Source organism: Paenibacillus sp. 2TAB26 (assembly GCF_052115145.1).
In the GTDB taxonomy this organism is placed as follows: Bacteria; Bacillota; Bacilli; order Paenibacillales; family Paenibacillaceae; genus Pristimantibacillus.
Genome location: NZ_JBFRGC010000005.1, coordinates 288,357 through 346,027 on the forward strand (window position 1 = coordinate 288,357; position 57,671 = coordinate 346,027).

The 57,671-nt window shown below is 44.6% G+C and carries 52 protein-coding genes and 1 riboswitch (2 of these 53 cut by a window edge); of the genes, 13 read left to right on the forward strand and 39 right to left on the reverse strand.

All coding sequences use genetic code 11. The annotated features are described in order from the left end of the window. Nucleotides 1–315: the 5' end (the start) of a galactokinase gene (locus AB4Z50_RS07190; protein ID WP_441877410.1), read on the reverse strand. It extends 858 nt beyond the left edge of the window; only the first 315 of its 1,173 coding nucleotides appear in the window; its start codon is at nucleotides 313–315; its stop codon lies beyond the left edge, outside the window. A gap of 205 nt (nucleotides 316–520) precedes the next feature. Between AB4Z50_RS07190 and AB4Z50_RS07195 the strand changes: the two genes are divergently transcribed. Next, nucleotides 521–1,390: an AraC family ligand binding domain-containing protein gene (locus tag AB4Z50_RS07195; protein ID WP_441877413.1), complete on the forward strand. Its 870-nt coding sequence runs from the start codon at nucleotides 521–523 to the stop codon at nucleotides 1,388–1,390. Between the two features lie 101 nt (nucleotides 1,391–1,491). After that, nucleotides 1,492–2,721, forward strand: coding sequence for an NAD(P)/FAD-dependent oxidoreductase (locus tag AB4Z50_RS07200; protein WP_441877416.1), 1,230 nt, complete (start codon nucleotides 1,492–1,494; stop codon nucleotides 2,719–2,721). 150 nt (nucleotides 2,722–2,871) lie between these two features. Here the strand turns inward: AB4Z50_RS07200 and AB4Z50_RS07205 are convergent, their stop codons facing one another. After that, entirely contained in the window at nucleotides 2,872–3,426 is a 555-nt protein-coding gene (locus AB4Z50_RS07205; protein ID WP_441877419.1) for a hypothetical protein, read from the reverse strand. Between the two features lie 193 nt (nucleotides 3,427–3,619). On the opposite strand from AB4Z50_RS07205, the gene AB4Z50_RS07210 reads away from it, so the two are divergent. Further along, the gene (locus AB4Z50_RS07210) at nucleotides 3,620–4,810 is read left to right on the forward strand and encodes a magnesium transporter CorA family protein (RefSeq protein WP_441877422.1); all 1,191 of its coding nucleotides are present in this window, start codon (nucleotides 3,620–3,622) and stop codon (nucleotides 4,808–4,810) included. A 71-nt stretch (nucleotides 4,811–4,881) separates the two neighbouring features. On the opposite strand, the gene AB4Z50_RS07215 is transcribed toward AB4Z50_RS07210, so the two are convergent. After that, complete coding sequence (locus tag AB4Z50_RS07215; RefSeq protein ID WP_441877425.1) at nucleotides 4,882–5,850, reverse strand: Gfo/Idh/MocA family protein; 969 nt, start codon at nucleotides 5,848–5,850, stop codon at nucleotides 4,882–4,884. A gap of 150 nt (nucleotides 5,851–6,000) precedes the next feature. Here AB4Z50_RS07215 and AB4Z50_RS07220 point away from each other — a divergent pair, with 150 nt between their 5' ends. Next, nucleotides 6,001–6,816 (forward strand): lipase family protein, encoded by an 816-nt coding sequence (locus AB4Z50_RS07220; protein ID WP_441877428.1) that lies wholly within the window; start codon nucleotides 6,001–6,003, stop codon nucleotides 6,814–6,816. A 100-nt stretch (nucleotides 6,817–6,916) separates the two neighbouring features. On the opposite strand, the gene trhA is transcribed toward AB4Z50_RS07220, so the two are convergent. The 15 genes from trhA to AB4Z50_RS07295 form a co-directional block, all read right to left on the reverse strand. Then, entirely contained in the window at nucleotides 6,917–7,564 is a 648-nt protein-coding gene (gene trhA, locus AB4Z50_RS07225) for a PAQR family membrane homeostasis protein TrhA (protein ID WP_441877431.1), read from the reverse strand. A 73-nt stretch (nucleotides 7,565–7,637) separates the two neighbouring features. Next, complete coding sequence (locus tag AB4Z50_RS07230; RefSeq protein ID WP_441877434.1) at nucleotides 7,638–8,333, reverse strand: lipase family protein; 696 nt, start codon at nucleotides 8,331–8,333, stop codon at nucleotides 7,638–7,640. A gap of 273 nt (nucleotides 8,334–8,606) precedes the next feature. Continuing rightward, complete coding sequence (locus AB4Z50_RS07235; RefSeq protein WP_179089865.1) at nucleotides 8,607–8,810, reverse strand: hypothetical protein; 204 nt, start codon at nucleotides 8,808–8,810, stop codon at nucleotides 8,607–8,609. A 32-nt stretch (nucleotides 8,811–8,842) separates the two neighbouring features. Continuing rightward, on the reverse strand, nucleotides 8,843–9,760 hold the full coding sequence (locus AB4Z50_RS07240; protein ID WP_441877438.1) for a TRM11 family SAM-dependent methyltransferase: 918 nt from the start codon (nucleotides 9,758–9,760) through the stop codon (nucleotides 8,843–8,845). A 27-nt stretch (nucleotides 9,761–9,787) separates the two neighbouring features. Continuing rightward, entirely contained in the window at nucleotides 9,788–10,117 is a 330-nt protein-coding gene (locus AB4Z50_RS07245; protein WP_339207192.1) for a LapA family protein, read from the reverse strand. A 186-nt stretch (nucleotides 10,118–10,303) separates the two neighbouring features. Further along, nucleotides 10,304–12,115 (reverse strand): FTR1 family iron permease, encoded by a 1,812-nt coding sequence (locus AB4Z50_RS07250; RefSeq protein ID WP_441877442.1) that lies wholly within the window; start codon nucleotides 12,113–12,115, stop codon nucleotides 10,304–10,306. Between the two features lie 66 nt (nucleotides 12,116–12,181). Next, nucleotides 12,182–13,489, reverse strand: coding sequence for an iron uptake transporter deferrochelatase/peroxidase subunit (gene efeB, locus AB4Z50_RS07255; RefSeq protein WP_441877445.1), 1,308 nt, complete (start codon nucleotides 13,487–13,489; stop codon nucleotides 12,182–12,184). A 4-nt stretch (nucleotides 13,490–13,493) separates the two neighbouring features. After that, nucleotides 13,494–14,357: an iron uptake system protein EfeO gene (gene efeO / locus AB4Z50_RS07260; protein WP_441877593.1), complete on the reverse strand. Its 864-nt coding sequence runs from the start codon at nucleotides 14,355–14,357 to the stop codon at nucleotides 13,494–13,496. A gap of 139 nt (nucleotides 14,358–14,496) precedes the next feature. Further along, nucleotides 14,497–15,591, reverse strand: a complete 1,095-nt coding sequence (locus AB4Z50_RS07265) for a glycosyl hydrolase family 18 protein (protein ID WP_441877448.1) — start codon at nucleotides 15,589–15,591, stop codon at nucleotides 14,497–14,499. Nucleotides 15,592–15,628: 37 nt separating this feature from the next. After that, on the reverse strand, nucleotides 15,629–17,290 hold the full coding sequence (locus AB4Z50_RS07270; RefSeq protein ID WP_441877451.1) for a polysaccharide deacetylase family protein: 1,662 nt from the start codon (nucleotides 17,288–17,290) through the stop codon (nucleotides 15,629–15,631). 38 nt (nucleotides 17,291–17,328) lie between these two features. Beyond that, on the reverse strand, nucleotides 17,329–19,200 hold the full coding sequence (locus AB4Z50_RS07275; protein ID WP_179089864.1) for a glycosyltransferase family 2 protein: 1,872 nt from the start codon (nucleotides 19,198–19,200) through the stop codon (nucleotides 17,329–17,331). Nucleotides 19,201–19,221: 21 nt separating this feature from the next. Then, entirely contained in the window at nucleotides 19,222–20,535 is a 1,314-nt protein-coding gene (locus tag AB4Z50_RS07280) for a nucleotide sugar dehydrogenase (RefSeq protein ID WP_441877454.1), read from the reverse strand. A gap of 27 nt (nucleotides 20,536–20,562) precedes the next feature. After that, complete coding sequence (locus tag AB4Z50_RS07285) at nucleotides 20,563–22,014, reverse strand: polysaccharide deacetylase family protein (protein WP_441877457.1); 1,452 nt, start codon at nucleotides 22,012–22,014, stop codon at nucleotides 20,563–20,565. A gap of 239 nt (nucleotides 22,015–22,253) precedes the next feature. Then, a complete protein-coding gene (locus AB4Z50_RS07290) occupies nucleotides 22,254–23,336 on the reverse strand; it encodes a Gfo/Idh/MocA family protein (RefSeq protein WP_441877460.1) in 1,083 nt (360 codons plus the stop codon). An 85-nt stretch (nucleotides 23,337–23,421) separates the two neighbouring features. Continuing rightward, the gene (locus AB4Z50_RS07295; RefSeq protein ID WP_076269627.1) at nucleotides 23,422–23,991 is read right to left on the reverse strand and encodes a hypothetical protein; all 570 of its coding nucleotides are present in this window, start codon (nucleotides 23,989–23,991) and stop codon (nucleotides 23,422–23,424) included. 374 nt (nucleotides 23,992–24,365) lie between these two features. Here AB4Z50_RS07295 and AB4Z50_RS07300 point away from each other — a divergent pair, with 374 nt between their 5' ends. Further along, nucleotides 24,366–25,298, forward strand: coding sequence for a hypothetical protein (locus tag AB4Z50_RS07300; protein WP_441877464.1), 933 nt, complete (start codon nucleotides 24,366–24,368; stop codon nucleotides 25,296–25,298). Nucleotides 25,299–25,413: 115 nt separating this feature from the next. After that, a complete protein-coding gene (locus tag AB4Z50_RS07305; RefSeq protein WP_441877467.1) occupies nucleotides 25,414–25,659 on the forward strand; it encodes an NHLP leader peptide family RiPP precursor in 246 nt (81 codons plus the stop codon). Nucleotides 25,660–25,701: 42 nt separating this feature from the next. Here the strand turns inward: AB4Z50_RS07305 and AB4Z50_RS07310 are convergent, their stop codons facing one another. The 6 genes from AB4Z50_RS07310 to AB4Z50_RS07335 all read right to left on the reverse strand — a co-directional run bounded on the left by AB4Z50_RS07310 (nucleotide 25,702) and on the right by AB4Z50_RS07335 (nucleotide 31,700). Beyond that, nucleotides 25,702–27,618 carry an ATP-binding protein gene (locus AB4Z50_RS07310; RefSeq protein ID WP_441877470.1) on the reverse strand — a complete coding sequence of 639 codons (1,917 nt, stop codon included), beginning with the start codon at nucleotides 27,616–27,618 and terminating at the stop codon, nucleotides 25,702–25,704. A gap of 155 nt (nucleotides 27,619–27,773) precedes the next feature. Beyond that, nucleotides 27,774–28,520, reverse strand: a complete 747-nt coding sequence (locus tag AB4Z50_RS07315) for a hypothetical protein (RefSeq protein WP_441877473.1) — start codon at nucleotides 28,518–28,520, stop codon at nucleotides 27,774–27,776. Beyond that, nucleotides 28,520–29,398 (reverse strand): ATP-binding cassette domain-containing protein, encoded by an 879-nt coding sequence (locus AB4Z50_RS07320; protein WP_441877476.1) that lies wholly within the window; start codon nucleotides 29,396–29,398, stop codon nucleotides 28,520–28,522. The genes AB4Z50_RS07315 and AB4Z50_RS07320 overlap by 1 nt, the downstream gene beginning before the upstream one ends. After that, a complete protein-coding gene (locus AB4Z50_RS07325; RefSeq protein ID WP_076271901.1) occupies nucleotides 29,395–29,763 on the reverse strand; it encodes a GntR family transcriptional regulator in 369 nt (122 codons plus the stop codon). Before AB4Z50_RS07325 ends, AB4Z50_RS07320 begins: the two co-directional genes overlap by 4 nt. 216 nt (nucleotides 29,764–29,979) lie before the next feature. After that, nucleotides 29,980–30,774: an alpha/beta hydrolase gene (locus AB4Z50_RS07330; protein WP_441877480.1), complete on the reverse strand. Its 795-nt coding sequence runs from the start codon at nucleotides 30,772–30,774 to the stop codon at nucleotides 29,980–29,982. 14 nt (nucleotides 30,775–30,788) lie between these two features. Beyond that, entirely contained in the window at nucleotides 30,789–31,700 is a 912-nt protein-coding gene (locus AB4Z50_RS07335) for a Gfo/Idh/MocA family protein (protein ID WP_441877483.1), read from the reverse strand. A gap of 217 nt (nucleotides 31,701–31,917) precedes the next feature. Between AB4Z50_RS07335 and AB4Z50_RS07340 the strand changes: the two genes are divergently transcribed. From AB4Z50_RS07340 to AB4Z50_RS07355, 4 genes are all read left to right on the forward strand, one after another. Beyond that, nucleotides 31,918–32,382, forward strand: coding sequence for a hypothetical protein (locus AB4Z50_RS07340; protein WP_441877486.1), 465 nt, complete (start codon nucleotides 31,918–31,920; stop codon nucleotides 32,380–32,382). Then, on the forward strand, nucleotides 32,361–32,717 hold the full coding sequence (locus tag AB4Z50_RS07345; RefSeq protein WP_441877489.1) for a hypothetical protein: 357 nt from the start codon (nucleotides 32,361–32,363) through the stop codon (nucleotides 32,715–32,717). The genes AB4Z50_RS07340 and AB4Z50_RS07345 overlap by 22 nt, the downstream gene beginning before the upstream one ends. A 429-nt stretch (nucleotides 32,718–33,146) precedes the next feature. After that, nucleotides 33,147–34,112: an ATP-binding protein gene (locus AB4Z50_RS07350; protein WP_441877492.1), complete on the forward strand. Its 966-nt coding sequence runs from the start codon at nucleotides 33,147–33,149 to the stop codon at nucleotides 34,110–34,112. 27 nt (nucleotides 34,113–34,139) lie between these two features. Further along, the gene (locus AB4Z50_RS07355) at nucleotides 34,140–35,018 is read left to right on the forward strand and encodes a tetratricopeptide repeat protein (RefSeq protein ID WP_441877495.1); all 879 of its coding nucleotides are present in this window, start codon (nucleotides 34,140–34,142) and stop codon (nucleotides 35,016–35,018) included. Between the two features lie 49 nt (nucleotides 35,019–35,067). Here AB4Z50_RS07355 and AB4Z50_RS07360 read toward each other — a convergent pair whose 3' ends face one another. The 7 genes from AB4Z50_RS07360 to AB4Z50_RS07390 all read right to left on the reverse strand — a co-directional run bounded on the left by AB4Z50_RS07360 (nucleotide 35,068) and on the right by AB4Z50_RS07390 (nucleotide 42,976). Further along, nucleotides 35,068–36,090, reverse strand: coding sequence for an S-layer homology domain-containing protein (locus AB4Z50_RS07360; protein ID WP_441877498.1), 1,023 nt, complete (start codon nucleotides 36,088–36,090; stop codon nucleotides 35,068–35,070). A 165-nt stretch (nucleotides 36,091–36,255) separates the two neighbouring features. Then, the gene (locus AB4Z50_RS07365) at nucleotides 36,256–37,698 is read right to left on the reverse strand and encodes a nicotinate phosphoribosyltransferase (protein ID WP_441877501.1); all 1,443 of its coding nucleotides are present in this window, start codon (nucleotides 37,696–37,698) and stop codon (nucleotides 36,256–36,258) included. 138 nt (nucleotides 37,699–37,836) lie between these two features. Further along, nucleotides 37,837–38,436, reverse strand: coding sequence for a response regulator (locus AB4Z50_RS07370; protein WP_441877504.1), 600 nt, complete (start codon nucleotides 38,434–38,436; stop codon nucleotides 37,837–37,839). Between the two features lie 31 nt (nucleotides 38,437–38,467). After that, a complete protein-coding gene (locus AB4Z50_RS07375; protein ID WP_441877507.1) occupies nucleotides 38,468–39,586 on the reverse strand; it encodes a sensor histidine kinase in 1,119 nt (372 codons plus the stop codon). A gap of 155 nt (nucleotides 39,587–39,741) precedes the next feature. Further along, on the reverse strand, nucleotides 39,742–40,797 hold the full coding sequence (locus tag AB4Z50_RS07380; protein WP_441877510.1) for a fatty acid desaturase: 1,056 nt from the start codon (nucleotides 40,795–40,797) through the stop codon (nucleotides 39,742–39,744). Nucleotides 40,798–41,041: 244 nt separating this feature from the next. Beyond that, on the reverse strand, nucleotides 41,042–42,274 hold the full coding sequence (locus AB4Z50_RS07385) for an aminopeptidase (RefSeq protein ID WP_339207151.1): 1,233 nt from the start codon (nucleotides 42,272–42,274) through the stop codon (nucleotides 41,042–41,044). Nucleotides 42,275–42,370: 96 nt separating this feature from the next. Then, entirely contained in the window at nucleotides 42,371–42,976 is a 606-nt protein-coding gene (locus AB4Z50_RS07390) for a TetR/AcrR family transcriptional regulator (protein ID WP_441877513.1), read from the reverse strand. A 156-nt stretch (nucleotides 42,977–43,132) separates the two neighbouring features. Between AB4Z50_RS07390 and AB4Z50_RS07395 the strand changes: the two genes are divergently transcribed. Continuing rightward, a complete protein-coding gene (locus AB4Z50_RS07395; protein WP_441877516.1) occupies nucleotides 43,133–44,020 on the forward strand; it encodes an ABC transporter ATP-binding protein in 888 nt (295 codons plus the stop codon). Then, nucleotides 44,020–44,832, forward strand: a complete 813-nt coding sequence (locus tag AB4Z50_RS07400; protein WP_441877519.1) for an ABC transporter permease subunit — start codon at nucleotides 44,020–44,022, stop codon at nucleotides 44,830–44,832. Before AB4Z50_RS07395 ends, AB4Z50_RS07400 begins: the two co-directional genes overlap by 1 nt. A 63-nt stretch (nucleotides 44,833–44,895) precedes the next feature. Here the strand turns inward: AB4Z50_RS07400 and AB4Z50_RS07405 are convergent, their stop codons facing one another. Beyond that, a complete protein-coding gene (locus AB4Z50_RS07405) occupies nucleotides 44,896–45,852 on the reverse strand; it encodes a helix-turn-helix transcriptional regulator (protein WP_441877522.1) in 957 nt (318 codons plus the stop codon). A gap of 128 nt (nucleotides 45,853–45,980) precedes the next feature. Between AB4Z50_RS07405 and AB4Z50_RS07410 the strand changes: the two genes are divergently transcribed. Continuing rightward, nucleotides 45,981–46,865 (forward strand): SDR family oxidoreductase, encoded by an 885-nt coding sequence (locus tag AB4Z50_RS07410; protein ID WP_441877525.1) that lies wholly within the window; start codon nucleotides 45,981–45,983, stop codon nucleotides 46,863–46,865. Between the two features lie 8 nt (nucleotides 46,866–46,873). Here AB4Z50_RS07410 and AB4Z50_RS07415 read toward each other — a convergent pair whose 3' ends face one another. The 7 genes from AB4Z50_RS07415 to AB4Z50_RS07445 all read right to left on the reverse strand — a co-directional run. Beyond that, complete coding sequence (locus AB4Z50_RS07415; RefSeq protein ID WP_441877528.1) at nucleotides 46,874–47,743, reverse strand: SDR family oxidoreductase; 870 nt, start codon at nucleotides 47,741–47,743, stop codon at nucleotides 46,874–46,876. Between the two features lie 7 nt (nucleotides 47,744–47,750). Continuing rightward, nucleotides 47,751–48,560, reverse strand: coding sequence for an adenosylmethionine decarboxylase (speD, locus tag AB4Z50_RS07420; protein ID WP_076271701.1), 810 nt, complete (start codon nucleotides 48,558–48,560; stop codon nucleotides 47,751–47,753). A 134-nt stretch (nucleotides 48,561–48,694) separates the two neighbouring features. Continuing rightward, nucleotides 48,695–51,607, reverse strand: coding sequence for an EAL domain-containing protein (locus AB4Z50_RS07425; protein ID WP_441877531.1), 2,913 nt, complete (start codon nucleotides 51,605–51,607; stop codon nucleotides 48,695–48,697). Nucleotides 51,608–51,691: 84 nt separating this feature from the next. After that, a riboswitch (cyclic di-GMP riboswitch) is annotated at nucleotides 51,692–51,777 on the reverse strand. 116 nt (nucleotides 51,778–51,893) lie between these two features. Then, nucleotides 51,894–54,479, reverse strand: coding sequence for a metallophosphoesterase (locus AB4Z50_RS07430; protein ID WP_441877534.1), 2,586 nt, complete (start codon nucleotides 54,477–54,479; stop codon nucleotides 51,894–51,896). 5 nt (nucleotides 54,480–54,484) lie between these two features. Further along, the gene (locus AB4Z50_RS07435) at nucleotides 54,485–55,750 is read right to left on the reverse strand and encodes a methyltransferase domain-containing protein (protein ID WP_441877537.1); all 1,266 of its coding nucleotides are present in this window, start codon (nucleotides 55,748–55,750) and stop codon (nucleotides 54,485–54,487) included. A gap of 40 nt (nucleotides 55,751–55,790) precedes the next feature. After that, nucleotides 55,791–56,636: a nucleotidyltransferase domain-containing protein gene (locus AB4Z50_RS07440; protein ID WP_441877540.1), complete on the reverse strand. Its 846-nt coding sequence runs from the start codon at nucleotides 56,634–56,636 to the stop codon at nucleotides 55,791–55,793. Between the two features lie 203 nt (nucleotides 56,637–56,839). Continuing rightward, a protein-coding gene (locus AB4Z50_RS07445; RefSeq protein ID WP_441877543.1) for an RtcB family protein crosses the window boundary here: on the reverse strand, nucleotides 56,840–57,671 show its 3' portion. The gene runs 587 nt beyond the window's last position; the window shows 832 of its 1,419 coding nt (coding positions 588–1,419); the start codon falls outside the window, past its right edge; it ends in the stop codon at nucleotides 56,840–56,842.

Consider the following 57,671-nt stretch of genomic DNA (forward strand, 5'->3'; position numbering starts at 1 on the left):
TTGCAAAAGCTCATGAACAATTCCTTTAGGATAGTTCATCCAGTCGTCAGCCTCGTCATACACAATCGTGTCGAGCGAGAAGCTTTTTGACGCTGGGAAGTTTGTTGTCGCTAGACCAAGCTGATGATCTGGGCGTTTGCGGATAAGAAGCGTCGTTCCGAAAGTAAGTGCAGCTGGGAATACGTAGCCGCCGTTGTAATCTGTATGCTCACCGATCAAGTTTACGCGGCCTGGAGCATGAAATACAGCGATGTCGCTTGCGTCTCCGCCGTATTGTTGTATGAACTGCTGTGTTAGCGCTTCAATGTTTGCCATTTGCTATCACGTTCCTTTTTATATCGATTTTGTATGTTTGGATAACAACTTTAGTATACGGGAAGCAGCAGTAAAACTAAATGGCGGCAAGTGCTTTTTATATGGATTAATGTGACTTCTCGCATAAACATCGGACATGCTATGATAGTATAAACTCTACAATTGTTCATCTTCGCATTCCACTGTAAAGCAGGTGTAAAGTAAAATGCAGCAGGATATGTATACCGTAGCCTCCAATCCCGTTATCAGTGATGGCAAAAACTCCCCACTCAATGTATTATTTGCTGGCGAGAGCCAAACGAAGCCGTACCACCGGCTTGGTCCCAAGGTTTATGACTTCTATTTGATGCACATCGTACTGGAAGGAACGGGCATCTTTATTTGTGATGAGGTTAAGCATGAACTTCGTGCAGGGCATACGTTCTTAATTGAGCCGGAACAATTAATCAGTTATGAATCTGACGGTGACACGCCATGGAAATATCGCTGGGTCGCATTTCATGGAACATTGTCCGCCGATCTCGTTGCAACCGCTGGCTTAACAGCCGAGCAGCAGGTAGTGTTTACGCCAGATAAACGGCGAGCCGCTGCATTGTTTCGTCAAATCTATGATACCTTTCGGCGGGGAGGCGCTGCGTCTGATATGAAAGCCGTAGGTTATTTGCATTTGCTCCTTGCCGAGTACAAAAGCGCGCTCAATAGCCAGAACGGCAATGAAATCCGTACCTCCCAAGCAGAAGGCGATCATTTGCTTCAACAAGTCATCCATTACTTATCAACGCAGTATGCCCATCCGGTCTCCATTGAACAAATGGCGGAATCGCTTGGCTACAATAGAGCGTACTTGTCCCGTTTGTTCAAGCAGCGCATTGGCGTATCTCCCGTTACTTTCCTGCTCAAGCTCCGAATCGATAAAGCACGCCGCATGCTGAGGGAACGGCCAGAGCTGACCATCGAACAAATTTCCGCATCAGTCGGTCTACAGGATGCTCTGTACTTCTCCAAACAATTCCGCCGGCTTCATGGCCAATCTCCTACTGCATACCGCATGGCGATGCGGAATTTAGGAGACTAAGCAGCACCGTTTAGCTGAATTTCCCTCCTCTTGTTAGTATCAGCTCCCGATCGCTTCATATTCGTAAATTCGGGTAATACTATCGTAGGGAGTGATGATCTATGAAAGAGCTGCACACCGGTAACTTATATTGGCCGGTTACATTAAACAATCCCAAGGTGTATGCGCCCTTGCGGCAAAACAAAAAAACACAAGTGGCTGTTATAGGCGGCGGGATGTCAGGTACGATCTGTTCTTCTGTATTCAATAAAAGCGGCCTTTCCACCATTATGCTTGAACGGGGAAAGGTAGCCGGCGGAAGCACCTCAGCAAATACAGGCCTCCTACAATTTTGCAACGATATTATGCTTTGTGATCTCATCGATCAAATAGGGGAGCGGGATGCCCAAATCTTCTATAAAGCGTGCAGAGATGCAGTCCAAATGCTCGAAAAAACAGCTGACTCCCTTTCTGTCGATGTAGGATTAATTAGAAGAAACAGCCTATATTATGCCTCTTCGGAGCAGGAGCTTCCTAAACTCAAAAGGGAATATGAGGCTTTAAAGGCTTGTGGACTTGAAGTCGAATTCTGGTCCCCGAGCGACATCGCCAAACATTTTCCGTTTCAGAAGCCAGGTGCGATTGTTGCACACGGCGACGCAGAGGTAAATCCTTATCAGTTCGTAAACGGTGTAGCAAACGATGCTGCTGAAGCTGGGCTTGAGATTTATGAGCAAACCGATGTCGTAGCACATGAAACGCTGCCAAGCGGCCTCCATCTTCTAAAAACCGCTGACGGTTATGAGATTGAAGCAGAGCATGTTGTTTATGCTGTAGGGTATGAGCCTGAAGAGCTTCGCGGCAAGCTGATCAAAGCTGAGCTGAATCGCTCCTTTGCACTTGTCACTGAAGTTCAGCCAAGTCTTCAAAGCTGGCATGAACGCTTTCTCGTATGGGAAACTGCCCGTCCCTATTTGTATATGCGAACGACTATTGACGGCCGCGTCGTTGTCGGCGGCTTGGATGAGCATACTGAAAAGCCCACTCACAGCGATAAAGAACTTAGGAAACACAGCGATAAGCTGCACAGCCAGCTAAAGGCTTTATTTCCCGAGCTGCAGGCTCCCATTGCCTATGAATGGTGCGCCACCTTCGGAGAATCGCGTGACGGTTTGCCCTTTATAGGTGCTGATCCCGCTTGGAAAAATGTTTATTATTGCTTAGGTTATGGCGGCAACGGTACCGTATACAGCATGCTTGCATCCCATTTGCTGCGTGATCTTATTATCGGCGAAGGGCATCCCTTAACTGAAATCGTAAAGCTGGATCGCAAATCCTTAGCAAATGTATAATCAACAACATAAATGATACAACTTTTCATTGCGGCTGCCGTCCGTCGGACGGCTTATATACATAATTAAAAAGCCTCACCTATCGGCAAAAATGGCTTCTGCGCGATAAGTGAGACTTCTTTATATTTATCTTTCTGATGTAACCAGCAGCTATTCGCCAGCAATAACGCTAGAGGCATTGCAGGCGCGAAAAACAGCTTCTGCCGCCCCCAACCGTGACAAATCCGGACCGCCATCCTTGTCAAACAACGATTTGCTTTCCAGAGTTTCAACAATAACGATTAATGAACCGCTTTGCAGAGCATCACTGCACAATCGAACTTCTTCATTTTCAAGACCAAGCGACTGCAGCGTTCCACTGTGATCGTCATCGCCAAGCAGAATTGCCGCTGCAAAAGGAAAACCTCCGGCAGCATAAGGCGCTGTCCCGTAACCTGTCATGCCATAAACAGCATTCATGCCAGCTCCTGCAAACCCAGCAGCAGCAGCCATGCCAAGACTACCTAAACCTTGACGGTCAGGTATTTCTTCGAGCTCTCTAAGCTCGTCCACATGGACATCGCTCTCTGCTTCTACGCGCCTAGAATGCTCAGAATCTTTCGCTATGACTTTTAGCTCGCCTTGAACGAAGCCCGCTTGCTCCAGCTGTTCAATAGCCGTTATGACTTGCTGCTCCGTTTCAAATATGCCTATTTTTTTTGCCATTGCCTTATCCTCCTTATGTTGCATACTAATCTTGGTATGCCCTTCTTATGGCGGATTAAGTCGTATTATGTTGAAATTTGACATGAAATAACGAAGGTTTTGTGTTATCAAATGATCAGGTTGTGCATCATTGAAGTTCGCGGTATGATGGAGGAATAGATATTGGAAAATCGGACAAGCAGGAGGCAGAGCGATGATTCATCGGATGCTTCGCTATCCCGCAGGATGGGAATGGCATGTACTGCAGCAAGCGAGGCAGCAAACCGTAAGGAATGAGCCCTTGCCCAGCAGGAAAGGTGCACAAAGGCAAACCGTTTCTTCAAGCGAAGGACAAAAGACCATTAAAGCCATTACCAAACAGGAACAGGAAGCGGCTCAGCAGCAGCGAGATGAGCTCAAGCAGCTATTTCCGGAATGTGCGTCATGGATTGATGAATGCGCAGGCAGAAGAACAAACAATATATCCGTTGGCGGTGCGACGCATTCGCAGAAGCTGCTATATGGCACTGTTATGTTCCAAGTGTCGGACGACCAATCGGATATTCAACCTTTTCACTTCTGGCTGACAGAAGACCGGCTGCTGACGATGCATGATGACATGCGCATTCCGCTCCGACTTCAGTCCATTGACCATAACCTAAAGTTCGAGAGCTGCGAATCAGCTCCTGAAGCGTTATTTATTATGCTGAGCATTATTTTGGAAACGTTCCATGCTGGTCTTGATGGTTTTGAAAAAAGACTCGGAGAGCTTGAAACGACGATGCGCAATGAGAATCGTACCGGCCTTATCGATACTATTTTTGAGAGGCGTTACGATTTGCTTCATTGGAGTCATCTTTTCATTCCGATTAGAGAAGTACATAGTGCTGCACAGGAAGCTTTCATGGATGAACTCACCGAGACGGACAGCTTTAAGCGCATTACGCATAAGCTGGAGAGAATCGAAGCGCTTCTGAAGCATTACGCACTGGAAATAGATACCTTGATCTCAATGGACGATGCCATCTCAAACTTTCGCGGCAACGATATTATGAAGACGCTCACGATATTTACTGTCTTGTTCCTGCCTGCTACGATTATAGGCGGTATATGGGGCGTTAACTTCGAGATCCTGCCATTTAAAGATAATAAGTGGAGCTTTACAGCGATGAACGTATTTATTTTATTCGTTACGATTTTCATGTATTTATGGCTTTGGAAGAAAGGCTGGACTGGCGACTTGTTAAATGGACGCAATCCGAAGGAGATTGTTACTACTGATTCTTCCTCTCAGGCAAAACGTTCCAAGCGTTCGAAGAGCAGCCGTTCGCAGAAAGCCTCTGCGAATGCTTCAAGTGAACCCCCTCAAGCTCAAACGCGTTCCCAAAGAAAACGAAGCCAATAATGATAGTCAGCCCATAATAAAACCGTCCACTAGGGTCAATGACCTTCATGGACGGTTTTTTACATCAAATTCTAAAGCTTAACTGGCAATCCAGTACGAGCAGATTCATTAGCAGCAATTGTCACTTGATGTGTTCTTACTGCATCCGCATAACTGGAGCGAATGCGGGAAACATCCCCGGTTCGGATCGCATGAAGAAAAGCCTCATTTTCCAGCTCATAGGGATCCGTTTGGTTAGCATACTCTGTTCTGCGGCCAGCCTCCGTATCAATCAATCCGCTATGGCCAAGCTCCAACACGCCTTTGTTCGTATAAATATGCAGGCCGGAACGATCTCCAGCTGGGATAGCGCAAGTATTGCTAATTGTAGCAACTGCACCACCCACTAGCTTCAGCGTAACTGTGCCTACATCAGGAACCGTTACACCTTCTTCTACACCGCTCATATATCGATTGCCGTAAGCTGCGTAAACCTCACTTACCTCACCAACCGTATACCTTAGCAGATCCACAATATGTGTTGTCTGCTCTACGAATTGACCGCCTGATCCTTCCATCTTGCGCCACCAGCTTACCCCCGGCATGGAGCCCATCCAATAGCCAAGCGCCATTAATGTTGTGCGCTCGCGCAGCAGCTCTCTTGCACGGTCGGTTCCATCCATATAACGGAAATGATAGCCAGCCGATGTAATCAGCTTTTTCTCTTCGATTCCTTTCAAAATCTCAGATGGCAGCTGCTCGTCCACTCCAAGCGGCTTCTCTACAAGAAAGGGAATGCTTCTTTCAAGCAATGCAGATTCAATCTCGCCATGCGCAAATGGCGGTACACAAATATATACCGCATCAAGCTTACGATCATCCAGCATGCGATGTATAGAATCATAACCGCGTGCACCCTCAAAGCGCTGTGCTGCTGCATCTGCTTTTTGCTGGCTAGTTGCTAAGAAAGCAGTTACCTTGATGCCGGCAAGCTTAGCGAGCTTCTCCGCGTGCATCATGCCAAACCATCCTGTACCTGCAATACCTATTTGAAGAGTCATTTATGAATCCCCTTTCATAATCGCGTTATTCCCCGATTATACTTGGAGCTGCCTTATGAAGTCCATTTTTTTCCGCTGGTACCCATCTGCAGGGCTGATCATATATTACAAACATCGGGAGAACCGGAGTTGTATGAGCGGAGGGATGGTATGACAGCAAATACGAGAGGTACGTTAACCACGCAGGATCTCGATTATCGAACGGCTTTGTTTTTGGCTGCGGTTTGCGGACAAACATACATGCAATACAATAACAAGGACGGATTATTTCTTGTACCTAGAACCTACAGCTTAGTAAGTGAATTTACGGCTAGAGCATATGACGACAGCGATGAACGATTCGGTTTTGTTTTAACATCTGAACGTGCATCCGTGCTCGCTTTTCGCGGCAGCAATTCTGCAGTGGATTGGGTATCTGATTTCATTGCCCAGCAAACGACTTACCGCCCAGTCAAAAATGCCGGTCTAACGCACAAGGGGTTTACTGACATCTATATGTCAGCACGTACTCAAATCATTGAAATCATAAATCAGCTTCCACAGGGCAGACCGCTGTTTATAACAGGACACAGCCTTGGGGGAGCACTTGCAACCCTTGCTGCCCTCGACCTTGCGAACAACACCTCATTTATAGATCCCATTGTATATACGTATGGAGCACCTCGAGTCGGAGATCCGAAGTTTGCAAGCAGCTATAACGCATCCATTGGTACCCATTGGCGTTTTCAAAACGAATTTGATATCGTCCCCCATCTGCCTACGCTTGTTTACCAATCGCCAAAGACTAAACAAACTTACTACTATATGCACGCAAAGGGTGAGGTGAAACGTTCGTTCCGTATGGGCTCTGTCTCAGGAAACCATATATTATCAAACTACTTCGCTGATCTTGCCCAAGAAGATCCTGCCTTTGCCCTGGCCATTTGCGCGGAGCCGCCAGGCTGGTGCCCAGCAATTGAAGTTTAATTCCGAGCTGCTGCAAAAAAACAAAAAAAGCAAATCTCATCTCCCGCACAGCTTGCTTCATGCGAGTAAGATTTGCTTCTCTATGCCCAAATAATCTTTGTCATTTCGCTGGGAGAACATATAGCAGTATAGCGAAGAAATGGACAATTGAACCGCCAAGTACAAACAAATGCCATACGGCGTGATGGTAAGGAAAGGCACGCCACATATAAAATATCGTTCCGAATGTGTACAGCAATCCCCCTGTTACGAGCAGCTGCACCCCTCCTGGAGCTAGATGCGTTGTGAGCGGCTTCCAAGCAAATACGATAATCCATCCCATTGCGATATAAATGATCGTTGATGTGAATAAAAATCGTGATGCAAAAAAAACCTTAAACGCTACACCGATTAATGCCGCTCCCCAAACAATCCCAAACAGTACCCAGCCAAGCGTACCTTGCACGATATGGAACAATATCGGCGTATAAGTTCCTGCTATAAAGACGTAAATAAACGAATGATCAAGTGATTCAAATACCCGCTTCGCTTTTCCCTCGGGGAAGCTGTGCACGAGCGTAGAGGCCGCATACAGCAGTAGCATGGCTGATCCATATATAGTAAAGCTGACAACATGAAAGGCCGTTCCCCTCGTTGCCGCGAATACGATCAACACGACGAGTGCCCCAATGCTGAGTGCAGCCCCAATCCCATGTGTGACGGCATTCACAATTTCTTCTTTCTTTGTGTACGTATGTGTATTGGCCATGGGTCCTTCACCTCCTAAGTCGTAAGCATCTCACTTTAGAAGCTGCTGCTTACTCTCACCTTAGTGTATAGGATCAGACCCACCCTTTCAACCAACCCCGCACGCGGTCCACTGTTTTATCTAGATTGCAAACGGCCTCTTGGTCGCTATAATCCTCCGTATGGCGAAAATAATCCGCATGTCCGCCCACAGTAGGAATTCCTTCAACATAGCCTGGCGCATACTTCATGCGATTCCACCTTGGCATCGCATATTTGCTTATGCTCCATCCGCCCCAAGTACCTATTCGGCTAATCGGGTCATTAAGCTTGCCTAAGCTGTCAATGGAATGAAAATAACTAACGCGCTCTTGAAGCTTTGGCTCGATCGGCGTTCTTGGTGAACCAATTTGCACAATTCGAAAATCCTCGATTTGATCCTGCTCATAAAGCATTTTTGCCGCTTGATAAGCAGCGGCACCGCCGCCGCTGTGTCCAATCAACAATAAACGCTCGCTGCTCATCGTTTGTTTGATTTTCTCCAGCGCATGTTGTCCGCCGATCCGACCAGCCGTTAAACGGTTGGACAAGTCGCTTTTCACCTCTAGCACTTGTCTAACCAAGCTGCGACTGGCATCGCCATAAGGAAATATGACGTGGATAGCTGGTTCGACACCATCGGATTGAAACATTTGTTCCAGCTTAACCTTGCATTCCGTAAATATGCTATTGGATGTTGCGACACCGGCAAGCAAATAAATACTCATTCGTGATGGTTTGGTCGCCGTCATAACGAATCCCTCCGTAATTAACTTAAACGATATTCATTTTCATGTTTTATTATTTTTTCTAATTCATCCGTGTATATTCATTATGCGGGATAGTCGATTGATTCATTCTTGCCTTTTGTTGTAATTTCCGTAAATTTAGGCAAGAACCCCGTGAACCTCCAAGCTGACTAACCTGCTTCTTATATTATTATATAAGAAAAACGCCTAGCTGTTACCAGCTGGCGTCCTTCATTGTTGCTATTGCTGCATTTCAAAATAAGTTGGAACCGACAGCTATACACCCATTTTTTTACGCTGATTGTTAACTTTCTTCGTGTTCTGGCTCTTCAGTGCCTGCGTCCCCGTAGAAAGATGCGATTGGCCAGGAGCTCCTCCTGCTTTCGCTTGTTTCTTCTGAGCGAGCAATTGCTTCGCTTTCTCCGCTTGAGTCAGCTTCTTAGGCTCCTCTTGGGATTCGTTTTGTTCGATTGTAGACATAGGTTCACCTCGTTTCATGCGCTACATAATTCTTATTCTACTACACTTATATATCTGGTAAAAGAGGCTTTACTCAGGGTTGTGGTTTTTATGATCCTCCAAGATGCCAGCTCTAACTGCCTCATCATTGGATCAGTTGTGACAATAACCGCTCGCTTCGCCCACCTTCTTACACTCTCAAGCATAACAAGCTGCTCGCTTTCTGGCAAGACAGAGCACAAATTGTATGGCATATCTACAATGGCAGCATCGTAATGACCTTCGAGAAGCCGCATATCGCCAAGTCTTACTCGGTCGGGATAACCAAAATGAGCAAGATTTACGCGCGCGCCTCGCACGGCTAGCGGATTGATATCCAACCCCTCAATGTCGATTCCCATTGACATGCCTTCAATCAGAACGGTTCCCATTCCGCAGCACGGATCAATAAGCTTAAGCTGTTCAGCTGCTAGCCCAGCCGCAAGATTCACGATCGCACGAGCTGCTCTTGTTGGCAGTGCGGTTGAATAATTTTGCGGCTTATTCTGATGCCTCAGCCATACAGCTCCGTTCTCTTCCAGCGGTCCAAAGTACCAGCGTCCATAAAGCTTCATTAAACCAAACAGCTGCTCCGCTTTGCGCATATCGGCTTTGCCATGAATAACCGCGCCGGCAGCTCTCTCGAGCAGTCTTTGCTCATCGAAGGTGAAGGCTTCATCGCCTTGCGTATAAACAACCTTGAACGTTTTTCCACCCAGCTCAATTGACGGAAGCATAACGATTAGTTCTTCCATACTGTTAGCTTCCAGCATGACGGCTATACGCCGTTTTACGAAAGGGCTGCGATCAACCGATAGCCCATACTGACTTCTGACAACGCCTTGTTTGGGCTTCTCGCCGAATAAGACTTGCAGCTCCAGCTCACACAAAGCCGCTTCGTCCTCATGGCATGCATACGTATAAATAAACATTAATGGCCTCACGATCTGATAACTATATTATTCCTTTTGTGAAACAGCCGCCTCTTCGCTCGGCTCCGTGCGGATCGTTGCCTTGGATAAACCAAGCAGCTCCGCTTCGGTTGTAAATTCAGCAAGCTGCTTCTCTAATGATTTGACGGTTCGCTGCAAGCGAATCTGACGAATCATCCCCAGCAGGCCTACGGTTAAGCCGCCAAGCAGCGTCGATCCCAATATGACGAGAATGAGCGGAAGGGTTGCCTTCGTAAACAAAAAGTTCACATGTACCGAATCGATATTGATAACCGCAAATATCGCGATAAGAAGCGCGAATACTAATGCGGAAATAAGAATTCCCGGACCTTTCATACCGATTCCTCCCTTTTCAAAAATCATACCACAAACCCAATCCATTCGCCTATTGGCAAGCTATGAGTAATTACTTAGCCTTACATACTAAACTTAACCACAATTTTATAATAATGAGGCATCAATAAAAAATGAGCTGCCCCAAAAACAGATTATATCTGCTCTTGGAACAGCTCCATTACATCATTATTTGGCTTCTGCTGCTTTACCGGGTGATGCCGCTTTGCGCAGCTGCGTTATACTTATCTTTACGATAATATACACTAGCACTGCAAGCTGAGGCAGTGTAGTTTCCCAAGTCGGATATACGCCTAACGCCCCTATAGTCGGTACGCCTGAAGCAGTATGTGACGGAATCCACCCTGATACCTGCAAGGAATGTATGCTCTCGCCAAGGAAGCGAACAACGAGATAATAGATTAATGCGGATGCAACAAGGAAAAATGGCCGAATGGGAAGCTTCGCGCTAAATTTAATAATCGCAAAGCCAAGTGCAATCAGCAAGATGAACGTAACGCCAAATCCGAGAGCCAGCTGCAGCGGATCGATAGACGGCGCCATCCCGACATAAAAAATCGTCGTCTCCGCACCTTCGCGGAAGATCGCTAGACCCGAAACAGCAAATAATGACCATAGGCTTCCTCTTGCGAGCGCACTACCCATTTGCTTGTCGATGTATTGATTCCAATTGTTCATATTAGACTTATTGTGCAGCCAATTGCCAACTGTAATCATTAGAATAACGGATAGTATGCCAGCAATGCCTTCAATCGACTCACGCGCACTTCCAGCTGCGACCTGAGCAATGGCATACGTTAGCACAACAGCCATAATACCGCTAAGCAGAAGTCCAACCCATACGCCAGACCATACCCATTTGCGCTTATCTTGATTGCCGGTACGCTGCAAATACGCAAGTAAAGCAGATAATACAAGAATGGCTTCAAGACCTTCGCGCAGCAAAATCATCCCCGCATCCCAAGCGGTGTAACGGGTATCCTGCATCATTGGCTCTAGCTGCCCCAGCATCTGGGCTATAAGCTGCTCCGCCTTATCTGCCGCTGGAGGATCGGAGAGCAAATACCCGCCTGCTTCAGCCATTCCAATCTCCATACTGCTATAGATAGCAGCCGATCGCAGGGCAACCACACCCTCAATCGCAGGCCACTGCACGATAAATGCTTCCATCTGTCCAGCCGCTTCTGGATAATGCCCCTGCTGGACATCATTTAACGCTTGATTTAGAATGTCCACAGCATCGGCTACCGTTATGCCCGACTCCTTAGCCACAGTCGCTATTTTCCCATCACGATAATCTTTAATAAGCTGAATGAGTGCCAACGCTTCTGTTTTCGCTTGTTCGGTTCTCGGAGGATCAGCTTGAACAGCAATGCGAAGCATGCTCATCTTCGTTTCCAAGCCGCTGTAAACGTTGAAATGATCCGCTCGAATAGCAGGCTCAACCTTAAGCCAGCTATTATTCATTTCACGATATTCAGCATATGCCTTGTCCATATCGCCTGCTTGAATGCTTGTAAGCAGCTTCTCTGCCAAAGGAAGTATGCTGACAGCCGCATCTTGACCAGTTAGCTGAGTCGCTGGTGCGTCTTGAACGCTCTTCACGTATTTATTAAGTGCCTTCGCGAGTAGGGATAACGTAGCTTTGGCAGCATCAGCATCGCTTTCCGGCGCTGCTAAAGCTTTTACAGCTCCCGCAAGCGCAGAATCCACCGCAGCCGATTCTTTCGTTGCCGCAGGCTTAAGCTGCTTCCACTTAGCCGAAGCATCATCAATATGAGCTGCCGCTTCCTTCCACTTTCCTTGACCTGCTTCAACAAGAGCACCGCCAACGAGCGGAAGCAAACGATCCAGCTCGGAGGATTGCGCATCCTCAGCAAACGTATATAATCCGCTGCTCCCTAACATCACTATCATCAGTACAAAAAAAGAAATGAAACGAATACCCCACTGTTTCATTCCGCCATTTTGTGCGAACATAGACGTCCGCCCCTTTCATCATCAAGAGCTATTTTCTACAAAGCACTAACCGAGCAACAGAATGATTTAAAATAACGTTTCTCCGATATATCCGCCTTCACGAACACCTGGAAAACAAGCAAACATCGCACTGCCCGTATGAACGACATACTCATTCATGAGGTCGCTTTGCCCAAGCTTAGTCTGCATCGGAATAAATTGTTTCCGTGAGTCGCGGTTAAAACAAATAAACAACAAGCCTGCATCCAGCTGCCCGGTTTTGTGATCCATTCCACTTGAATATGAGTAGGAGCGGCGCAATATTTTTACCGTGCCATCGCCATGAGCTAGACGCACATGCGAATTCATCGGAAGCACCGGTTTGCCCTTCTCGTCCTTCTTCTCCAAATCAAGCTTGTCGAACTCATGCGCTCCGCCAAGCGGGGCGCCGCTGTCTCGGTGGCGGCCAAAGGTTGACTCCTGATCCCCGAGCGTCGAACGATCCCATACCTCAATGCGCATGCGAATACGCCTTACGACCATATAGCTGCCCTTATCCATCCACGGCGTACCATCCGCTGCGGCTGCCCACACGACCTTGTTCATTTCCCCATCATCGTTAACGTCTGGATTGCCTGTTCCATCCCTAAAGCCCATCAGGTTGCGAGGCGTTGCATTCGCCGGATCAGCACCGCTCGTACGCTGGAAACCTTCCTGCGTCCAGCGGAGCACCGCTTTCCCTCTAGCTATACGAGCTAGATTGCGGATCGCATGGAATGCAATTTGCATATCATTAGCATTCACTTGAACGCCAATATCACCGCCTGACCATTCATCTCGCAGCTCATCACCGCCAAAAGCAGGCATATCAGCAAGTGCAGCTGGCCTTTTGCCCGCTAATCCATATCTTGCATCAAAGAATGACGAACCCACACCGAAAGTAATCGTAGTTCGAGATGGCAGCAAACCTTCTGCTTCACCCGTATCTGACGGAGGAAGATTTAAATTATCGTTAGTCTTGCCGAGCATCTCACCGTTTGTCATGGATGCTGCTGCACTCGTCCATGCTTGAAATAACTTGCGCACCTCATCAAGTGTACTAGCCGTTAAATCAAAGGCAGCGAATAAAATAAAGTCTTGTGCCGGCGTCGTGATACCGGCCTGATGCTTGCCATAAAAGCTGACAATTTGGTCTTTATCTGCTTTAAATTCCTTCGAAGCGGGCTTAGCCGCGCTGCGTTCCTGCGTTTGGAACAAGCCTCCAACACCAGCTGCTCCGAGCAGTAGTCCAGCTCCACCAACGCCAGCCAGCCGCAGTAGATCTCTGCGGCTGATTTTTTTAGCATCTATGTTGGGCTTGCCCTCATTTTGATTGGAATCAGAAGGTTCCGTCATGTTGTTAAGCCTCCAATATCGTACCCATTTGAGAAAGCGGCTCTGCAAGCGCATCAATAAGCTGGCTTAGCTTCTTTGTATCTTCCTCTTTCAAATCTAAATAAGACACATAGCCATCACCTGATTTGTAAGCTGACAAGGCTTGCTCAAGATCAGCAAAACCTTTGCCGATTTGCTCATCCAGCGCAGCATCCTTTTTGTTCAGTTCAGCCTTAATCAGCTGATAGATTTTGTCTGCACCTTCCACATTAGCTGCAAAGTCGTACAGATCCGTGTGTGAATAACGTTCTTCCTCGCCCGTCACCTTCGATGAGGATACTTCATTAAGAAGCTCTACCGCTCCCGTTACAAGCAAACTTGGCTCAACCTCAACGGTTTCCATCAAAGCGCGAAGCAGCTTTACATCCTCCAGCAAACGGTCTGCATATTCACTCATGCCCTCGGTTGAATTCTTCTCCCATAGCGATTGCTCAATGCGGTGGAACCCGCGCCAATCCTTGTCTTCCACGTCATTCTCACGCGCATCAATATTTGGATCGAGGTCGCCAATCGCTTCAGCTATCGGCTCAATACGTTCAAAGTACATGCGTGTCGGCGCATACAGCTTTTTGGCCGCTTCAACATCCCCGCTCTTCACAGCTGTTACAAACTTCTCTGTTTCTAATATGAAAGTATCGGCTTGCTCAATTGTAAACTGACGATAGCTCTCCAGAATAGGTGCCCAAGTCTCATCCGAGACGACAGCCCCGCTTGCGGAATTGCCTTCTGCTTGTTTAGGCTCATTCTTATCTGCATCATTTGAGCCGCAGCCTGTAAATACTACCGTACAAGCCAGTAAAAAAGTCATTAATTTATACTTCATTAAAATTGCTCCCCACTCTGTTTTTGTCCTAAAATGAAGTATATTCGCTATTGATAATCATTGTCAATGGAATATTTCAGTACTAAAGAAAAGTGCTTCCGCAGCTATTCTCATAAGCTTCGGAAGCACTTTGTTATTCCCTATTTTATTGCATATACAGCTTCAAATTAGTCAGAGATTCCATCTCTATTTCGCCTAATCTCCAAATCGCCGCCTTGCTAATTCCGTTATCTTTTGCAGTATTTATCCAACGAGATAATGTCACTTCATCTGCATACCACACGGCATGCTTCATATTGTTGGCCTCAGCATCTGTATATTCAAAAAACATGCTGCCGCTCGCTTGATCGCGCTGCGCTTTACTGCCTGTTTGCTTTAACAGCAGCCCCGCTCGCTCCTCAGTCAAAGCTTCAACCTTGCCATCCTCATGCCAATCGAACCCGCCAACCGAGAAAGCCATATACGGACTGCCAGGCAGTACTTCCATTCTGATTGCCAATTGTTCAATAAAAGCTTCATCCGCTTTTGGTCCTGGTTCACTGTGTGAGCCATATAGGTTATAAGCCATCATGACATATTCCGGGCCTTCCGGAAGGTTTAATTGTTCAATAGGAGCTCTTGGTTCCAAAATGATTCGAAGCGACTTCCCGCTTTTCTGCAAACGAGTATGAAGCTCCGAGTAAAAAAGCAGCATCCGTTCCCAATCCTCTTCCTCGACTCGCTCATAATCGATCTCAATTCCGTTCAACCCAAATTGATCAACGGCTGCAATCAATTCATCTACATGTTTTTTACGACTTTTCTCCGTCTCTACTAGCCGCGTAATTAAACTCGAATCCTTCTGAACAGACTCGCCATTTTCTTTAAACTGGTCATTTACTACCGTCAGATAGAGCTGCATCTGTTCGTTCTTCTTATAAATCTTCATGATTTCAGGCAACGCCTGCTGGAACTTATCCGTAAAATAAAGACTATCCTTATAATCAAAATAGGCCGCGAACAACTGCAAGCTCGTTAATTCACCTTTAATAATACTCAGGTCCTCAATTCCCTGCTTCCACTGCCAGTCCACAATCCAAGCTGACAATTCAGGCAGTACGCTAGCTGCAGCCTGCTGTACGTCTTCAATAGACGACTGCTCCGCTTTCTTTGCGCGATTTGTAAGATTGGAAAAATACATTGCTGCGCCTACAAGCACCACAAGCAAACATGCTGCAATAAGACCTTTTCGTTTCCGCATTGATTCAAACTCCTCGAATTATTAGGTTCTGATTAAGCTAAAACGTATCGATCGCCCAGTCGAATGATGCATTAATCGCGTTCTTCACTCTACTGATTAACCCCTCAATCCCAACATAACCGTTCTTGTATAATGACTCATGCTCTGTACCGTCCTCTTTGACGGTCGTTACTTTTATATTATCAAAAACAGCGTCGTAAATATCATCTTTTTCGTTGTTAAGGCTTGCTTTGGAAGCAAGCGCAATATTTCCGCCGACGATCGAGCTGCTAATTTGCAGCAAAGAGAGCTGTATATCATCTACAATCACCGTTAATTGATCGCCCGATACGCTAACTTCAAGCTGCTTCGCACGTTCAGCAGCCTTGTCCCCAAGCTTGCTTGCTAGCAGCCGTTCAACCTTGCCTCCGGGTGCCTTTTGCTCAACAATAACCGAATTATCCTCGATCGACACTCGAACAAATGAATCCGTATTCTGATCGTAGCGAACATAAATCGATTGGTTGCCGACCGCATGACCGCCAAGCTCCGCAGTTAGTTTTACGTCGGCAGCATGAATATCTTTCAACAAAAGCATGCCGCTTCCTGCTGGAACAGAGGTTAAAGCAATCCGGTTATCCGTAAACTCAGCCGCACCGCTGATAAGCTGCCACTTTGCCGATCTCCGCTCATCCCCTGCAATAAAGCTGACTTTTTGACCGGTATCCTTACTAATTTTCATAAGCAAATGATTCGTATACCAATAGGAAGCAGGCTGCACCCTTGTTAAATTATAAAGGCTGTCACTGCTTTTATTCAAGGAAAGTCCTTCACGGTTAAAATGCATGCCGAACATCGCTTTAATATTTTGGTCGTTCACATTCTCAACAAGCCGGTTCATGCCGTTGTACATAATGTTCGCGTGCATAATCATATACACGTTAGGAACAAAGCCAAGCGTCTTGTTGTATATTTCCTTCATCGACTTGTAGTCTGCATTAATGCGTGCTTCCATTTCATCTCGATGCTCCGCAGGCACTAGGTTCTCATCCCGGATAAAGTCCATCAGGTAGTGAGTGTAGTAGCTCGTGTTAGCCCGATCTTTGAACTCATTCTCTTCTTTCACACCAATGAGCTTGCCTTCCTTGTCAAAAATATTAATATAAGACAAGCGGTAGCCGTTGCTTCCTAGCTCCCAAAAGCCGTTTTTCATCATACTGAGCATGTCCTTAGGCTGAAGGAATTTGGATTCATTGCTCCCAACCTTATTCGCATAGGACAAAACGGTCGCTTTATAATTGTATTTCTCCAGCAAAGGCTGAGCAAATAAACTGGAATCGTTTCGTCCATCCTCGAAGGATAGAAACAGCGCTTTAGGCGGCAAAGGTTTTCCAAGCTTGTAATAGTCCATAACATCCTGCTGCGAAATGGTTACATAACCTTGATCGTGCAGTGCTTTCAACTGCTGATCCAGCCGTTTTTTGGAAATCAGCTCCGATGTGCCGTTTCTTGCTACGCCAAAATAAGACAGCGCAATAAACCCGTCTTGATTGGTCCACTGCGCCTTATCCGGCTCCGCATATTGCTTGATATCAAATACAGCATGGAAAAGAATGAAGCCCAAAACAAGCAAGATGATCATCTGTACGGTCGTTCTGATCACCTTTCTTTTGTTTTTCCGCTTATAATCGAAAACTCCATTCGTATACCACTTATTCATAGCGGTCATCCTTATCTATGAAATAGACCATAGCCGCTTTAAAGCGGCATGTCCATATTCTTGTTGTTTTTGTTCTTTCTCGCTGCTTTCTTATTTCTAGCTTCAATGTCCTGCGGCGTTTCTCTTGTCCCCCAGGTTGATTTCCAGAAGGTAACCCAAGCAACAGGCATTTGCCACAGCAGCACAAACTCGTAGAAAATACAAAATACGAATCCAAAAACCCACAGCTTGCTCTTTCGAAACAACAGATGGGCAAAGCTCATTAGCAGCGCCATCAGCAGCAGTCCCATCAGGAAGGTGCTTGGGAAGATCCGATACATGATCGGTACATAAACCAAGTTGTACAAAACCACAATCGGCGCTGCAATTGGAACAATAAGCCCGATGTAGAAGAACAAAGCCATAAACGGCTCCTTCCGCCAAATAAAGCCCCCTGCTCGCAGCGATTCACGCAGCCATGAACGTTTCCAGCGCATTTGCTGCTTTAAGAACACGTTCATCTCTGAGGGTACGATTGTGGAGCAAATCGCGGTATCTTGATAGCCGGTACGATGTGTTTTCAAAATAAAATTAGTCATGCTGCGATCATCGCCAAAGGTCGCTGGCTGCCCCAAAAACTTCTGAGTCAGCCAAGCATCTTTATGCTTCAAAATTAAATCCTTGCGGTAGCAAGAGAGTGGCCCAGACAGGCAGGTTACGCTGTCAAACCAAGATTCTGCAGCCTTCATAATTCGGAATGCAATATAGTAACGAACCGTCTGCAGCTTAGTAACTGTGTTCGTATATTTATTTTCCACATCCGTGCGTCCAGCGACACCGCCCATTCGCGGGTCCTGAAAGGGCTGTACGAGATTTCTAATCGCTGTTGGCTCTAGAAAGCTGTCAGAGTCCACAAATACGACCAAACGATGCTTTGCCATCTCCACGCCCTTTACAAGCGCAACGCGTTTGCCCCCATTTTCGGACAATACATGCAATTTCAGACGATCCTTCGTTTCATACCTCTGCGCCTCTTTGTGAACAAGGTCGATAACCTTCTGAATTTGCTCCACAGAACGATCCTTAGAGCGATCATCTACGACAATCACTTCCAGCTTGTCGATCGGATAGTCTTGATTCATGCAGCTCAAAATCGTTCGATGAATCCATTCCTCTTCATTAAAGCAAGGAATTATAATCGATACGCCTGGCGTATAATGCGGATTAACCGGCACATCGCGGTGCAGCGCGCCGAAGAAGTAACGAGTAAGCAAAAAAGCCGCTGCCGTAATACTGTATAAATACAAGATGAAATTATATTTAAAATAAATGATGCTCTCCACACGCATAAGCATAATAATACCAACTGCTACAAACAGCAGGGTGCTCGCCGCATAGACAGAATAACCCCAACGCTTCTTCTGAAGATACGTGGATAATGGCCTCTCAAATTGGAAAGCGATAAGCTGCTTCGCTCCCTCTTCGCTATCTCGTGTAAATGTTCTTTTGATAACAGCTTCAATTTTCACGGCAGACTCATAACCTTCAGGCATCGTCCCAGGCGGGATCTCGAAGCTCAGCTTATACTTTGCCCCCTCCATGAACGAATCGCCAATTACGGAGGCGTCCAGTTCAATCAAAATGCCTGTAGAAGAAATGTCTACCGCTTTTCCCTTTATTGCCTGCTTCTTCCTCCGGCCATTACGAAGTAGCCGCACGTCAAAGCTAGCCTCATATCTCAGGCTAAGCTCACGCAGCTTATGCATCGCCGCCGCATCATCACGGCCGTCCTTGCTTTGACCTTCGGCATAACCTCTTCGATCAACCTTTTGCCGCAAATGTTCCGGATCGGGAACGCTCCAAAGGGTGCGTCTGTCCGCTCTTGGAACAGTCAGCACTTCTATCGGCTTTTTTTTCTGTCGTCTAAACACGCTGCTGTCTCCAATCCGGCACTATAGGCTCCAATAGTCGTATCCGTTTTGCTCGAATAACCGCTTATCAAATACGCCTTTTATATCAACCAAAAACTTTGTTTTGTTGTCGTCATACAGCTTGTCAAAATCCTCAACATTCATCTTCGTAATTTGACTATGCGGAACCGCTACAATAACAACATTCAACCCGCTTAATTCCTCAATGTCGCATAGATCGATGCCATACTCGCCATAAACCTGCTGCTTGTCCACATTTGGATCTGCCACAAGTGTTGTTATTCCGTACTCTTGAAGCTCTTCGATAATGTCTGTCACCTTCGTATTGCGAATATCGGAGCTGTCCTCTTTATAAGAAAAGCCAAGAAAGCCTATTTTGGCTGTATTTATATTCACCTTCTGCTTAACAAGCCTCTTAATGATTTGCTGAGCGACATACTTACCCATCCCATCGTTAATTTGGCGTCCCGCTAAAATAATTTTGGAATGATAGCCGGTATCCTCAGCCTTATAGGTCAAATAATAAGGATCAATTCCGATGCAATGACCACCAACCAGCCCAGGGCTAAAGTTAAGGAAATTCCATTTGGTGCCTGCTGCTTGCAGCACGGCTTTTGTATCTATCCCCATACCGTTAAACAGCATGGACAACTCATTCATAAAAGCAATATTTACATCTCGCTGTGCATTTTCAATGACTTTTGCAGCCTCAGCTACTTTGATGCTCTCCGCCCGAAATACGCCTGCTTCAATAATGAGTTCATACATGCTCGCGACAGTTTCCAGCGTTTCCTCGTCCATACCGGACACGATCTTCGTAATGTTCTCTAGTCGATGAACCTTATCACCGGGATTGATTCGTTCAGGCGAATAACCTACCCTGAAATCGACGCCGCAAACAAGACCCGACTCTGCCTCCAAAATCGGAATACATATTTCCTCCGTCACCCCCGGATAGACGGTCGATTCAAACACAACCATTGCGCCATGCTTGAGCTTCCTGCCCACCATTTGACACGCACTCTTCACATAATTCAAATCCGGTATATTACCGCTTTGAATCGGTGTAGGCACGGCCACAATGAAGAAATAAACATCTTTAAGCTCATTCAGATCTGAAGTAAACTGCGCTTCGGTATTTTTGAGCACATCACTGCCTATATCGCCGGTTGTATCGATCCCGCTGCAATATTGTGCAATCTTATCTTTATTCACATCAAAACCGATCACGTCCACTTTTTTCGCAAAAGCTACTGCAATCGGCAATCCGACATACCCTAATCCAATGACCGCTATTTTCTTCTGCCTTGTAACGATTTCTTCGTATAACGTCATATGTCATCTCCATCTAGTAAGAAAAAGTTATTTTAGAGACATTTGCGACATGGGGACGAATGTATAACCCTTGCTTTTCAGCTTCTCAATAACATCTGGCAGCGCCTCAATCGTATGAATGTTATCCAGCATGTGAAGAAGAATAACACTCCCATCAACCGTTTGATCCAGAACACCCTTCACGATATGGTTGGCGTCATTGGCAGAGTCCCAGTCGAACACCGTTACGTCATACATCGCAATGGATGTGTAGCCTGTTGCAGCTACAATTCTCGCCCGCTCATCATCAATCTCACCCGTCGGGGGTCTAAATAACATGGTAGGCTGCTGCTGAATCGCTTCGGTTATTACTTGATGAGCCTTGACGACTTCCTCTTGCAATTCCTCAGGCGTTAACTTGGTAATGACAGGATGACTGTATGTGTGATTAGCAACATCATGTCCAGCTTCCGCTATCGCCTTAGCTAAATTCGGATTTTTCTCTACCCCGTTGGCACGCAAGAAGAATGTAGCCTTCACGTCATGCTTTTCCAAAATATCAAGCAGCTTTGTAATCGTGTAGTCGGTACCCCAATCATCAAAGGTAAGTGACACAACCTTCTTTTTATTTTCCCAGTTATAAATAAGCTTGTAGCTCGATTGTTTGTCGTTTGAATTTTTTCGAGCAGCATCAAATCCCGGTATTTGTTCAAGCGGTTTTCTCTCTTGACCACTGCTTACCAGCTCTTTAAGCGGAACGAGCTTGTAGCCAACCTCGGCCGCTGCCTTCGCAATAAGCGGTATCGATTCAAGAACCTGTCCATCCAGCTCCGTATCCAAGGCAATAATGCCGCCCCGAGTTACATATTTTCGAATATAGTCCGCTTTCTCTTGCTCCGATTCCTGCTGCCATTCATGCAAATTAAGACTGTAAGATACAACAGCCGAAAGCCCGCTCTGCGCTGCCGCCAGCTGAACGGTATCATTGTAATCGCCGGATCTCGTCCGCATATATTGAGGCTTTACTCCTAGCTCCCTCTCGATCACTTCATTGCTGACATTGATCTCTTTAAACACTTGCTCATAACTTAAATGAGTTAGATCGAGCCGACTAAGCGTGTTGTTCTCAATGCCATGACCTCTAGCCAAAATCTCCTTGGCGATTCCCGGCTCTTCAGCCACCCTCATGCCCGGCAAAAAGAAGGTCGCCTTAATATCGTAACGATCAAGTTCATCGAGCAGCTTAGTCATCAGACTCTCATCACCCATACCATTGAAAGTAAGAGACAATTCCTTATTGGTCGTATAGACAAATGGAATCACTTTACTCTTTTCACCATTTACAGGCACGATAGGCTTTTCCGTCTCTATTGGTTTATTCTCTTCACCCGAATTGCCGCTGCTTTGAAACAAAGCGCACCCTGTAACCGAAAGAGCCAGCAACACGAACATCAGCAATAAAATGACAGGATTCTTTTTTTTATTCGTTAAAAATGGCATCTGTTTCTCCTTTATAACTTGATTACCCATTAATTAAGAAATCGAATATGTTTTTCCAAGAAAAAAATAATAATTTCCAGAAAATTCCGAATATTCAAAACAAAAAAAGACTCTATCACAAAAATAGTGACTACGAGTCTTCTACTTATCATACAATTTTAGCACAGCCGAAGACTTACACCTGCATGTAATTGGTACCAATTTTGTTTAGTGCTAATTGTCCTAATTGGTGATTATGACTATTCTGGCATCCACACTTGTTTCTCCGTATGCACCGTTTGTCCCGAAGCCATTGCTTCCCCCAAAAGGAGCGCCAAATAGTGATCCTGTGCTGCTTCTGCCAGGCTATAGAAGGAAGCTCCTTTACCGGAAGCGAGCAGCCCCATTCGCAGCAAACAAGTCGCGATTGCGATTTCGTCATCACTAAGCCTAGCGGGAGCAACTGGATTCTGGTAAAGCCATTCGCCATCCGCAATAACCCCGCGATGATAATACCCTTCCAAATTCCCATGCTGACCGGTATCTACTCTGCGAAGCTCCGTATGAATGGGCGTGGCGTAATCTTTTAAATAACTGACTTCTGAGTCTACTAGCTCACCTTTACTGCCTCTTACGAGCATGCGGCTGCGCCGTATCCAAGAGAAGTATTGATCTCCCGTAAAATCATATACAGCCAGCTTGTCGCCAAATCGGAGCGTTGCAATTCGCTGCACAGATTGAACCATTCGTTCTTCAAGCGGATCACCTTGTCTGCTTGGCCCTTGCATGATCTTAGATTCAAAGGTCTGTCCGATAATGCTGGCATGCTCGAACCCGACGCCAAGAAGCTGTCTAATTAAGCTAATCCCGTGATAGTCATGGGCAGCAGATACCTGTGCTTGCGATACTTCACCCAGCTTCCCGGAGCGGGCAATCTGAATACGAGCCGCATGCATCGGCTGAAATAAATACTGTTCGGCTACTTGTACCATTGCATCCTTAGGCAGCGATTGATACAGGTCGGTTAGTGCTTCCAAATCAGCAGCCGGAGGCGTCTCTGCGAGCACTGGAATTTGCCGTTCAGCTAGCTCTTGGATAATAGCCGGAGCCGCTGTTCGCGGGACAGATACGACAGCGAAGCTGAACTGCTTGGACTCAGCCGTAAACTGATCCATATTGCGAACCGTACGAATGCCCCATTTTGCCTCCAGCAGCCGCCCTTTCTCCTCGTCACGAACAAGTATCGTATGAATGTTGAATTTCTCCGGCAATGCTTTGGCGATACGTATGTAAAACTCTGCGCGCCAGCCTCCGCCAACTATTCCAAAGCTAATAATAGACATCGTGAACCAGCCTCCTGGATGTAATCCGTTTTCGTCATAATGATCATTATAAAAAAGAAAAAGATCTCAACACGTGAGATCTTCTTTACGCAGTGCGGAAGGTTCCAGTTGCCTTTATTTCCTCTTGAACACCTGTATAAGCTTGCAGCTTACCATGGTAAACGAGCTCCAGCAGCGTTGTATTCTCCAAATCAGCAGGTGTTACGAACAAGGAAGGTTTATTAACAAGATTCACGCCGCTCTCCTCAAAAACAGAGGCTACAAACTGCGAGCAAAAGTATGCGTACTCTCGTTTCATCTCAATATTAAGCATGATGCCTAACATGCCAAGCAAATTGTATTTATACTGATCGCGATTTTTCTCCATGTAATGAATTTGATTTCGTATGTTTATATAGGCGCAATGACTAATCGTACATCTATACAAAGCGCAGGTTGAGTTCTCAAAAAACTCGCCTCGTACATCCTCTTTCACAAATCCCGCAAAAAATGGGTTGTTCGGATTTTTTCTGCCAAAGCTATAAACCTCATTCAAGTCTCTGTCAAATGCGATTGAAGCGTGATTCAGCATATTTTTAGTGTACCATCTAATTGTCTTGGAAAATAAGGTTCCCGTATTCGTTAAGAGAACATAAATTTCAACATCTCTATTCATGCCATACTACCTCCACATTAAAGAACTCTCATCTAGGTATTAACTTTAATGCAGGAGAACTAAATTCTAAACCTGCTCAGGTAATAGATTCATCCCCGACCTAAGTCCAGTTCTGTAAGCATAGCGTGACAGAGGATCATCTACTAACTTCACCTATTTTTATAACCTTAATCCATTTTACTGGATTTTCTGCTTTTACTCAATACAGACTTCGTTTTTTTCTTCCTCATGCTTAAAAATATGTTAAGATTTTCTTTTTCCAAAAATGATATAGTAGGAAAAGATTGACACCGTTCATATACTATTTATATGCACCAAATCTTAATTTAGTATGGTCGTTTGGCTTACATTCTATTGCAGCGGAGGACATTTAAATGGAATGGTTTACTCGCTATACCACACAGCTGGAACTTGTTTATGCCAAAGCCGAAGAACGTATTGCAGCTTTCCCTGCACCGCTCGGCAGCCTTGGTCTGGCCTATGCGCATAAGTTCAATCCTGTGAAGCATGACAGCAATAAGGATTACATATGCAGCCTTCTCCCCTTCTGGATGATAGAGCCGAGCGGAATTAATGATTCGCAATGCGAAGCGCTTGCATTAGCTAATGTATATGGAATGCTTTATTTTTTTATTCAGGATGACGTGATGGACAGCAAGCCGGCATCAAATTGGAAGGAACAGCTTGCTCTAGGCAACCTGCTCATGCTCGAAATGTTCCGTGTATTCCGTGAGCTGTTCCCTTCAACTTCACCATTTTGGGCGTATTACGACCATTATGTAACGAACTGGGCCGAGAGTGTAACCAAAGAGGATCGCGATGATTACTTTATAAACGACCCCATCCGCACAGCTGGCAAAGCAGGTCCCGTAAAAATCGCCAGCACTGGCGCACTGTTGTTAGCAGGACGGCCAGAGCTTATTGAGAAGATGGAGCTCGCCATCGATATTGTGCTGATGTCGCTTCAGATGTCTGACGACTATCAGGATTGGAAAGAAGATCTGGCTGAAGGCAGCTATAATGGCCTGCTTGCAATGATTGCCGCAAATAAAACTACGGAAGATTCCTTAACTGAGCAAAAGGTTGAAAATGAAATCTTTATTCGAGGATGCCTCGGACCTTATGTTCAGCTTGCAATTGATAATGAAAAACGACTAATCGAATTGGAAGCGGGATCTAGTGAACTGGTCGCATTCCATAGCTTTATACTAAAACATTTGAACCATACCAATGAGACGATAGAATCAAACAAAAAGTTGCTTCTAGAGGGCGGATTTAACTACTTTTTGTCTAAGATTTCAGTTTAATAGGTACAATATATTCTATTAATTGTCGAATAATTGAAAATTCATATAGAATTTGTCGAACGGGCATGATAGACTGAGTATGGTAAACTTATACATATTCGGAAGGGTGATTATTGTGTCCAATGTACAATCGTTAAAAGAACAAATCATTCAAAAAGCTTGGGAAGATGCCGAATTCAAGAAACAACTTATCGCCAATCCGAAAGATGCAATAAAAGAAGCTTTCGGAATCGATGTTCCGGATACAATCGATGTAGAGGTTGTTGAAGAATCGGCTAATAAATACTACTTGGTAATTCCAGAAAACCCAACAACAATTAAAGAAGAAGCGATCCAAGCACAAGGCGCTATGTGGCAATAAATAAAAATAAAAAAAAAGCGCTGGTTTTAAAAGCAACCAGCGCTATTTTTCTGCAGATGGGATATGAATTATTGCTTCGGTTCCTAAACCTTTCTTACTAAAAAACTCAAGCTTCCCTTGCATTACCTCTATAATTCGGAAAGTAACCATCAGCCCTAAACCAGTTCCTTTTGATTTCTTCGAATAATACGGCTCTCCTAATCTTGCGAGATCAGCCTCATTCATTCCCTCACCGTTGTCTTTTATACAAATAACGACATTATTAGAATTATCCATATAAGCTCTAATTAATATAACACCTTCTTTGTCCAGTGCTTCAATACTATTTTTAATAATATTTATTAGAGCCTGCTTAAATTTTGATGAATTACCTCTTACAAATAAGTCATTTGCCAACTCAACATTGATTACTCCACCTTGCATTGTAGCAAGAGGAACCAGTATACCTTCAATTTGTTGAAGCTCCTCTGAAATATTTAAAAGCGTTGTTTGTTCAAGCTGTGGTTTGGCGAACGTAAGAAAATCAGTTATGATCTCTGATGCGCGATCTAATTCATCTATTGCAAGTACCATAAAACTTTGTTCCTTATCGTTCGTAGTTTTCTCACGAAGAAGTTGTAAAAAACCTCTCGTCACCTGCAACGGGTTTCTAACCTCATGAGCTACTGAAGCTGCTAACTGACTAATGATTTCCATTTTTTCAGACCGTTGAAGATCATTGTTAAACACTTCAAGTTGTTTTGAATATTTAACAACCTGTTCGTAGTTTTCTAAAATTCTCCTTGCAAGAATCACAACAAGTGCAGCAATAAAACTAAGAATGCCCCATTTCCAGAAAAACAAATCATAGCTCATACCCTTGATAAAATACCAAATAACTTCGGATACCCCGACTGCTGAGAAGATTCCGAAGCCAGTCGTTAAAACAATAGCTTCTTTATTTCCTTGAAAACAATAATTTATAAGCAAGCCGACGAGAAGCAAATTCCCAATTATTATTGAGCCACCGAAAGATATTATAGTAACCATAGTATACATAGTTTTGATCTCAACTGATATAAAAGAAGCAAACAATAATATAACTGTTATAATTAAAATAATAACCTGGAGCCTTCTAAACAATAATATTAACCCATAAGGGCCTCTTCCAAAAATCTTTTCGAAAAAGAAATAAATAGCAGGCATCAATAGGCTTGATGCTAAATCGAATAGATAGTAAATATAAAATCCATACTCCCCGTAAATAGTGTGTAGATAAGGTGAATATGAGAGAATCATTAAACCGATTGATAAAATAACTACGCACAGTGAACTCCATCCAGCTAAATATGGTTTTCTCAAAAAAATAATAATAAGGAACATAGCCAATGAAACGAACAAAAGGGCTGCTCCCAATACAACATCCAGCATATCGTGCTTCAAAAAATCTTTACTGAGCGTTTGATTCTCGCCAACTAAGATTTGCTTCTTTAATCCTAGCCAGTCTGCATCTGTATGAAGAAAGACGTATACCATTTTATTAGATTCATACGAGCTTAAAGATAATAAAATCTCATTCCTATTATATGGATAATTACGATCAGACTTATATACGAGTTCATTATCAATAAAAATCATTACATCCTTCGCAGTAAGACTGCTAATCATTAGAGCGGGTCTTGAAAAGTAAAATTCAGGTAGTTTAAATCTCAACCATGCCGATGTAATATTAGCAGGCTTAGTAGGTAATGGATCGCCGTAGGTAAACGGGATCCAAGCGCCTTTTTTCTCCAGAAATTCACTATGATCCGAAATTCCAGATGGATTCTCCTCCCAGATCATTTCCCATTCTGTTATCCTGATATTTGGTTCATTCGTTAATGCTTGGAAAGTAGCAGCATAAGAAGCCGTAGCAAAAAAAGGAGTAACAATACAGAGCAAAAACACGAAGATCAATAAAAATTTACGTAGTACTTTCATCATGCACCTCAAAAACTCGATAATGTTAATGCTCATATCATACTATATTTCGACAATGTTCGATAAGCCTCCTTCAAAAATTTGGTTGTTGACAAAATAAATAAAGCCGTTTTCAAAGATCGTTACGATCTTTGGAAACAGCTTGAATACTTGGATTAAAATAACTTTTTTCTTATCGATACACGGCGAAGCATCATAAAATTCAAGGCTACAATACACAGCATGACAGCAAAGGCAAGAATAATGACTGCTGCTAGCGATGCTCGTTCTACCTCTAATCCCGTTTGCAATAGATTGCCTATCCAGTCTGACGATAGAACAGCCTCCATCGCCATCATTGGCAGCAGGGCAGCAACTGAAATTAGTACGCCTATTTTCCAATTAAAACGATAAAATCCGGAGCCAATGAGCCAGCCGCTGCCAAAGTAGGCAAAGAACAAACAGAAATATTCAAAAAAGATCCAGCCAAGCTCTAAAGAAGAAGAAAACAAATGCGGATTGTTCAGCTCTAATGTCCAATTTTTTTTGTCATATATGAAGTGCTCGACGGGATAACCTATCGTTAATATAAGGGCGAATATGGCTGAAAATAGGACTAGTACTAAACTCACACCTCCAATAAAGTGCTTTCTCGTTACTCCACTGGAAACAAAGCTTGCAAGCGATGCAGGGGTCAGCAGAATGCCAATGACAAGCAGAAATAATCTCGGGGATATGGTCGTGCTTTCCCAAATCTCCTGCCCATCTACATCAGGTCCTACTATAGCCTCAGCATTCATTAAGAATCCTACACCAATATAGATTAGAATAAAAATGACCCAATAAAAAAAGATCGTCCAACGAAAGGTGTACATCATATGCTGTGCCACATTAAGCACGGGATGTTTTCTCTTGCTGCTCATTATTCATCCCCTCTTTTCTTCGTCAAATGAACGAACAAATCTTGCAGTGATACAGGACCAAGCTCAAGCCCTGCTGCTAATGCTTGCTTGCGCTTCACATCAGTGAGCTCTCCGAACACAGTAACTGACTTCGTTTTACCAAGCTTCTGCTCCCCAAGCACCGTCAAACCTTTCACAAAACGATCCACGCTTTCACTTGGCCCGGTTATAGATGAGCCGCGCGCCCGCAGCGTATCTGTTTCCTCATGCATGATTAGGCGACCTTTATCCAAAATAAGCACCTCTTCAAACAAATTGCCTACTTCCTCAATTAAATGCGTAGATAAAATGAAAGTACGAGGCGTTTCCATATAATCATTAAGCAGCTCTTCATAAAAGGTGTAGCGGGACGGAGCATCCATGCCAAGATAAGCCTCATCAAAAATCGTAACCGGTGCGCGGCTGGCAAGACCAATCGTCACGCCAAGCGCCGACTTCATTCCTCTCGAAAGGGTAGATATACGTTTCTTAATCGGGAGCTCATAGTGACGAATGAGTCGATCCGCATAGTTTGCATCCCAATTGGGCCAGCAGCTAGCCGAAAGCTTTAATACGTCACGAACGTATAAAGTGTCCGGCATATGGCCGCTTTCTTGGATAAAGCATACTTGCTCCATGATGCGTGCATTTTCGAATGGCGCTTCACCATCTATCGTTATTTCGCCACCTGATTGCTGACGATAGGAGGCTATGATCGATAATAGACTGGTTTTTCCAGAACCATTTCTACCGAGCAAACCGTATATTTTGCCACCCTCGAGCTTGAACGAAATATTGTGCAGCGCTGAAAATGATCCATAACGATGCCCCAATTGATTCACTTCGATACCTAGCGTCATACGTCAGTCCTCCCTTTCACTTGTTCGATGCGACCAATGATATCTGCAAGAGGGACACCAATTTTCTCAGCTTCCGCAAGCATTTGATCGACGACCTCTTCGAAAAAACGATCTCTGCGCTGTGCCAGCAGCAATTGCCTAGCTTCGCCATTTACAAACATGCCGATTCCCCTTTTCTTATACAAAATGCCTTCCTCCGTCAATAAATGAAAGCCTTTCGCTGCTGTAGCAGGGTTTATACGATAAAACGCAGCATACTGGTTTGTTGACATGACCTGCTCATCTTCTTGCAAAATGCCGCTTATGATGTCGTCTTTAATTTTGTCTGCTATTTGTTGGTAAATGGGACTTCGATCATCAAACACGTCATCACCCCTTTAGGTTACATGGTTCATTAGTTATGTAACTAACCATACAACCGTGACCAATAAATGTCAAGCCTATTTCATTACAGCATGTGATACAGACCTCTGAGGCTAAACGTTGAGAACCAAAAAAACTGCCTCCGGGTATTAACCGTGAGACAGCTTCTTGTCCTCTTTTGATAAGCAGTACGTTTGTCGGAGTAACTGGACAGTCCGTTATTTGGTTGCTTGAATTCCCTTCATCCATCCGATCAGCTCATTGCTTACTTGCTCCAGCTGCTCCTCCGGCTTAATGCTTGCTGGTCGATCCCCTTTTTGCGTGCCATAGGAACCAAATTGACCATGATTCCCTCCTTCAATCGTGACATACTGTGTTGAGCTAGGCATATACCGTTTTCCTTTGCCCCATGCCTCCCAATCCAACACGCCATCATTAGACGCAGTGACTTGCAATACTGGCAGCTTAGCATCTTCAAGAGTTCCAGCTTTTTCTGCATAGGCCGCAAGAAAAAAGATACCCTTAAGTTGATCCAAATGCTCCGCAGCATATCGTGAAGCAAAAACACCGCCAAGCGAGTGGCCGCCTATAACGTAACTTTCCTCTGGATGCTCAGCAATAAAATCATCCGCTTTGTTTTGCCCCATTAAAGCAAGATTAAGCGGCATACTTGCAATGTATACACGGTGGCCAGCGTCAGCGAGCTTGTGAGCTAAAGGTGCATAGCTTTTTGGATCTACTAATCCACCTGGATAAAAAATAACATTAGGCTGAACAATCCCGGCTGCTCCAGCGGTCGGTTCAAAGCGATAACCTGCTTGTCCAATGCTGACCGTAACTTGTTCATCGCTCTTCATCGCAGCTTTTGCCTCAGCAGATGGTGAATAAACCATCATTTGATACGCGACAGCCAGCGACAATAGTAATACCAAAACAATGGCTAACGTCCATATAAGCACCCTCTTTTTTCGCGCTTGCTTCGGTTTTGCCAATGCCTTTGAATCGTGACCCATTTCGTGCACTCCCTTTATTCCAGCATCTTCATTAGCAGCTTTTGTGATTTCAGAGCTTCTTCACCATTCACGCTTGGATTCTTATCTTGTAGGATACATTGAATGAAGTGAAGAACAGCATCCTCAAAACCTCGTTGTTTCAAAGTCGTTTGCCAAGATGGCGGCAACGTTTGTGTTACTGTATCGTCACGCTCTACTTCGAGCAAACTCATATTTTTTACACGAATAATTTCGCCTGCCGATACAATTTCGAGCTGCTCCAAGTTCGTTCCTGCATGTCGGTGCATCGCAGTCGATAACGTGTAACCGCCGAATGTACTGTAGTGATGCTGTGCATAAAGCAGCTGATTATGCTCGTTAACATTAACGACGCCGTTCATCACAGTCGCCTTCCCATCTGCAAGCCAGCGTGCTGTATCAACTACATGCAAATAATCGTCCAGCATCGTAAAATCTGCGGTTTGTGGACCAACTGAATTCGTCCGATGTTTCTCCATCCGAACCCATGCCGTGTCTGTCATTCGGTTCTTTGCTTCTATGTATAAAGGAGAAAAACGACGGTTAAAGCCAACCATCAGCTTCCGGCCAAACTTTTCTGCGAGCTCCGCAAGCTGCTCTGCCTGATGCAAAGTAGCTGCCAGCGGTTTATCCACATATACATCCTTACCCTGTTTGAGCAGAGTTGACACTACCTCATAATGAGTGTCAGTAGCGCTATGTACAAAAACAGCATCGCAGCGGTCAGCCAGCTCAAGTAAGCTTCCATAGGATGAAATTCGGTACTGCTCACAAATTACTGCACGCTTCTCTGCATTAGGTGAAAAAGCACCAACAAAATTCCAGTCTACAGCTTTCGATAAAATAGGAAGATAGGCCTTTTGTGCAATTCCTCCAAGTCCAACCATACCAATACGCGGTTTGGTCATTTTCAACCACCTCTTCATAAGTTTCATTATTAACAGGATTACATCAAGCTATTAGCAATAATCCATTTAACTCGCTCCCTAAACTATACACTTATTTGCGTAGGCTGGCATTTGAATACGAAAATTATAGTACCTGATAAATAAATCCAATTACTCATCCGAATAGGTTGTATAAGTCTAGTGACAGTTGAACGCTGCTCGGCTACAATTAATTTAGGTGAAGCACACCGCTCGTACTTCGGACATTTGTTCGTGGTGGGGCGGTGTTTTTTTACGTATGGTGAATCGTTTTGTATCTGTTAGTGGGAATGAAGGTGGATTGGTTCATTTGGACACAGTGAAACAAGCATACACGAGGTGGATTGCGATGCATTCTGAACTGCGCAAAACTAAGAGTGAACGCAGACGCCGATTAGAAGAGCGCGATGATCATGGCGAGCAGCTATTTGCAATTCATATATGGTGGCCTGTACTCGGCAGCTTTGACTATTGCATCCTGAATATGGGATCAATGATTATCGCTATGGCAGCCGCTTTCTCGACTTTGCTTATGTTCGCCCACCATATCGAATTTCTATCGAAATTGACGGATACGGGCCGCATCACAAACAAGCGTCTCGACGAAAATTTTCAGATGATCGCTTTCGCCAAAACCAGCTTGTGCTGGATAACTGGATTGTAGTGCGTTTCTCCTATGACGACATCGGTGAGCGGCCTAGACAATGCCAGCAGTTTCTTCAACAGTTGCTCGGGAAATTGTATGGTCTCGGAAGCTCCGAAAAGTTGGCTCTACCGTTACCTGCATCCTATCGAGAACTCCTAAGATGGGGACAGCAACGTGAGCGGGGATCAACCTTTACTCCCAAGGAAGCGCAGCATCTGCTAGGTGTCAGCCACTGCACAGCACGTAAATACTTGCAGCATCTGCTGCAGCAAGGACTGCTCGAGCAAGCATCTGGGCATACACGCATACGCACCTACCGCATATCGTCGAAAGTTGCTCAATTGATTATATAAACCTAGAAATAATAAACACATTAGCTCGCTACTAACAATTGTGCATTTGAGGCATATTGGCGGGTAAGTTATGAAAATTAGATTAGTTTTTAGTTCTATTTGTTCGCATTTGATCTGTTTGGCGGAAATAGAGCTAGTTTCTAGAGCTATTCCCAACGACTTCGTGCATTTGAAGCATATTGGAGGACAAGTAATGAAAATTAGACTAGTTTTTAGTTCTATTTTTGCGAATTTGCTCTGCTTGGCGGAAATAGGGCTAATTTCTAGAGCTATTCCCAACAACATTGTCCAGTTGAGATGTATTGGAAGTTGAATCCATAAAATTCACAAGAGAAATCCTACTCTATTACATTTCTATATAAAAACACACTGTAAACTCTCAAAATTTGGTACACTAGTAGCAAATTTGTTTTAAAAAGGATGATGACCATGTCCGACCATAACGACCGTGATGATCTTGCTGATCGACGCCGCAGTAAGCTGAAGGTGCTTCGATTTGATAATAACGGTAAAGATTTAGTTGAATCCGAAAAGCCTGATGAAACCTTTGCGGACGTAGGCGGGCTTGAGGATGTTAAGAAAAAAATACGCATGAATTTCATATTGCCATTGAAGCAGCCTGAGCTGTTTGCAGCCTATGGCAAGGAAGCGGGCGGCAGCCTTCTGCTCTACGGGCCTCCAGGCTGCGGCAAAACCTTTCTTGCACGAGCGGTTGCTGGAGAAATAGATGCTAATTTCATGCATATTGAGCTGCAAGCTATTCTAGGCATGTACGTCGGTCAAAGCGAAAACAATTTGCATGACATTTTTGAGAAGGCTCGGGAAAATAAACCGTGCGTCATCTTTATTGATGAGCTTGACGCGATGGGCGGCAGCCGCAATCAGATGCGTCAGCATCATGACCGCATACTTGTCAATCAGCTTCTAATGGAGCTCGATGGACTTCGTACGTTCAATGATCAAGTATTTGTCATCGGAGCGACGAATACGCCTTGGTACCTTGATTCCGCACTGCGCAGACCAGGAAGGTTTAACCATATGATTTTTGTACCGCCGCCTGAAGAATCGGAGCGTACAACCATCCTGCAGCTAAAGCTAGCTGGAAAGCCGCTTTCCTCGCTTGATTTAAATAAAATCTCGAAGGAGACCAAACATTTCTCAGGAGCGGATCTGGAGCAAATCGTGAAGGATGCCGTTGAGAGCGCACTGGAGCGTACACTCGATATTGGAGAAATTCAGCCCATATCGCAGGACGATTTGAAAAAAGCTGCGAAAAATCGAAAGGCGACCACTCTCGATTGGTTTGCCACAGCCAAAAACTATGCTACGTTCAGCGATATTAATCAGGACTATCAAATCGTTCTCGATTATATGAAACAAAGCGGTTTGAAATAAATCCGATATAGCGAGGTAGACATAGTTATGATGGAAATAGAAGAGGAAATGACCAGTAAACGATACGAGCGAATACAACAGCTCATGGGTTGGAAAAAGTTTAAGGAAGCTTCTGTTGAGGCGCTTGCGCTAATTCAGGATACTCCAGAGGACCCCTATGCCTATGCACTGTTCGGGCAAGTTAGTCTATACATGGATAATCTGGATCAAGCCCTTCACTGGACCGAACAATCGCTTCAACGCGACCCGGAAAATGAATTAGCCTGGTTTGTTCGCAGCAATGCTTTTTATTCGATGGAAAATTGGAAAGCAGCTTTGGAATCGATTGCCGAAGGACAGCGAATTGATCCTTATGAACCACATTATTATTTCTTGCTGGCTAACATATACAATAAAACGAGAAGGTATGAAGAAGCCCGGGATTTGCTATTGAAAGGACTTGAAATCTCTCCTGAAAATTCATTGTATCTCGCTAACTTAAGCTATAACGAAGCGTTGTTGAATCATTTTGCCGAATCAAAAATGCTGGCTAATCAAGCTTTGCGGCTTGATGTTGAGTCTGATATGGTTTACTTATATTTGGCATGGTCAGCAGAAAGACGGAACGATTACGATGATTATCTGCTCATGCTCAAGAACGCGATTAGATTAGATCCTGAAGACAAACAAATTCGTCAGGAGTTTCTCGAAGGACTGCAAAAAAATTATAAATTTTATCGGATCATGCTTTTGCCGGGAAATCTCTTGAAAAAGCTAAAGCCCTGGCAGGTTCTTCTCATTTGGATTGTGATTTGGATTGTCTTTAAGCCGCTCGTTATATTATTTATTATTCTTTATGTCGCGACGCACTGGATTACAAGGCTGCTCGTGCATGTAAAAGTGTTTGGCTGGAAACGAAGAAGGTGAGCAGCTTGTGCTCACCTTCTTTTTTTCTCAACTCGATGCCATGCCTATATTATTTAAGCACTATATCCAGCCGCATAATCGTTATATAAGCTTGTTGACGCGTATACGTGCCTTTTGGGCTGAATTTATTGTTTCCAATGCCTTTCATGACATCATGCATCGACACAAAATCAACGCTCGGCTTAGCCCAGCTTGCTATGATGCTGTTGTCTGCAAATACTGAAGCGTCAGCTGGAACCTTATAACCAAGCACCTTAGCTGTGTTCGTAAGCATGACCGCTGCTTCTTGCCTCGTGATGCTTCCGCTTGGATCAAACTTACCATTTCCTTTACCTTTGACAATACCCATCAAATAAGCAGCTACTACTTCTTTAACCTTCGTATCCGTAAATGGATTATCGCTCAGGACAACTTGTTTTTCTGCTAAAATCTCATCAATCGTCTGGCTTTTCTCCACTTCAAGCAGTCTAATAATAATTTTCGCAAAATCTGCACGTGTGATTAGCTTCTTGTAGTTGTTTTGCAGCTCCGCTGGAATAAGCCCGGCTGATATCGCTTCATCTACCTCTATCTTTGCCCAAGCATCAGGTTGATCGCCTACTGCTGCGCTCGTGTCAATCTTAAAGAAGTAGCTTGCCCTGTCGCCTGTTGCCTCATCTAAGATGAACAATTCATAGTAGGGAACGCCATAATCAAAGGTTACTGTTCCCGTCGTATTAGCGGGTAAAGCATTAACGAGCTCCTTCTTGCCGTTTATCGTCCAAGGTACTGGACTCGAGACCAAAACACCATTTACCAAGCTATAACCAAATACAACAACGCTAGTATCAACCTTTGCTGTATAGCTCAGAACTGCTTTTTCTGGAACGAGTATCGAAGTAATTGTAACATCCTTATATACATCTCCTAGATCGTTGAACGTTAACGTCTCTTTCACTTCGCCTGATTTCTTCGAAATCGAATATGTATACTTATCCTTCGAAATCTCAGCTGCAGCAGCTGGCATTACGAATGAAAACGTCATTAAGCAGATTGTCAGCCATATCAAAACAGCTTTTTCCCTTCTTTTCATACCAGTACCTCCATGTTTAATGAAATGTATCTGCTATTAATTCAACAATACCAGTGGATTTCCCTTCATTTTCGACAAAACCGCTGCTTATAAAACCTATACAATAAATAGCAAAAGACATTTGTGCACTTTCAGTGCGGCAAATGTCCTTTATTCATACTGTTGCTATTGTTGGTGCTTCTGTATCAATTCCCGCTTTAGCTCCCACGTCGCTTCACTTAAATTAACGCGGTACGCTTCCGCATTGAGCTTACGCAAATATTGCGGCCAAAATAGTTCAAATTGTCCCTTATGATAGCTTCGAATTTGATCTAAGCTCGGCATATTATATACTAATTCGCCATCTGTAAAAATCGGCTTTAATAATGTTATCGCCTCATAATGAGTAATAAATTTATGGATATAAGAATGAACCGGGTCAAACAGTTTAATTCGCTCTCCCCTGTTTACATGCTGCTCATCCCTCAGCGTAATATAATCCGCTTCTGCTTTTCCAGTTGATGTGTTAATGATACGGTAAAGCTGCTTGAACCCCGGTGTGGATATCTTCTCTGGATTAGCTGAAATTTTTATAACCGGCTCATAGCTCCCGTTTTTCTCACGCGCGACAAGCTTGTACACACCGCCGAGTGAAGGCTGATCCGCTGCGGTAATCAGCTTCGTACCGATACCCCATACATCAATCTTTGCGCCTTGCGACTTTAGGTTAGAAATAATAGCTTCGTCCAAGTCACTGGAGGCAACGATATTCACATAAGGCAGGCCAGCTTCATCGAGCATTTTCCGCGCCATTTGTGATAAATACGCCAAATCGCCGCTATCAAGGCGGATCGCATTCATTCGTTTACCCTGGCTCTCTAGCATATGGGCGATCTTAATCGCGTTGGGAACTCCGCTTTTGAGCGTGTTGTACGTATCTACCAGCAGAGTTACATAGTCAGGCAGCGATTCCGCATAAGCTCGAAATGCTTCCTCCTCCGTATCATGCCCCTGCACCCAAGAATGAGCATGCGTGCCTTTGGCAGGAATGCCAAACAGCATGCCAGCCCTCATATTAGACGTCGCATGGAAGCCCGCAATATAAGTAGCTCTTGCTCCCCAAACCGCTGCATCTGCCTCTTGCGCACGCCTCGTTCCGAACTCAAGCAATACGTCATCTGGAGCAACCTGCTTAATTCGAGCAGCCTTCGTCGCGATCAACGTCTGATAGTTCATCATATTGAGGATAGCCGTTTCTATGAGCTGTGCTTCAAATACGCGTGCCTCAACGCAGAACAATGGTTCATTCGCAAAAACGAGCGTTCCTTCCTCTACCGAATAAATATTGCCTGTAAACCGGAAGCTGCGCAGCTCATCAAGAAACTCCTCTTTGTAGTTCTCTTCTTGCGTACGCAAATATGTAATTTCCTCTTCTCCGAAATGAAGCGATTGAATGTATTTCACAATTCTCTCCAAACCTGCGAATACAGCAAAGCCGTTATTAAAGGGAAGCTTGCGGAAATACGCCTCGAATACGACCCTCTCATCTTTGCTTCCTTGCAGCCAATGCGCGTACATCATATTTATTTGGTACTTATCTGTATGAAGTGTCAAATTTGTATAACTCATCCCATTAACTCCCTTCCCTAGTACTCTCTCCAATACCCGTTCCTTTAACTCTTGAAAACAAAAAAAGCGCCGTTGAGATCGAATAACTCCGCTCAATAACGCATCATATTTTCACTTCGGTGCTCTTGTACTGGTACATTATTTGAACCAGCCCTTTTCTTTAAACCGAGTAATCGCCTCGATGCGGTTGCTGACGTCAAGCTTATCAAGAATGACAGATATATAGTTGCGAACGGTACCCGTCGTAATAAACAGCTCGCTTGCAATTTCCTTCGTGTTTTTCCCATCTGCTACGAGCACAAGCACTTCCTTCTCGCGCTCTGTTAACGGATTTTCTTGTCCGTATGCCTCATCTACAAGCTCCGATGCGAAGATCCGTCGTCCAGCCATCACGCTGCGAATCGAATTGGCAAGCTCCTCGCTTGGGCTGTCCTTAAGCAAATAGCCGCTAACTCCCGCTTTGAGAGCACGCTCAAAGTAACCGGATCTTGCAAATGTCGTCAAAATAATGACTTTGCAGCCCTGGCCCTTCAGCTCCTCAGCAGCATCAAGCCCTGTCTTGGCCGGCATTTCAATATCCATAATGCAAATATCAGGCTTATGCTCATGCACAAGACTTATGGCATCTTCTCCATTGCTTGCTCTTCCGACGACCTTCATATCCTCTTCCAAGTCAAGCAAGGAAGCGAGGGCGCCCAGCAGCATACGCTGATCCTCGGCAATGACGATTCTGATCATATTATCCCTCAATTCCCTTTTCAGCTTATCATTACATTTGTTTAATAACGTTTGGCACCTTAATAATGAGCGTCGCACCATCATTCGAAATGATATCTAGGCTTCCGTTCACGAACTCAAGACGCTCCTTCATGCCTTGAAGACCATGGCCTCCGTAGTTTCTAGCTTCCTCAGGAATTCCTACACCATTGTCCTGCACCTTCAGTGACAGTTCTGTACGCGATGATTGAATTGTTACGGTGCACGTCGTTGCTCCGCTGTGCTTGACAACATTCGTTACCGCTTCCTTCAAACACATGCTGAGAACATTTTCAGTGAGCAAATTCGCAGTACCAAGCTTCAATTCTCCCACGAGCTCGAATTCAATTTCGGCTGCCTTCAAAATCTGCTTTACCCGAAACATTTCATCCTCAATTCTCGTCCCGCGCATCTGCGTAACCATTTCCCGCACTTCTTTAAGCGCGGTTCTCGCGGTCTGACGAACATCATTGATTTCCGCTTGGGCTTGCGCTGGGTTCTTGACCATCAGCTTGCCGGCGAGGTCACTCTTCAAACCGATTAGCGACAGCTTCTGTCCCAGCGTATCATGCAAATCACGTGCGATTCGCTGCCTCTCCTCAAGCTTTACAAGTTCCGATATCCGCTTATTCGCGTCCTCAAGCTGCCCTTCGAGCTGCCCCTGCTTGTTTTTGTTGTACGTGTTGAAGGGAAGCAGAATAACGACGATGAGACTGATGAGTATGAACGGAAACTGTGTAAAAAACAACGTGTTCTGTGTAGCAAATCCGTAATTGACCGTTACGAACGTACTGACAATATGAATCGTATACAGAGTAAAAAATCCAGCTCGATTCTGAATATGTCCGATAAAAAAAGCTAGAAATATCGAAAAATAAACATAACTGAACAATAAGGTCATCGCAATCGATATAATAATTTGCACACTCGTCCAGAAATACACTAGCCAGCCCTTAGACACAAACGATAGCCGGTAACAAATAAAAAACAAAATAATCATGATGATACCGGATACGGCTTCATAAGGGGAAGACGAACGAAAAATAAAATAAAAAGGCAAAATACAGAAGACGACCCACACATATGGGCTTAGACCTGTGTTTTTCTGAAAAATCTGATACCACTTGTTCATGGTCGTCCATCCTTTATCCCATGCCATACGATGGTTATGATTATTTTATAATCATTTTAGCATATACAACATTTCAAGTATTTATTTTCCTTGATGCTATATGCACTAGAAGCCAGCCTGTAAGGGCGTGGCTTCTGGTGTATGTTTAAATGGAGTTATTTAAATTTCAAGCTTGCTTGTGTCGCTTTTATTTTCTCAGATGATGCTTTTGCTTTACGAAGACGATGCTTGATCCCTTTGAAGCTGACAAATTTTTTGTCTGATTCATCCCAAAGACGAAACTGGAGCGATTCTAAGCTTTCGCTGATCGTAATCGTCGTCGCTTTGTGAAGCGGCGGCGTTGCATTATGCGCTTTTTCCAAGTTATAGTTCGGAACCTTTGGGCTCAAATGATGAACGTGGTGGAAGCCGATGTTGCCTGTAATCCATTGCAGCACTTTAGGCAGCTTGTAGTAAGAGCTTCCGTCAACGGCAGCTTTCACATAACTCCACTCGTCTTCATTCTCAAAATAAGAATCCTCAAATTGATGCTGTACATAAAACAACCATATGCCGAGCAGACCCGATACAAAAAACACAGGACCTTGTACAAGCAGGAATGCTTGCCAACCGATTGCCCAGATAAGAAGCGCGTAAGAGCCTACGATCAAAGCATTTGTTAAATAAGTGTTCATCCGTTCCTTGCGTCTAGCACCTTTAACATTAAAGCGGTATTGAATAAGGAAAACACCGATTGGACCAAGTCCAAACATAACTAGCGGATGACGATACATACGATAGGCAAACCGGCGCATAAGCGGCGCTGCTGCGTATTCTTCCACCGTTAAAATCCACAAATCGCCAACGCCCCGTTTATCGAGGTTGCTGCTTGTTGCATGATGGATAGAATGTGAATTTTTCCACTGTCTATAAGGGACAAGCGTAATAACGCCTGTAATTGTACCTATGATATCGTTTGCTTTTTTGCTTTTGAAAAACGATCCGTGACAGCAGTCATGAAAGATGATGAAGGTACGAATGACGAAACCAGAAGTAAGCACCACCAACGGAGCAGTAAGCCAGTACGATATGGAAAGACTATAGTAAGAGGCATACCAGAGCAGAACGAGTGGCACTAAGGTGTTAATAAGCTGTCTGATACTCGACTTTAAATCCGTTTTCTCAAATGGGGCAACTTCTTTTTTCAAGTGAGCATGTTTAAGCTCTGTCATCGCATTTTCCTCCTCAATATGACGCTTGGAGAGTATCCCGGACGTCTAACGCAGTATTCTAACTTTATTGTAAAGAAAACTGTCAGGTCATTGTAGTCATAAACGTCAATACGTTGGCATGACATTTGTCATATAGCCATCTGGGAAGTTGTCTTATTTATGTAAAAGAACCCATAAAACAGAAAGAAGCTACCCGAAAGAAGCATTCGCTTCTTCCAGATAGCTCTTTATTTGCTAACCCTAATTAAATAGCCCAATTTCCTTTACGGAAAATAGGGACAACCTTTCCATCCTTCGTGATGCCATCGATATCCATTTCAGCTGAGCCGATCATAAAATCATTATGCGTGATGCTGGCATTTACGCCATTCTCAGCAAGCTCTTCTGGTGACATCGACTTGCCGCCCTCGATATTGAAAGCATAACCGCTGCCGATTGCCAGGTGATTAGATGCATTCTCATCAAACAACGTATTATAGAACAAGATGTTGGACTGCGAAATCGGTGACTCATGCGGAACGAGCGCAACCTCGCCTAGGTAATGCGCGCCATCGTCAATGTCTACAAGCTTCTGCAGGATGTCTTGGCCTTCTTCAGCCTCTACCTTCACAATACGTCCGGCTTCAAACGTCAGCTTGAAACGATCGATAATGTTGCCGCCATAGCTTAGCGGCTTCGTGCTGGATACATAACCGTTTGCGCCTGTTTTTAGCGGAACTGTAAACACTTCCTCGGTCGGCATATTCGCCATGAAAGGAATGTTGTTAATGTTCGTACTGCCTGCAGCGACCCAAATATGCTTCTCCGGCAATTCAATCGTAAGATCCGTGCCAGGAGCCGTATAATGCAATTTGTGAAAACGGTTCTGGTTGAGCGTCTCGCCCTTGCTGTGCAGGTTCGCATTATGCTCTTCCCACGCTTTGACAGGGTTCTCAGCATGCAAACGAACCGATTCAAAAATAGCTGTCCACAGCTTTTGGGCCGCTTCCTCTTCCCCTGCATCCGGGAATACTTTCGCTGCCCATTGCTTGCTCGCTGCCGCAACGACTGTCCAGCTCACCTTATCCGATTGAATAGCTCTGCGGAACTCCTGCAAGCCTTGGCCTGATGCCTTCTGGAAGCTGGAAATACGTCCTGAATCGATGCCTTTCAGCAAATCTGGGCTTGATGAAACGATGGAGATAAATGCTGCTCCACGTTCCACAAACGAGTTGCGTTTTGCCGTTTCCCATTCGGGGTAACGCGCAAATACTTCGTCTGCTGCTTGCTCATATTTTAATCTGGACAATGAATCGTCAGTCCATTCCACATGGACGTTGCTCGCGCCTGCTTCATAGGCTTTGCCGGCTACAAGTCTAACGAGTGCTGCTTGATCGACAGCTCCTGTAACGAATACCTCTTGGCCCTGCTGTACGTTCACTCCAATTTTTACAATCAACTCTGCATACGTATCTAAATGATGTTCAAATCCACTCATGATCTCGTATTCTCCCTTCATTCATACCTCTATGTACAAACATGCTGCAGCCTAAATTGTATCGAATATACAAGCCCATAGTCAAATAACATGGACCTACGAATTAGACTCTGGTCCAGAGCTGCAAATACCATAAAAGAAGAGATGAATAAACTCATCAAGAAAATCGTCTACTTGTTCGCTTTGCTGCGCCAAATCTAGGAACATGTGGGATTGCGCTTTTAGCATATTGATATAAGCGATAATGGTCGGAGTCGATACCTTTTTCGAGATCTCGCCCTTCCTTTTCCCTTCTTCTACAAATTGTACGACGAGCGGCATCCCCTTTGTTCGATAAAGCTCTTCAATATATTGATTCGTTTCGTCATCAATCAGGAACTGTGTGAAAAATTCAGGAGTAAAGGCGCGATAAGCTTCCTTATCTACAAACACGATATATTGAATGATCTCCTTTAAGGAGTGATTACCTTGAATGAATGTTTCAAAATCGGTAATGCTCTTATCAATAAATTGTTTGAATACCTCGCTAAGCAGTGCTTCCTTACTGCCGAAATAATTGTAAATCGTCACTTGAGATACTTCAGCTTCCGCTGCAATATCCGCGATTCGTATTTTTTTTGGCTCCCACGTCTTGAGCATGTCTAACACCGTCTTCTTAATCTTCTCCTTGATTAATTCCTTCCTTCTCTCGAAACCGTTCATACTGCCTCCTGCAATCACGTCTATTTTAATTTAATGAAATTATAGCACATCTATATTTCATAACCCATTGACTTCTAATCCTAACGAAATTATCATAAATAATGAAATCAAATAATAAAATAATTTCATAATTACAAATGCGGGGTGCAGCGGTATATGTTAATCGTTGAGGGGCTGACTAAGCTTTTTCGGAATGGCCGTGGCATTACAGATGTGTCATTCACGGTAAACAAAGGTGAAGTGTTCGGTTTTTTGGGGCCTAATGGTGCAGGCAAATCGACGACTATTCGTCACATTATGGGTTTTATGAAGCCGGATCATGGACGCGTATCCATAAAGGGACTCGATACCTGGGCGAAACAAGGAACGGTGCAGAAGTTTGTTGGCTATTTACCAGGGGAAATCGCTTTTATCGAAGGAATGACAGGAAAAGCTTTTCTTGAATTTCTATCTTCCATGCAGAGAGTGGACAGCTCAGCCAAGCGCCGGAGCCTAATCGAACGGCTGCAATTTGACGTCAACACACCGATTCGAAAGATGTCCAAAGGCATGAAGCAAAAAGTCGGAATTGTCGCCGCATTCATGCATGATCCCGAATTAATCATTCTCGATGAACCTACCTCCGGTCTCGATCCTCTCATGCAGCAGACATTTATTGAGCTTGTTCTCGAAGAGAAGGCGAAAGGAACGACCTTTCTGATGTCTTCCCATAGCTTTACCGAAATCGAGCGAACCTGCGACCGCGCCGCCATAATAAAGGACGGGAAAGTGATGACCGTCAAAAACATACATGAGCTTCAGTCCATGCAGCGCAAGCTGGTTGAGATTGTTTTCGAGCAAGCCACAGATGCTCATCTGTTCGTGTTATCGGGCACAGTGCCTATCGAATCACACGATGGCAGACGGGTCACAGTCGCCGTGCAGGGCAATTATAACGAGCTGATTCGAGAGACGGCCAAATACCCTATTCGCAGCCTCGATATCACCGCACAAAATCTTGAGGACGTATTCATGCACTATTATGACCGGAAGGAGCTCGTCTGATGAATGCTCCCCTTTTCAAACAAATGATGAAGATCAATCTTAAAGGAATAAGCAACTACGCCTTCGGCTCGGCCTTCTACATTTTGCTCATGTTTTGGCTGTATCCCGGCATCGCGCAAAACACAGGAGCACTTAACGAGCTTATGTCGGCTCTGCCCGAAGGGCTTATGAATGCTTTCGGCGTCCAAGCCGGCTTCGGCAGCATGGAAGCCTTCATCTCGGGAGAGTATTACGGACTCATTTTGCCTCTCCTGCTCTCTATTTTCAGCATCATGCTGTCGACGGGCCTAATGGCAGGGCTGGTGGATCAAGGCTCCATGGCTTATCTGCTGTCCACACCGACGTCTCGACAGCGTATCGCCGCAACGCAAGCGAGTGTGCTCATCGCTGGGCTGCTGCTGATTATGATCGTTACGACAGCTGCAGGTTTTATTGGCTATGTCTTGTTTATCGGTGATCGATACGAATTTGACGGTTCCCGCTTCATTTTATTGAATGTGATTGCATGGATGTTATTTTTTGCAGTAGGGGGAATTTCCTTCTTCATCTCTGCCTTCTCTAGCGATGAAAAGAAAGCACTAGGCATCTCAGGGGTCATTACATTCGGCATGTTCGGACTCGATATGCTCGGCAAAATAAGCGCGAATATAAACTGGTTAAAGTATTTCTCCCTCTTTTCATTATATAGGCCAAGCGAAATCGCAAGCGGCAGCAGCGACCCGGTACTCGCTTTGGTCATACTCTTCTTGATCGGTCTTGCTGGCTTTATGGCGGGTATCCTCACTTTCAGCAAACGAGACCTGCCGTTGTAATGCCTTAATAAGTATCGTGACACGCCAAAAAAGAGGAAGCCCATCGTCGGGCATCCTCTTTTTTTACAATTCGATATATAGACGGTTGATGGCCATTGCCTCAGCCATCACTTTTTGCCGCAGCTCTGCAGGCTCAACCGCTTCTATTCGTGAACCATAACTTAAAATAATTTCGCACGCCGATTCCAATCCTTGAAATTCAACTCGCGCCGATGACCAACTCGTTTTCAGCGAAGGGCTGCTTTCTACGATTTTCACATATCGTTCTTTGGATAGCCGAGAGAGCACCGTATCATGAAAGGTAATAACAGCTGGATATTGCGGCAGTCTCTGCTTAAATTCACCCATGGACTGTTCCCAGTACTGAGCCAGATCAAAGTCTGCTGGGCGTTCGAAACGCTCCTCCAGCATAAGGGCATCCAATAATCTTGAGATTCGGTAGGTCCGTTTCTCCCCGTTCACTTCGCCAATCAAATACCAAACGTTGCGCTTAGCAACGAGTCCAAGCGGAGAGACGATTCGCTCGGCGATACCGTCCTCGCGATGATAGCGAATCTGCAATAATCGTTCTTCCCAAACGGCTTCCTGCACAATCGACAAGAATGGCATTAACTCTTCCATCTGATGCCAGCCCGCTCCATCAATATGAATCTTTTGCTTCATAAGAGCTGCCCCTTTGCTCACTTCAGCAGGAGAGGCAGCCAGTATTTTTTGAACAGCCGCTTCATAATGACTCGCAATTCCTAGATCGCTCAGCAAAGAAGATGGACTGCCAACGATAACAGACACTAATTCATCCGCATGCATACCCGTTAGATTGGTTCGATACCCCTCGGATAAAACCCATCCTCCGTGCACTCCCCTCTCCGCATAAACCGGAATGCCCGCTTCACTAAGCGACTCCATATCACGAATGATGGTACGCTCGGATACCTCCAGCTTTTCCGCAAGTTCTTTTGACGTCAATTTCCCGCTGTTTTGCATCAATAATAGGATGGCAATTAACCGTCCCGCTCTCATATGCTAGGCCTCCTGTGCTGCTCTAATCCGTTTTTTTCATTGTAGCATGAATATATGACAGTAGTTGTCGTATATCGTTTGCTAAACTGACAAAGAGTAAACCATAGAAATCGGAATGGAGAGATACAATGAAACCATTAGAGGGAAAAATCGCAGTCGTTGCTGGAGCTACACGAGGAGCTGGACGCGGTATTGCAGTAAGTCTTGGAGAAGCAGGAGCCACCGTTTACTGCACAGGAAGAAGCATTCGCGGCCAAGCCTCCGATTTGAACAGAGCGGAAACGATTGAAGAAACAGCCGAATTGGTCACTGCACGAGGAGGCGTGGGCATCCCGGTTAGAGTGGACCATACAGTTGAAGCGGACGTTCAGGCTTTGTTCGAGCAAATCAATAAGGAGCAAAATGGACAACTGGATGTGCTGGTCAATAACATTTGGGGAGGAGAAAAATTAACGGAATGGGGAAAGCCGTTTTGGGAGCATTCGTTAAGCAAGGGCCTGTTAATGCAAGAGCGTGCCGTAAAAGCTCATCTCATTACGAGTCATTATGGGGCTCCATTGCTGGTGAAACGGAGAAAGGGACTAATTATTGAAGTAACGGACGGAATCGATTACCGTTATCGCGGAAGCTTGTTTTATAGCTTGGCCAAAATTTCGCCTATTCATCTTGCCGCAGCAATGGCAGCTGACCTTAAGCCCCATGAAGTAACGGCTGTTGCTGTAACCCCCGGCTTCCTTCGTTCTGAGGAAATGCTTGAGCATTTTGAAGTAACGGAAGAAACGTGGCTTGATGCTGTGCATGGCGGCAAGCCAGATGCCGAGCATTTCAGCCAATCGGAAACGCCATATTTTGTTGGACGCGGAATCGCAGCTCTTGCAGCAAGCAGCGATTTGCTTGAAAGATCCGGACAAGTATTCCCGAGCTGGCAGCTGTCTGATGAGTTCGGCATAACCGACGTCGATGGCAGACAGCCGCACTGGGGAAATTATGCGAAGCAGCATGGTTTCTTGTAATACCTACTTTACCCGTTTACAACTTCTCCGCCGTTAATATGCAGCATCTGGCCTGACATATAACTGGAATCATCACAAGCTAGGTAGACATAGGCAGCTGCTAACTCATGCGGCTGTCCTGGTCGTTTCATCGGTGTATCTGAGCCAAAAGTGGCTACGGACTGCTCATCGAATGTCGCTGGAATAAGCGGCGTCCAGATCGGTCCGGGAGCTACACCGTTAACACGAATGCCTTGCTCAGCCAAATTTACTGACAATGCGCGCGTAAAGGAAACGATTGCTCCTTTTGTAGCGGAGTAATCAATTAACGTCGGATTGCCTTTGTATGCCGTTATAGATGCCGTATTGATAATGGAGCTGGATGCCTTCAAGTGCGGCAAAGCGACGATCGTCAAATAGAACATGCTGAACACATTCGTTCGGAACGTAGCCACCAGCTGATCCGACGTAATATCCTCAAGCTTCTGCTGCACATGCTGCTCTGCTGCGTTATTCACCAAAATATCCAGCTTGCCATACTCCTTAATCGTCTGCTCGATGACACTTTTGCAAAAATCCTCTTCGCCGACGTCGCCAGCAATAAGCAAACATTTCACGCCAGCTTTCTCTACAACTTCCTTCGTCTTCTCTGCATCGCCATGCTCATTCAAATATACGATCGCTAAATCCGCGCCCTCTTTGGCAAAAGCAACGGCTACCGCGCGGCCAATGCCGCTATCTCCACCCGTAATAATAGCTGTCTTCCCTTTCAGCTTGCCTGCCGCTTTATATGAATCCGATTCAAAAATCGGCAGCGGCTTCATCTCGGATTCAATGCCCGGTTGACGGTTTTGGTGCTGCGGCGGGTTAATATTTTTTTGTGATGACGATTTAGACATGAGAAAATCAGCTCCTTATATTTTTTCCATAAAAGATTTCATCCATCTCGGTCTTTAATCTTCTCGTAATTTCCTCTTGCTCTATGGTTGACAACGAATCCTTCGTATAGCCGAACAAATAGTTGTTCAAATCAAATTGCTTCAGCTTGCATTTGGTATGAAACACATTTTCTTGATAAATATTAACGTCGATCATGTCATACAAAAGAGATTCCTTCTTCGGTATGTAGTTCTGAATCGAGTTAATATCATGATCAATAAAAAGTTTATAACCATTAATGTCGCGCGTGAAACCTCTCACACGATAATCCAGTGTCATAATATCGGTATCAAATGAATGGATCAGATAGTTCAGCGCTTTAAGCGGTGAGATCTCGCCGCAGGTCGATACATCAATATCTGCGCGGAACGTGCTTATCCCTTCGTTCGGATGATACTCCGGATACGTATGAACCGTTATATGGCTTTTATCCAAATGCATCACTACGGAATCAGGCAAGGGACCCGGCGATTCTTCAAACGACTCATTGGGTCCGCCAATTACCGGCCCTTCCGATACGAGCAAAGTAACGCTGGCACCCTGCGGCTCATAATCCTGCTTTGCAATATTAAGCACATGCGCTCCAATAATATCCGATACCGTTTCCAAAATATTCGTCAGCCTATCCGAATTATATTGTTCGTCTATATAGGCGATATATGCTTCACGCTCTTCTTTCGTTCTTGTATAACACACATCATACATATTGAAGCTGAGTGACTTCGTTAAATTATTAAAGCCATGCAGCTGAATTCTTTGTTCCGGTGTAAGTTTCAAGCGCACATCCTCCTTTTCAATAACTACTATTTCCTTTTACCCAAAGACCGATGCGGCAAAACTTTTATGTTGCACAAAAAAAGCATTTCACGCCCCGGTTTTACCGAATGTAAAATGCTTTTTCCATCTCATTTTTAATTATGTTTTTTCAATTCCTTAATCCGGAGTATCGGATCTCCCACATACACCTGTGTTTGAGGAAGCATGCCATCACGCTGCTTAATGGCTAGGAAATTAAGCGTATTGACGAGCTCATCCTGCTGCTTTTCTTTTAATTGAAATTGCACACCATATTCATAAATGTCTTTGCCCAGTTCATTGTACCAGACGATAAATCCGAATAGCACATACATTTGATTAAGAATTTTCGTCTTAAACATCAAGAGAATATCGCTGTTAACGGGCAACTTCACACCAACAATAAACCGGAGCCCGCCTGGTCCGATGTTTCGAACAAACACCTCTGTACTCCCAAGCTTCACACTGCTACCTTTGAACATCGTAATGGTCATCTCTGCCAATAGACAATGCTTCAAATCGATTCGAAAGCTTTTTCTCCGATTAACGAGCACCTCTTTACTTGGCATAAATAAAGCAGGCTCTTTACAAGATCTTCGGCTCAAAAGTTGTACGATGCTGTCCGGCTCTACTGGACGACTGAAATAATAACCTTGGATTTCATCGCATCGCTGCTCGCGTAAATAGTTGAACTGCTCCTTCGTTTCAACACCTTCGGCCACCACCTGCATGCCCAGTTCGCCAGCCAATTGAATAATGCATTCAATAATGCTTTTATTTCTACGATCCGTCATCAACTCCTCGATAAATGACCGATCAATTTTGATCGTATCGAGTGCCAAGCGCTTCAATAAATAAAGAGAGGAATAGCCGGTTCCAAAATCATCAAGCGATACTTTGATTTTTCTTTTCTTCAGCTCCAGCAGCAATTCAGTCACCGCATTCTCATTGCTAATAAAGGAGCTTTCCGTTATTTCAATTTCCAATCGATCTTGGGAAATTCCTGTCTCCTCGATGATCTGATCGATGGTATGCAATATATTTTGCTGAAGAAGCTGCTGCACCGAAAAGTTAACCGACAGCGTAACCGAAGGCAGGCCTAAGCTCTGCCACCGTTTATGCTGCATACAGGCTTCGCGAAGCACCCATTCTCCTATCGATACAATAAGCCCCGTTTCCTCTGCGATCGGTATGAATTCAGACGGAGCAACCAATCCCCAATCCGGATGATTCCAGCGCAGCAGCGCCTCAACGCCAACAATTTCCATCGTTTGCGAATGTACGCGAGGCATATAATGAAGGAACAGCTCTCCTCTTTCCTGCGCTTTACGCAAATCATTGCTGAGTGAAAATAATTTGAATGATTGCACATTTAAAGAAGCGGAATAGCACTGTGATTGGTTGCTGCCTCTGGACTTCGCATGATAAAGAGCCGCATTCGCATTTTTCATCAACTGCTCCACCGAGCTCCCATCGCCAGGCGATTGACTGATTCCAATACTTGCAGTTACATTCAGCTCATATCCTTCTATCAAAAATTGCTCATTGATAAGCCTAATAATAGTAGCTGCCATATCCTTAATTTCGTTTTGCTGCTTTACATCAGCTATAATAATTGCAAATTCGTCTCCGCCAAGTCGGAATACGGTTTGGCCATCACGTAAATTGCTCATCAATCGGAAGGCGATTTGTTTCAGCAGCTCATCCCCAATCGGATGCCCCAGCGTATCATTTACATATTTGAAACGATCCACGTCAATCAGCATGATCGCCAGCCTCTGCTTAAAATACTCGCTTACCCTTAGCTGCTTATCTAGCTGGTCTTCAAACATTCTGCGATTTGGCATCTCCGTTAAATAATCGTGGTAAGCCAAATATTGATTTAATTCCTCAGCCTTGCTTCGATCCGTAATATCAAGGACTACGCCAACGATCGCTTGCTCACCCATATTTGACACTTGATTATAGTGCACTTCGCAATGAATATTCGTCCCATCTTGTTTAATGGCTCTGTGGCAGAAATTAGATAAAGACTGCCCCTCCTGTAACTTCGTTAGCTGATTAACGACGGCTTCACGGTCTGAGGGATGAATCGTCTGTATAATATCCATACCGATCAAGGAGTCATAACCGAACATTTTATTGAGCTGATCATTTGAATAAACGAAGTTGTTTTTCTGCGCGACAAAAATACCGACAATGGATTGCTCGACAATACTGCGGTATTTTAATTCGGTCTCAGTCAACGACTGCTCAATCATTTTTTGCTGCGTAATATCCTTGGCAATGCCGTAGACACCGATAAGCTTTTTATTAATAATGATTGGAATATTGGTCACATTAAATTCGACCGTTTGCCCTGTTCTCGTAATGCCTGTCGTATCATAGTTTTGAGGATTCAGCGTCTTGACCGTTTGCTCAAAATATTGAATCGTTTTATCCAGCGCTGCGGCATCTACAAATTTATGAAAACTATCATTAATAATTTCCTCTTTCGTATATCCAAAAAGTTGCTCAAGCACTGAATTGCATGACAAAAAACGCCCTTGTGCGTCTAAAGAAAAGACAGCATCAGGATTGTTTTCAAATATCGATTTATAAAGCTGCTCTTCTAGTGTGAGGCGATGCTGTATTTTTTTATTTTCCGTAACATCCTGAATCATGCCTATCGTCAACAATATCTCGTTTTCGGCATTCCGTATGAACGTAATGTTTTCCACCACATGTCTAACTTCACCGCCCTGACGAACGATTCTGTACTCGGAAACGCTTTCCTTTTTTGATTCAATTGCAAGGTGGAACTGCTCATTAACGCGCTCACGATCTTCGGGATGCACGAACTCAAAAAATTGTTCAATCGTCATCGAGAAATCAGATTTCATACCATATATTTCGAACATTTGATTCGACCAGGATGCTTCTCTGCGAATATGGTCAAACTCCCAGTAGCCTAAATTAGCTAACTTTTGAACAATATTAAAACTACCAACATTAACATTGCCATTAAAACGTTTAATCATTTGTTTCATTGCTAAATATCCCCTCTTATTCATAACGTAGGCGGTAACCTGAAGTTTTTAAGGAGAGGATATAGGTATGTTATCACTCATCCTTTTGGCAACCCAGCCACCTTTGGAAATTTCCTTTAGGCCTGTTGGCTTTGCGTCATTGTCTTTCGACAACTTTGCTTTTTACTAGGACTTTTTACATATACCAGTATTCCATATTATTCCGATATATACCATAACCAATTTCATAATAGGTCGAATGATGTAGAAAAACCTCCCATTTTGGGAGGTTTGGTATATTGATGATTTACAATCTAGGATCTATTTCCTTCTCTTTGGCAACCTCAAACAAAAGATTCGCAACAGCCGCTTGATATCCATCGTTTTCTGGAGCAATTTCAGCAAAAGGAATCGCCAGCATATGCTGTCCTAGCCGGTACTCGTTAAATGATGTACGAAGCTTTTGCGTAATATTTTTTTGCTTGATGAGCTTATTGTACTTGTGCGGAAATCTATAATCATAACCGTAAATAATAGACATGTATTCCTTATTGCGCACTTTCATATAGGGAACCGTGTACGGCTGAGGCATCTCCGGCTTAATCACGACACCTTCCATATGATTGTCTACCGTAAGCGTGTAGAAATATTTTTCTGCAAGCTCATAGCTCTCCGCATCAGACAGAACAAGCGTGATGAATGGATCGTCAGAGAGGAAACGATACATCTCCGAGGTTTTCCACGCTGGCAGCTGCTCGCTTCCGTCTACGTATACGATTTTGAGCAGCGAAAATGGCTTGTATTCAAGCTCCCCAGCCTCGGCATACAGCTCCAGCTGCCTCTTATACGTTTCATATGCTTTGATATGCTCATCAATTGGCCTGTTTTTCTCAAGAATAGAATGAACATGTTTAAAGTTTTGGTAGACGGCTAGGCCATATTTCTCATTAATAGCCCCTTTGCTAAGGTGAAACTGATCCTTTTCAAAACCACTTTCCTTGAAATCATGCGCAAGCTTTCCGAACGCTTCCTCGAATCCATTCGCCTTCAGGAATGCAAGCTCTGTCTCAAGCCCCTTCTCAATTGGCTTAAACTGCTTTTCGATGAGACCTTCTCCCAGCGCCTCCCATGGCAAAAGCTCGCCATCCAGCAGAAGCATCGATATATCGTTTTCCTTCATGTAGCTTCCGAATCTTTGCAGCAGTCGCTCATAAACAGCGGTTAGGTCAACCTTATTTATTTTGTACCCATTGCGGCTCACTGCAAAACATTGCTCGATATCTGCATGCAAATAAACATTGCAGCGTGATCCCATATATTTGGGCTGCAGCACGACCTCTTTAACACCGCGCTCCATAAAATAGTTCAGCCCTTTCCTCAGCGATTCCAGCTCACCCGCCGCTTCATCCTTATCTGCAGGAGACATGGTTCCTGAAATAAAGTTAATTTTATTGCGCGAGCAATACTGCAATCTGCGGGCTTCATCATCATCCAGCTCCTGCAGCGATACTTTGCGTTCCTCTTTGAAGAGAGCAGGAAGCTCGCCTTCCATGCCGGCTATTGCCGATTTCTGTGATTTGAAAGTCGGCTTCACCGACAGAGAAACCGAGGTTAGCAGATTGCCGTGAACTGCGCCTGAATCCAAATGGATTTTATTTCTGATCCGAAATGTTTGTTTAGCAGCCACATGTCCAAAAACATGATACGGCTGGTTTCCTGCTGCATCCCGCTTCAGAAACGCAAGCTGTGCTTCAATCGGCGCCGATCGGTCGAGTCTAAAATTGCGCTGATGACGGATCGAATTCACATCCAGCTTGCCAATATATTTGTTCTCGCATGGCGCGTGAGTCACATAATAGGATGGTCCTGATTTTCCTACCATTCTGTAGAAAGGCTTCGACAGCGATACGAGATGATTAAACTTCTGAAGCAGCTCAGCATCGCCTCTCAGCACCTCAGTCGAATCGAAGTAGGCATGCAGCAGCTCCTCTTCCACACCTTTGATTTCACCACGCATATATTTATGGACGAAGTTTTCATGATTGCCAAGCACAAACAAAAACTTATCCTGATTCGTATATAGGAAATCAATGATTTCCTTAGTGCGGCTTCCCTTATCGATCCAATCTCCAACGAGCAATACTTTTGTACCGCTGACCTTTCCTGTCTCAACCAATACATTGCCCTCTAGTTGAAACCCATGGCTAACGAGCAAAGCCTTCAGCTCATCCACACATTCGTGAACGTCACCGACGATAATCGTCTTCTGGTCCAGCGGTAAAAAAACGTCCAAATACTCAGCAGCATCCTCGATTATAATCTTATAATCCGGATTCGCAACCTTATCCATAGGGGAATAAAAATCTTTAGCCCGCACCTTATGAACTTTGCTATATTTCTCCCTCGAGAGCGAACCAAGCACGTCCTTGCGCAAACGATTAATGTGGCTCGTTATCAGTTTCTTCGAACGCTCCGATGAATAATAATCATCCCGCTTCTTGTAATCAAACAGCACGACTTCAAGGTTGTAGTTATTTTCCTTTGCAACCTCCCTCACTCTCGCCCGGAAATCCTCCGACAAACCTGTTGTATCCACGACAACAAATTCCGCATTGATGGGGAAAGTAGTGACCAGCCGCAGCTTCTCGAACAAAAGGCGGAAAGCCTGATCGCTCGCTTCAAGCATGATTTGATCATATTTATCATAATCAGAGCCTAGAAGCTCTTGTCTAATGCTATCGGATGAAATATATTGCACGTTCGCATTCATGCCCTTGCTGTCATCCCTAAATCGCAGCTGCGGCATCAGCACTTCATTTGCAAAGGTTGTTTTCCCGCATTCCGTCGTGCCAATCAGCATAAAAATCGTATGGACTCTCGTTCTCATTTCCATTGACGCTACTCTCTCCTCTTCCGCAAAATCGCACCCTGCGTCGTTTGTATACCGTTCACTCCATCGCCGATTGCGACATATTGGCTTTCCACGGATTGATCTTTAATCGTTTCGAGCAGCCACTCTTGAAATTCCGCTCGCCCAAGCTCCCATTTATGGTCATCATGCCGGAAGTCTTCCAGCTCATAATAAGCATTAAACTCTGCATTAGGTGTTGTCAGCACAAAATAATCAAAATCAACATGTTCGCATATTTGCCGTATCAGAACAGCTGCCTCATTTAGACTCATATGCTCAATAACCTCGGTCAAAATGACATCCACCTGCTCGCCGTTATAAGCCTCTAGAAAATGTTCAATGGAAGGAAAGGTAGCGATGTTGTCCAGTTCCTTTGCTTTCGCCTTCCGCTCTACCACCTCTAGCAGCGGCTCATGGATATCAACCGCGTAGTAGCTGTCTTCAATTTTGGATGCAAATGGAATCGCATAGAAGCCTTCTCCGCAGCCAACATCGAGAATGGCCTTATTGAACGGAAGCACACTTCCGATATAGCTTCTCCGCTGCTGAGCCGTCCCGCCGAAGGCCAATTGAACCGCATAACGATCTGTTTTCTCCAGCTCTTCTTTATATTTCTTGAACCGGTCTCTTGAAGCTAGAAAATTGCGGGCAAACAAGCTTCGTATATAAAAGGGCGCGTCGATAATTTGGATACTCTTCACATATTTAATCAACACATCATCAGAAATATCGATGTATTCGTCGCTGAACATCGAAAGGAAGAGACAAAGCACACTAACGACATGCATAAGCTCATATAACGATTTATGTGTCTTAATGGTAAGCGAATAGCTCTTATGCGCCAGATGTACTGCTTCAAATGTATAGTCGGTAAGATGCTTCTCAAAAAAATGAATATAACGCAAGAGCTCAATATGAATCATATTGATATGGAAGGTATGCTCGTATTGCTCCGTGTCACTCGAATGCTGCGCTTTAAGCGGCGCTGCAAAAAATTCATTAATCGCTCCCAGTACAAAGAGCGGCGTATTATATCGCGATACATTGAGGTACTCAAATTGGTCCTGCCTATGCTGCTTGTATGAAACCTCATTGTCGGCATCCTTAAAATAAACGTTGAAGGTTGCTTCATCGGTATACCAGCCGTAGGCCATTCCTTTGCGAACGGCGCGCAGCAGCATGCCTGACCCCGGGTTTTTTCTAATGACGAACGAAAAGCTTGGGTTCGTCGATTTCACTTGCACGATAGCCATCCTTAACTTCCCCTTACTTATCAATTAAAAGCAACACTATTTAATCCCAAACCTCTTGTAATGCTCTGCGGAACAAGTCATCAAGCTGATTGTCCTGCGCAGTTCCCCCTTGACCCATTTCGAGTGCGATTTGTTCAAAATGAACCATTCGCTCCTCCAAATAGGAGTTAATAACTTGCAGCCTAGGCTCATAATCGAGCTCGTCGCCCGCTTTTTTCCTGCGCAGCAATTGTTCAACCGTAGCCCTCAGCTCGCTCTGCTCAGGAATAAGCGCCTCTACTAAACGATCAAATTCGTTTGGAGGCATCGAGTTGTACTTCGCAATCCAGCCGCAAGCAAGAATCGGCCTTAACACATAAAAATACTTTTTTATTTTCACTTGCTCGCCTTGCAGATACTCTCGGTAGTTCCCTTTAGCCATATGGAGATAATGGTACATGCACGACTTCGGCGAGAAAGATAACGGAGAGACACTTTGGATTTGTTTGGCTACTGAGTATTTCGTAAAGTATGGAATCGGTGATTGCAGCCATTCGAGCAGAGGCGGATTCGACTTGCGAAACAGATTAAGCGCTTTGCGCAAATCCCAGCCGTTAATATCGAGAAGATCACTTATAGGCCGTTCGATTACATCTCTTTTGTCAAATATCGATAAATACCATTCCACCGGCCTGACGTAAATAAATCGCACGTCGTAATCGCTGTCCTTAGAAGGGAAACCCCAAGCCCTGCTTCCTGATTCACACGCGTAAACGATGCGAACCTGTTCCTCCCGCTCGATTTTACCCAGTTCCAGCAAAATATTTTCATGTATGTTGGTCATTCTAGACACTCCTTTACTCAGCTTCTTCTTGCAAAAAAAAAGACCATGGACAAGATCGTCCATAGTCTAGGAAAAAGAATAGTCAGCAATGCAGCTAACACGAGGTCAGTACACGCTTCCCTTCAAATACCAAACAACGGGTCCGAGGAGTGGAGCTATTCTCTTTGCTTAAATTAAAAGAATTGGATTGTTCATCATTTACGTTAACTAACTGTACTTCTAGATATTGGTTAAACATTCTCCTCGTCCCCCTTCTTTTCCTTTATTTAGGTTCCTTTGACAGCAGCTAACGGTTTGCATTTTGCTACGACCTGCGCAAGCCCGGCTCTGACTACACTCTCAATGATTTGATCTACATCCTTGTATGCCTGCGGTGATTCATCGACCAGCGACTCCATAGAGCGCTGGTTTACGACGATTTCATCATCCGTGCCTACACGCATTGCAATAGCAACCTCTTCTACCGATACGAGCTGCTTCGTTGCGTTCCGTGACCTGATTCGTCCTGCGCCATGACAGATGGAATAATGATTCGCTTTCCCTTCAGCGCTTCCGACCATAATATACGAGGCAGTGCCCATCGATCCTGGTATAAGCGCCGGATGTCCCGTGCTCCGATACGGCTCAGGGTTATCCGGATGTCCTGCCGGCAGCGCTCTTGTTGCACCCTTGCGATGAACGAAATAGGACTGCTCATCTTGATCTTCCTCCCATGCGTAGTTATGCATGAGATCATACAATGTGCGCAGCTCGAATTTGGAGCCGAACACATCCTTGCCCGCCTCCCGGACAGCGTATGCAATCAGGTGGCGATTCACGACCGCATAATTCAAGGCCGAGTACATGAGGTTGACATACGTTTGGCCGAGCGGATGGGATAACGGCGCATATAGCAGCTTAGGATCAGCGGTGCCTATGCCTTCCTGACGCATCATTTTGGCAATGTCCGTGCTGCAATATTGACTGACCGCACCTCCCCAAGCCCGTGAGCCGGAATGAATCATAATGACCACTTGGCCGTCGAACAGCCCCCATGCTTCGGCAATTTCTCTGTTTTTCTCGGCAATTTCAATCGTTTGAATTTCTACAAAATGATTG

Bases quoted from the DNA above. Each gene is read 5' to 3' on its own strand.
- AB4Z50_RS07380 (WP_441877510.1), bottom strand. From the start codon at position 40,797: ATGACAGAGCTTAAACATGCTCACTTGAAAAAAGAAGTTGCCCCATTT.
- AB4Z50_RS07405 (WP_441877522.1), bottom strand. From the start codon at position 45,852: ATGAGAGCGGGACGGTTAATTGCCATCCTATTATTGATGCAAAACAGC.
- AB4Z50_RS07310 (WP_441877470.1), bottom strand. From the start codon at position 27,618: ATGAAAGTACTACGTAAATTTTTATTGATCTTCGTGTTTTTGCTCTGT.
- AB4Z50_RS07240 (WP_441877438.1), bottom strand. From the start codon at position 9,760: ATGTTTATTTATACGTATGCATGCCATGAGGACGAAGCGGCTTTGTGT.
- AB4Z50_RS07320 (WP_441877476.1), bottom strand. From the start codon at position 29,398: ATGACGCTAGGTATCGAAGTGAATCAATTGGGGCATCGTTATGGATCA.
- AB4Z50_RS07390 (WP_441877513.1), bottom strand. From the start codon at position 42,976: ATGAACGGTTTCGAGAGAAGGAAGGAATTAATCAAGGAGAAGATTAAG.
- AB4Z50_RS07235 (WP_179089865.1), bottom strand. From the start codon at position 8,810: ATGTCTACAATCGAACAAAACGAATCCCAAGAGGAGCCTAAGAAGCTG.
- trhA (WP_441877431.1), bottom strand. From the start codon at position 7,564: ATGGCCAATACACATACGTACACAAAGAAAGAAGAAATTGTGAATGCC.
- AB4Z50_RS07230 (WP_441877434.1), bottom strand. From the start codon at position 8,333: ATGACGGCGACCAAACCATCACGAATGAGTATTTATTTGCTTGCCGGT.
- AB4Z50_RS07355 (WP_441877495.1), top strand. From the start codon at position 34,140: ATGATGGAAATAGAAGAGGAAATGACCAGTAAACGATACGAGCGAATA.
- AB4Z50_RS07265 (WP_441877448.1), bottom strand. From the start codon at position 15,591: ATGCGGAAACGAAAAGGTCTTATTGCAGCATGTTTGCTTGTGGTGCTT.
- AB4Z50_RS07315 (WP_441877473.1), bottom strand. From the start codon at position 28,520: ATGAGCAGCAAGAGAAAACATCCCGTGCTTAATGTGGCACAGCATATG.
- AB4Z50_RS07400 (WP_441877519.1), top strand. From the start codon at position 44,020: ATGAATGCTCCCCTTTTCAAACAAATGATGAAGATCAATCTTAAAGGA.
- AB4Z50_RS07365 (WP_441877501.1), bottom strand. From the start codon at position 37,698: ATGAGTTATACAAATTTGACACTTCATACAGATAAGTACCAAATAAAT.
- AB4Z50_RS07195 (WP_441877413.1), top strand. From the start codon at position 521: ATGCAGCAGGATATGTATACCGTAGCCTCCAATCCCGTTATCAGTGAT.
- AB4Z50_RS07440 (WP_441877540.1), bottom strand. From the start codon at position 56,636: ATGGACGATCTTGTCCATGGTCTTTTTTTTTGCAAGAAGAAGCTGAGT.
- AB4Z50_RS07250 (WP_441877442.1), bottom strand. From the start codon at position 12,115: ATGTTCGCACAAAATGGCGGAATGAAACAGTGGGGTATTCGTTTCATT.
- AB4Z50_RS07205 (WP_441877419.1), bottom strand. From the start codon at position 3,426: ATGGCAAAAAAAATAGGCATATTTGAAACGGAGCAGCAAGTCATAACG.
- AB4Z50_RS07200 (WP_441877416.1), top strand. From the start codon at position 1,492: ATGAAAGAGCTGCACACCGGTAACTTATATTGGCCGGTTACATTAAAC.
- AB4Z50_RS07435 (WP_441877537.1), bottom strand. From the start codon at position 55,750: ATGGCTATCGTGCAAGTGAAATCGACGAACCCAAGCTTTTCGTTCGTC.
- AB4Z50_RS07245 (WP_339207192.1), bottom strand. From the start codon at position 10,117: ATGAAAGGTCCGGGAATTCTTATTTCCGCATTAGTATTCGCGCTTCTT.
- AB4Z50_RS07270 (WP_441877451.1), bottom strand. From the start codon at position 17,290: ATGAATAAGTGGTATACGAATGGAGTTTTCGATTATAAGCGGAAAAAC.
- AB4Z50_RS07330 (WP_441877480.1), bottom strand. From the start codon at position 30,774: ATGGGTCACGATTCAAAGGCATTGGCAAAACCGAAGCAAGCGCGAAAA.
- AB4Z50_RS07410 (WP_441877525.1), top strand. From the start codon at position 45,981: ATGAAACCATTAGAGGGAAAAATCGCAGTCGTTGCTGGAGCTACACGA.
- AB4Z50_RS07430 (WP_441877534.1), bottom strand. From the start codon at position 54,479: ATGGAAATGAGAACGAGAGTCCATACGATTTTTATGCTGATTGGCACG.
- AB4Z50_RS07285 (WP_441877457.1), bottom strand. From the start codon at position 22,014: ATGCCATTTTTAACGAATAAAAAAAAGAATCCTGTCATTTTATTGCTG.
- AB4Z50_RS07385 (WP_339207151.1), bottom strand. From the start codon at position 42,274: ATGAGTGGATTTGAACATCATTTAGATACGTATGCAGAGTTGATTGTA.
- efeB (WP_441877445.1), bottom strand. From the start codon at position 13,489: ATGACGGAACCTTCTGATTCCAATCAAAATGAGGGCAAGCCCAACATA.
- AB4Z50_RS07395 (WP_441877516.1), top strand. From the start codon at position 43,133: ATGTTAATCGTTGAGGGGCTGACTAAGCTTTTTCGGAATGGCCGTGGC.
- AB4Z50_RS07370 (WP_441877504.1), bottom strand. From the start codon at position 38,436: ATGATCAGAATCGTCATTGCCGAGGATCAGCGTATGCTGCTGGGCGCC.
- AB4Z50_RS07425 (WP_441877531.1), bottom strand. From the start codon at position 51,607: ATGAAACAAATGATTAAACGTTTTAATGGCAATGTTAATGTTGGTAGT.
- AB4Z50_RS07280 (WP_441877454.1), bottom strand. From the start codon at position 20,535: ATGACGTTATACGAAGAAATCGTTACAAGGCAGAAGAAAATAGCGGTC.
- AB4Z50_RS07375 (WP_441877507.1), bottom strand. From the start codon at position 39,586: ATGAACAAGTGGTATCAGATTTTTCAGAAAAACACAGGTCTAAGCCCA.
- AB4Z50_RS07220 (WP_441877428.1), top strand. From the start codon at position 6,001: ATGACAGCAAATACGAGAGGTACGTTAACCACGCAGGATCTCGATTAT.
- AB4Z50_RS07360 (WP_441877498.1), bottom strand. From the start codon at position 36,090: ATGAAAAGAAGGGAAAAAGCTGTTTTGATATGGCTGACAATCTGCTTA.
- AB4Z50_RS07415 (WP_441877528.1), bottom strand. From the start codon at position 47,743: ATGTCTAAATCGTCATCACAAAAAAATATTAACCCGCCGCAGCACCAA.
- AB4Z50_RS07210 (WP_441877422.1), top strand. From the start codon at position 3,620: ATGATTCATCGGATGCTTCGCTATCCCGCAGGATGGGAATGGCATGTA.
- AB4Z50_RS07290 (WP_441877460.1), bottom strand. From the start codon at position 23,336: ATGTCTATTATTAGCTTTGGAATAGTTGGCGGAGGCTGGCGCGCAGAG.
- AB4Z50_RS07350 (WP_441877492.1), top strand. From the start codon at position 33,147: ATGTCCGACCATAACGACCGTGATGATCTTGCTGATCGACGCCGCAGT.
- AB4Z50_RS07215 (WP_441877425.1), bottom strand. From the start codon at position 5,850: ATGACTCTTCAAATAGGTATTGCAGGTACAGGATGGTTTGGCATGATG.
- AB4Z50_RS07335 (WP_441877483.1), bottom strand. From the start codon at position 31,700: ATGACCAAACCGCGTATTGGTATGGTTGGACTTGGAGGAATTGCACAA.
- AB4Z50_RS07295 (WP_076269627.1), bottom strand. From the start codon at position 23,991: ATGAATAGAGATGTTGAAATTTATGTTCTCTTAACGAATACGGGAACC.
- AB4Z50_RS07300 (WP_441877464.1), top strand. From the start codon at position 24,366: ATGGAATGGTTTACTCGCTATACCACACAGCTGGAACTTGTTTATGCC.